General features: G+C 71.0%; 48 protein-coding genes and 1 tRNA gene (1 of these 49 only partly in view). 13 read left to right on the forward strand and 36 right to left on the reverse strand.

Going from position 1 to position 57,264, the window contains the following annotated elements:
• From J4H92_RS13450 to J4H92_RS13465, 4 genes are all read right to left on the reverse strand, one after another.
• Positions 1-193 (reverse strand): hypothetical protein (locus J4H92_RS13450; protein WP_208098706.1); only part of this gene is annotated, 193 nt, incomplete at its 3' end.
• Between the two features lie 350 nt (positions 194-543).
• Positions 544-813, reverse strand: a complete 270-nt coding sequence (locus J4H92_RS13455) for a hypothetical protein (RefSeq protein WP_243752388.1) — start codon at positions 811-813, stop codon at positions 544-546.
• A 152-nt stretch (positions 814-965) separates the two neighbouring features.
• Positions 966-2,276, reverse strand: coding sequence for a histidine--tRNA ligase (hisS, locus tag J4H92_RS13460; RefSeq protein WP_208098707.1), 1,311 nt, complete (start codon positions 2,274-2,276; stop codon positions 966-968).
• Positions 2,277-2,321: 45 nt separating this feature from the next.
• Entirely contained in the window at positions 2,322-3,017 is a 696-nt protein-coding gene (locus J4H92_RS13465; protein WP_208098708.1) for a MazG nucleotide pyrophosphohydrolase domain-containing protein, read from the reverse strand.
• A gap of 37 nt (positions 3,018-3,054) precedes the next feature.
• Here J4H92_RS13465 and J4H92_RS13470 point away from each other — a divergent pair, with 37 nt between their 5' ends.
• Positions 3,055-3,549 carry a basic helix-loop-helix domain-containing protein gene (locus J4H92_RS13470; protein ID WP_208098709.1) on the forward strand — a complete coding sequence of 165 codons (495 nt, stop codon included), beginning with the start codon at positions 3,055-3,057 and terminating at the stop codon, positions 3,547-3,549.
• Between the two features lie 90 nt (positions 3,550-3,639).
• Here the strand turns inward: J4H92_RS13470 and mfd are convergent, their stop codons facing one another.
• The 3 genes from mfd to J4H92_RS13485 form a co-directional block, all read right to left on the reverse strand.
• The gene (gene mfd, locus J4H92_RS13475; RefSeq protein ID WP_208098710.1) at positions 3,640-7,398 is read right to left on the reverse strand and encodes a transcription-repair coupling factor; all 3,759 of its coding nucleotides are present in this window, start codon (positions 7,396-7,398) and stop codon (positions 3,640-3,642) included.
• Positions 7,395-7,982, reverse strand: coding sequence for an aminoacyl-tRNA hydrolase (gene pth / locus J4H92_RS13480; protein ID WP_208098711.1), 588 nt, complete (start codon positions 7,980-7,982; stop codon positions 7,395-7,397). Before pth ends, mfd begins: the two co-directional genes overlap by 4 nt.
• Positions 7,983-8,074: 92 nt before the next feature.
• Positions 8,075-8,668 (reverse strand): 50S ribosomal protein L25/general stress protein Ctc, encoded by a 594-nt coding sequence (locus tag J4H92_RS13485; RefSeq protein WP_208098712.1) that lies wholly within the window; start codon positions 8,666-8,668, stop codon positions 8,075-8,077.
• A gap of 228 nt (positions 8,669-8,896) precedes the next feature.
• Between J4H92_RS13485 and J4H92_RS13490 the strand changes: the two genes are divergently transcribed.
• Positions 8,897-9,412: a hypothetical protein gene (locus J4H92_RS13490; RefSeq protein ID WP_208098713.1), complete on the forward strand. Its 516-nt coding sequence runs from the start codon at positions 8,897-8,899 to the stop codon at positions 9,410-9,412.
• A gap of 18 nt (positions 9,413-9,430) precedes the next feature.
• Here the strand turns inward: J4H92_RS13490 and J4H92_RS13495 are convergent, their stop codons facing one another.
• From J4H92_RS13495 to J4H92_RS13565, 15 genes are all read right to left on the reverse strand, one after another.
• A complete protein-coding gene (locus tag J4H92_RS13495) occupies positions 9,431-9,817 on the reverse strand; it encodes a rhodanese-like domain-containing protein (protein WP_208098714.1) in 387 nt (128 codons plus the stop codon).
• Between the two features lie 69 nt (positions 9,818-9,886).
• Complete coding sequence (locus J4H92_RS13500) at positions 9,887-10,672, reverse strand: TSUP family transporter (RefSeq protein WP_208098715.1); 786 nt, start codon at positions 10,670-10,672, stop codon at positions 9,887-9,889.
• 16 nt (positions 10,673-10,688) lie between these two features.
• Entirely contained in the window at positions 10,689-12,122 is a 1,434-nt protein-coding gene (locus J4H92_RS13505) for an MBL fold metallo-hydrolase (RefSeq protein ID WP_208098716.1), read from the reverse strand.
• Between the two features lie 55 nt (positions 12,123-12,177).
• Positions 12,178-12,330 (reverse strand): hypothetical protein, encoded by a 153-nt coding sequence (locus J4H92_RS13510; RefSeq protein WP_208098717.1) that lies wholly within the window; start codon positions 12,328-12,330, stop codon positions 12,178-12,180.
• 320 nt (positions 12,331-12,650) lie between these two features.
• Positions 12,651-13,427: a lytic transglycosylase domain-containing protein gene (locus tag J4H92_RS13515; protein ID WP_243752389.1), complete on the reverse strand. Its 777-nt coding sequence runs from the start codon at positions 13,425-13,427 to the stop codon at positions 12,651-12,653.
• Positions 13,424-16,228: a choice-of-anchor M domain-containing protein gene (locus J4H92_RS13520; RefSeq protein ID WP_208098718.1), complete on the reverse strand. Its 2,805-nt coding sequence runs from the start codon at positions 16,226-16,228 to the stop codon at positions 13,424-13,426. Before J4H92_RS13520 ends, J4H92_RS13515 begins: the two co-directional genes overlap by 4 nt.
• Entirely contained in the window at positions 16,225-17,157 is a 933-nt protein-coding gene (locus J4H92_RS13525; RefSeq protein ID WP_208098719.1) for an anchored repeat-type ABC transporter permease subunit, read from the reverse strand. The genes J4H92_RS13520 and J4H92_RS13525 overlap by 4 nt, the downstream gene beginning before the upstream one ends.
• Positions 17,157-17,903 (reverse strand): anchored repeat-type ABC transporter ATP-binding subunit, encoded by a 747-nt coding sequence (locus J4H92_RS13530; protein ID WP_208098720.1) that lies wholly within the window; start codon positions 17,901-17,903, stop codon positions 17,157-17,159. Before J4H92_RS13530 ends, J4H92_RS13525 begins: the two co-directional genes overlap by 1 nt.
• Positions 17,900-18,976 carry a TIGR03773 family transporter-associated surface protein gene (locus J4H92_RS13535; protein ID WP_208098721.1) on the reverse strand — a complete coding sequence of 359 codons (1,077 nt, stop codon included), beginning with the start codon at positions 18,974-18,976 and terminating at the stop codon, positions 17,900-17,902. Before J4H92_RS13535 ends, J4H92_RS13530 begins: the two co-directional genes overlap by 4 nt.
• Positions 18,973-20,580 carry an anchored repeat ABC transporter, substrate-binding protein gene (locus tag J4H92_RS13540; RefSeq protein WP_208098722.1) on the reverse strand — a complete coding sequence of 536 codons (1,608 nt, stop codon included), beginning with the start codon at positions 20,578-20,580 and terminating at the stop codon, positions 18,973-18,975. The genes J4H92_RS13535 and J4H92_RS13540 overlap by 4 nt, the downstream gene beginning before the upstream one ends.
• Positions 20,577-22,064 carry a choice-of-anchor M domain-containing protein gene (locus J4H92_RS13545; RefSeq protein ID WP_208098723.1) on the reverse strand — a complete coding sequence of 496 codons (1,488 nt, stop codon included), beginning with the start codon at positions 22,062-22,064 and terminating at the stop codon, positions 20,577-20,579. The genes J4H92_RS13540 and J4H92_RS13545 overlap by 4 nt, the downstream gene beginning before the upstream one ends.
• 20 nt (positions 22,065-22,084) lie before the next feature.
• Positions 22,085-23,866, reverse strand: a complete 1,782-nt coding sequence (locus tag J4H92_RS13550; protein WP_208098724.1) for a choice-of-anchor M domain-containing protein — start codon at positions 23,864-23,866, stop codon at positions 22,085-22,087.
• Positions 23,867-24,212: 346 nt separating this feature from the next.
• Entirely contained in the window at positions 24,213-25,190 is a 978-nt protein-coding gene (locus J4H92_RS13555) for a ribose-phosphate diphosphokinase (RefSeq protein ID WP_208098725.1), read from the reverse strand.
• Positions 25,191-25,216: 26 nt separating this feature from the next.
• Positions 25,217-26,632 (reverse strand): bifunctional UDP-N-acetylglucosamine diphosphorylase/glucosamine-1-phosphate N-acetyltransferase GlmU, encoded by a 1,416-nt coding sequence (gene glmU / locus J4H92_RS13560; RefSeq protein WP_208098726.1) that lies wholly within the window; start codon positions 26,630-26,632, stop codon positions 25,217-25,219.
• A gap of 238 nt (positions 26,633-26,870) precedes the next feature.
• A tRNA-Gln gene (locus J4H92_RS13565) sits at positions 26,871-26,942 on the reverse strand.
• 116 nt (positions 26,943-27,058) lie between these two features.
• On the opposite strand from J4H92_RS13565, the gene J4H92_RS13570 reads away from it, so the two are divergent.
• Positions 27,059-27,568 carry a MarR family winged helix-turn-helix transcriptional regulator gene (locus tag J4H92_RS13570; protein ID WP_208098727.1) on the forward strand — a complete coding sequence of 170 codons (510 nt, stop codon included), beginning with the start codon at positions 27,059-27,061 and terminating at the stop codon, positions 27,566-27,568.
• Positions 27,569-27,690: 122 nt separating this feature from the next.
• Here J4H92_RS13570 and J4H92_RS13575 read toward each other — a convergent pair whose 3' ends face one another.
• The 6 genes from J4H92_RS13575 to J4H92_RS13600 all read right to left on the reverse strand — a co-directional run bounded on the left by J4H92_RS13575 (position 27,691) and on the right by J4H92_RS13600 (position 37,648).
• Positions 27,691-30,417, reverse strand: a complete 2,727-nt coding sequence (locus tag J4H92_RS13575; RefSeq protein WP_208098728.1) for an Ig-like domain repeat protein — start codon at positions 30,415-30,417, stop codon at positions 27,691-27,693.
• Positions 30,418-30,479: 62 nt separating this feature from the next.
• Complete coding sequence (locus J4H92_RS13580) at positions 30,480-32,474, reverse strand: hypothetical protein (protein ID WP_208098729.1); 1,995 nt, start codon at positions 32,472-32,474, stop codon at positions 30,480-30,482.
• A 133-nt stretch (positions 32,475-32,607) separates the two neighbouring features.
• The gene (locus J4H92_RS13585) at positions 32,608-34,278 is read right to left on the reverse strand and encodes an amidase (RefSeq protein WP_208098730.1); all 1,671 of its coding nucleotides are present in this window, start codon (positions 34,276-34,278) and stop codon (positions 32,608-32,610) included.
• A 157-nt stretch (positions 34,279-34,435) separates the two neighbouring features.
• Complete coding sequence (locus J4H92_RS13590; RefSeq protein ID WP_208098731.1) at positions 34,436-35,650, reverse strand: acyl-CoA dehydrogenase family protein; 1,215 nt, start codon at positions 35,648-35,650, stop codon at positions 34,436-34,438.
• A gap of 259 nt (positions 35,651-35,909) precedes the next feature.
• Positions 35,910-36,563, reverse strand: coding sequence for an MBL fold metallo-hydrolase (locus tag J4H92_RS13595; RefSeq protein WP_208098732.1), 654 nt, complete (start codon positions 36,561-36,563; stop codon positions 35,910-35,912).
• Positions 36,563-37,648, reverse strand: coding sequence for an S-(hydroxymethyl)mycothiol dehydrogenase (locus J4H92_RS13600; RefSeq protein WP_208098733.1), 1,086 nt, complete (start codon positions 37,646-37,648; stop codon positions 36,563-36,565). Before J4H92_RS13600 ends, J4H92_RS13595 begins: the two co-directional genes overlap by 1 nt.
• A 256-nt stretch (positions 37,649-37,904) precedes the next feature.
• Between J4H92_RS13600 and J4H92_RS13605 the strand changes: the two genes are divergently transcribed.
• From J4H92_RS13605 to J4H92_RS13625, 5 genes are all read left to right on the forward strand, one after another.
• Positions 37,905-39,062, forward strand: a complete 1,158-nt coding sequence (locus J4H92_RS13605; RefSeq protein WP_208098734.1) for an NAD-dependent formate dehydrogenase — start codon at positions 37,905-37,907, stop codon at positions 39,060-39,062.
• Positions 39,063-39,132: 70 nt separating this feature from the next.
• Positions 39,133-40,011, forward strand: a complete 879-nt coding sequence (locus tag J4H92_RS13610; protein WP_208098735.1) for a LysR family transcriptional regulator — start codon at positions 39,133-39,135, stop codon at positions 40,009-40,011.
• 153 nt (positions 40,012-40,164) lie between these two features.
• Positions 40,165-40,680: an HPP family protein gene (locus J4H92_RS13615; RefSeq protein WP_208098736.1), complete on the forward strand. Its 516-nt coding sequence runs from the start codon at positions 40,165-40,167 to the stop codon at positions 40,678-40,680.
• 100 nt (positions 40,681-40,780) lie between these two features.
• A complete protein-coding gene (locus J4H92_RS13620) occupies positions 40,781-41,131 on the forward strand; it encodes a metalloregulator ArsR/SmtB family transcription factor (protein ID WP_208098737.1) in 351 nt (116 codons plus the stop codon).
• Complete coding sequence (locus J4H92_RS13625; RefSeq protein ID WP_208098827.1) at positions 41,125-41,283, forward strand: zinc transporter permease; 159 nt, start codon at positions 41,125-41,127, stop codon at positions 41,281-41,283. The genes J4H92_RS13620 and J4H92_RS13625 overlap by 7 nt, the downstream gene beginning before the upstream one ends.
• Positions 41,284-41,376: 93 nt before the next feature.
• On the opposite strand, the gene J4H92_RS13630 is transcribed toward J4H92_RS13625, so the two are convergent.
• Entirely contained in the window at positions 41,377-42,081 is a 705-nt protein-coding gene (locus J4H92_RS13630) for a TetR family transcriptional regulator (protein WP_208098738.1), read from the reverse strand.
• On the reverse strand, positions 42,050-43,360 hold the full coding sequence (locus J4H92_RS13635) for an MFS transporter (protein ID WP_208098739.1): 1,311 nt from the start codon (positions 43,358-43,360) through the stop codon (positions 42,050-42,052). The genes J4H92_RS13630 and J4H92_RS13635 overlap by 32 nt, the downstream gene beginning before the upstream one ends.
• A 234-nt stretch (positions 43,361-43,594) precedes the next feature.
• Between J4H92_RS13635 and J4H92_RS13640 the strand changes: the two genes are divergently transcribed.
• On the forward strand, positions 43,595-45,469 hold the full coding sequence (locus tag J4H92_RS13640; protein ID WP_208098740.1) for an ABC-F family ATP-binding cassette domain-containing protein: 1,875 nt from the start codon (positions 43,595-43,597) through the stop codon (positions 45,467-45,469).
• Positions 45,470-45,476: 7 nt separating this feature from the next.
• Here the strand turns inward: J4H92_RS13640 and J4H92_RS13645 are convergent, their stop codons facing one another.
• On the reverse strand, positions 45,477-50,234 hold the full coding sequence (locus tag J4H92_RS13645) for a choice-of-anchor M domain-containing protein (RefSeq protein WP_208098741.1): 4,758 nt from the start codon (positions 50,232-50,234) through the stop codon (positions 45,477-45,479).
• Positions 50,235-50,705: 471 nt separating this feature from the next.
• Between J4H92_RS13645 and J4H92_RS13650 the strand changes: the two genes are divergently transcribed.
• The 4 genes from J4H92_RS13650 (at position 50,706) to J4H92_RS13665 (ending at position 53,492) form a co-directional block, all read left to right on the forward strand.
• The gene (locus tag J4H92_RS13650) at positions 50,706-51,191 is read left to right on the forward strand and encodes a group I truncated hemoglobin (protein WP_208098742.1); all 486 of its coding nucleotides are present in this window, start codon (positions 50,706-50,708) and stop codon (positions 51,189-51,191) included.
• Between the two features lie 12 nt (positions 51,192-51,203).
• Positions 51,204-51,422: a ferredoxin gene (locus J4H92_RS13655; RefSeq protein ID WP_208098743.1), complete on the forward strand. Its 219-nt coding sequence runs from the start codon at positions 51,204-51,206 to the stop codon at positions 51,420-51,422.
• Between the two features lie 28 nt (positions 51,423-51,450).
• Entirely contained in the window at positions 51,451-52,359 is a 909-nt protein-coding gene (locus tag J4H92_RS13660; RefSeq protein ID WP_208098744.1) for an alpha/beta hydrolase, read from the forward strand.
• Positions 52,360-52,460: 101 nt separating this feature from the next.
• Positions 52,461-53,492, forward strand: coding sequence for an NAD(P)H-dependent amine dehydrogenase family protein (locus tag J4H92_RS13665; protein WP_208098745.1), 1,032 nt, complete (start codon positions 52,461-52,463; stop codon positions 53,490-53,492).
• A gap of 31 nt (positions 53,493-53,523) precedes the next feature.
• Here the strand turns inward: J4H92_RS13665 and J4H92_RS13670 are convergent, their stop codons facing one another.
• From J4H92_RS13670 to J4H92_RS13690, 5 genes are all read right to left on the reverse strand, one after another.
• Entirely contained in the window at positions 53,524-53,718 is a 195-nt protein-coding gene (locus tag J4H92_RS13670; protein ID WP_208098746.1) for a hypothetical protein, read from the reverse strand.
• Positions 53,719-53,749: 31 nt separating this feature from the next.
• Entirely contained in the window at positions 53,750-54,439 is a 690-nt protein-coding gene (locus tag J4H92_RS13675; RefSeq protein WP_208098747.1) for a DsbA family oxidoreductase, read from the reverse strand.
• A gap of 217 nt (positions 54,440-54,656) precedes the next feature.
• Complete coding sequence (locus J4H92_RS13680; protein ID WP_208098748.1) at positions 54,657-55,595, reverse strand: 4-(cytidine 5'-diphospho)-2-C-methyl-D-erythritol kinase; 939 nt, start codon at positions 55,593-55,595, stop codon at positions 54,657-54,659.
• Between the two features lie 9 nt (positions 55,596-55,604).
• A complete protein-coding gene (rsmA, locus tag J4H92_RS13685; protein ID WP_341783120.1) occupies positions 55,605-56,480 on the reverse strand; it encodes a 16S rRNA (adenine(1518)-N(6)/adenine(1519)-N(6))-dimethyltransferase RsmA in 876 nt (291 codons plus the stop codon).
• A 146-nt stretch (positions 56,481-56,626) separates the two neighbouring features.
• On the reverse strand, positions 56,627-57,264 hold the 3' portion of the coding sequence (locus tag J4H92_RS13690; RefSeq protein WP_208098750.1) for a TatD family hydrolase. The gene runs 298 nt beyond the window's last position; only the last 638 of its 936 coding nucleotides appear in the window; its start codon lies beyond the right edge, outside the window; it ends in the stop codon at positions 56,627-56,629.

A 57,264-nucleotide genomic window follows, 5' to 3' on the forward strand; every position in this document is an offset into this window, starting at 1 on the left:
GCTTCTTCTTCAACTTCCCCGTCGCCGGACACGCCACCCGCACCGACACCCGACCCTGCGCATCCGCCTGCGACACCGACACCACCCGCACCACCGCAGACGCCGCCTCAGCCGCAACCGGAGCACCCGTCACGACCAGCCCCAGGACCACCGCGAACACCGCCGCGACCGCCCATGGTCGGCGAAGCGGCATCAGTGCGTGCGCACGACGAGATCGGGCACCACCCGCCCCATGAGCCGAATCGCCGCCGCCGGACGCACCGAACCGAGTTCGCATCACCGCTCCCATCGCTCACACCACTCCCGCCACCGGAGCATGCGCGCGTACGCAGAGGCCGAGCGCGACGACACGATCACTATCGACCGGTGCCACGCACATCCGATGAAGGCCAGCTTCAGCTTAATCACATCATCGATACGGCGCAAACGCTTCAGAAGTCCTCGCGCGCCAGCTGCGCCGACGGCTTCCGCCGTCCCAGTCGGGACCGGAGAAAATGCCGAAATCGGGTCGCGCGTGATGGAGCGACCGCGCCGCGCGGCGGGCTACTCCGCGATCCCGAACGTGTGACGCATGAGTGCTGACACGTCACGGTCGAGGTGCTCGAGCTTGACGCCTACGGCGTCGAACCCCGCCTCGAACTTGGCGTCCATCGCTTCGAACTTGGCATCGACAGCCTCGAACTTGGCGTCGACCGCTGTGAAGCCCGCTTTCATGGCGTTCAGGATCAACGTGGTCGTCAGGGTGAAACCACCGAGCATGATGGCGGCGAACACTCCGATGAGCACCCACACCTGCGGTTCCGTCACGGTCATGCTCCCATTCTGCGGCTTCGGCCGCTGAATGACCAGCAACGCTGTGCCACTGTCGCACCTTGCACGGTTGGGAACGTCGAATCGACGGAATCTGTGGAGAACTCGCGAAAACGGACCACCTGTGAGCGGCGAAGTGCCCCTCATCCGGTGGTTCAGGCTTCGAGCGCGCGCAGCTCGAGATCGTCAGCCGAGCGCAGGCCCGCCGGAACACTCGCGAAGCGGGTGAAGCCCTCGGCCGAGACGCGATCCAGCAGCGCCCGCACATTCTTCTGGCGACGCTCCAGGCGCACGCGGTGCCCGCGCGCCACGAGCTCACGCTTCACCGCCGCGAGATCCGCCGGCGACGCGTCGGCATCGTGGATCAGCGCGATCGCCTCCGGGCCGGTGTCGCCCGGCAATTCGATGAGATCCACGACCCGTTCGAAGCCGATCGAGAACCCCACCGCAGGCACCTCGTGGCCGAGGAAGCGCCCCACCATGCCGTCGTAGCGGCCGCCTCCCCCGACGGAGCTGCCCGAGCCGGGGTGCGCGATCTCGAAGATGGTCCCCGTGTAATAGCCCATACCGCGCACGAGCGTCGGATCGAAGCGCAGCGAGACGCCGGCCGGAAGCGCACCGGCGAGCGCCGCCCCCAGCTCGGCGAGACTCTCCGCACCTGCCTCGACGCCCGAGCCGGGCGCCGCCGCCGGGAGCACGGCGCGGATCGCCTCGCGCGTGAGCGGGATGCCGTCGCCCGCCAGCGCCGGCTCGACCCGCGCGAGCACCCCGCCGATGCGCTCTGCCGCGGCGGCATCGATACCGCGGAGCTCGTCGACCACGCCCGCGGCGCCGATCTTGTCGAGCTTGTCGATGGTGATGAGGGCCCGATCGTGCTGCTCCTCGGCGAAACCGCAGTGGCCCAGCAGCCCGAAGAGGATGCGCCGGTCGTTGACGCGGATCGCGCAGCCGTCGAGCCCGAGCTCGGAGAGCGCCTGCGAAGTGGCGGTGATCAGCTCGATCTCCGCGAGCAGGCCGGGCTCGCCGATGATGTCGATGTCGGCCTGCACGAACTGGCGGTAGCGCCCCTTCTGCGGCCGCTCCGCCCGCCAGACCGGGGCGATCTGGATCGCCCGGAACACCGGCGGCAGCTCGGCGCGATGGCTCGCGTAGAAGCGGGTCAGCGGCACCGTGAGATCGAAGCGCAGCCCCAGATCGGCGAGCTGCTCGGCGTTGCCCGCTTCGGCGGCGGCGGCGAGCTGCTCGGGCCGGATGCCGCGCTTCAGGATCGAGAACGAGAGCTTCTCGTTGTCGCCGCCGAGGCCCGCGTGCAGACGCGACCAGTCCTCCACGACGGGCGTCTCGATCTCGTCGAAGCCGTGAGCGCGGTACACTCCGCGGATCACGCCGAGCGCGTGCTCGCGGCGGGCCTTGTCGGCGGGGAGGAAGTCGCGCATCCCGCGCGGCGGATTCACCTGTGCTGCCATGGTCCCCCATTCTTCCACGCCCCGGCACAGGGTCGGGGCGGCGGATCAGGATGGATGGCGCTCGGCGAGGCGCTGCGTGGCCAGACGCAGCGCCCGATCCGGGTCGACGCCCTCGGCGTTGGCCCGGATCACGAGCGCGAGCAGCGCGTCGCCGAGCTCGCGTTCGTCCGACCCGGCCGCTCCCCCGGCGCCGGGCTCCGGAACCGGCGCCCCCGCCCGCCGCAGCCGCTCGACGACCTTGGCCGCCCGCGCGAGCGCGGGCATGCCGACCGGGATCCCGTCGAGTGCGCCGCGCGAGCCGCGCCGCTGCCCGGCCGCGTCCTCCTTCAGCCGCTCCCACTCGGCGTTCAGCTCCTCCACCGACATGTAGCCGCGGTCTCCGAACACATGCGGGTGCCGCCCGATCAGCTTCGCGTTCAGCGCCGCGGCCACCGCCGCGAAATCGTAGCCCTCGCCGTCCCGCTCGGCGATCGCCGCGTGGAAGAGCACCTGGTAGAGCACGTCGCCGAGCTCGCCCGCGACCTCCTCGGGCGGCAGCCCGCGTTCGACCGCGTCGACGAACTCCGCCGTCTCCTCGATGAGATAGGGGACCAGGCTCTCGTGGGTCTGCACGGCGTGCCAGGCGCAGCCCTCCGGCCACACCAGGCGGTGCACGGTGTCGCGCAGCTCGGCGAACGGATCGGCGCCCGCCCGGGGTGTCGACTCGGGCTCGTCGCGGGACGGGTTCGATGGGGCGCTCATACAGGGAACCTTAGCCTGTGATCGCTAGCATCGAGCCATGAGGATCACGCAGACTCCGCCCGCTCGGGCCGGTGGCGCCGTGGCCGCGATCATCCTGATGCTCGTCCTGAGCGCCTGCGCTCCCGAAGCCGATCCGGCCGTCACCACGAACCCCCCGACGATGGCCCCCGAACAGTCCGTCGAAGAGGCCTGCGCCATCTCGCGCGCCGAGATCGAGCGGGTCGCGGGAGAGGCCGAGGAGGACATACGCACGGGCGTCGAGCAGGCCGGGGAGGATCTGCTCGCCGGCAAGACCCCCTCCTTCGATTTCCTCGCGCCGTCCGTCGGCGACGCGCTCGGATCCATCGAGGAGCAGGTGACGAACGATCAGGTGCGCCAGCTGATCGAGGAGCTGCAGGACGCGCTGAGCGGCTTCGCCGAGATCGAGACGCCCGCCACGCTGCTGGAGACCCCGGAGTATCTGGGCGCCCTCAACGAGCAGCTCAAGGTGCTGAGTTCGACGGATCGCGAGTTGCGACTGCTCTGCGAGTAGGGCGTGTCTCCCTTCGACGACCTCAGGGGCCGCTTCGACGAGGGTTCCTGACCGCTTCGACGGACTCTGGACCCGCTCACGGGACGTCCGTCAGTCCTCCAGCAGCGCCGCCAGGACCGCCCCGACCCAGCCGACCGTGTCGGTCTCATCCGCGGCGGAACCCGCGAGCGGACCGCGGGATGCCCGAGACCCGCCCGGCAGCGCCCGCGCGGCGCCCGGCAGAGGCACCTGCAGGGTGTGCGCCTCGGCCGAGTAACGGGCGCCGGGGTAGAGCCGCTCCATCCTGATCCGCCGGGAATCGGGCAGGGCGACCGGTTCGATCCTGAGCGCGGGCCCGGCGGCGACGACCTTCGACAGACCCAGCCGCGCGGCCCGGCGGCGCAGCGCCGAGACCTCGGCGAGGCGCCGCACCTCCTCCGGAGGCGTCCCGTAGCGGTCCGCCAGCTCGTCGAGCACCAGCTCGACCGATTCGTCGGGCGCCTGCGGGTGGGCCGCCGCCGAGAACTTCTGGTATGCCTCGAGCCGCAGCCGCTCGCTCTCGACGTAGTCCTCCGGGATGTGCGCGTCCACCGGCAGCTCGAGCACCAGCTCGCTCGCCCCGGTCTGGCCCTCGCCCTTGAACTCGGCGACCGCCTCGCCGATCATGCGCAGGTAGAGGTCGAAGCCCACCCCGGCGATGTGCCCGGACTGCTCGCCCCCCAGGAGGTTGCCGGCGCCGCGGAGCTCGAGATCCTTCAGCGCCACCTGCATCCCGGACCCCAGCTCGTTGTTCGCCGCGATGGTCTGCAGCCGTTCGTGCGCGTGCTCGGTCAGCGGCTTGTCGGGATCGTAGAGGAAGTAGGCGTAGGCCCGCTCGCGGCTGCGGCCCACGCGACCGCGCAGCTGGTGCAGCTGGCTGAGGCCGTAGCGGTCCGCCGCGTCGATGATGATGGTGTTCGCGTTCGCGATGTCGAGGCCGGTCTCGATGATCGTGGTCGAGACGAGCACGTCGTACTTGCGCTCCCAGAAGTCCACCACGACCTGCTCGAGCTGGTGCTCCCCGAGCTTGCCGTGCGCGACCGCGACCCGCGCCTCCGGCACGAGTTCGGCGATCTGCGCCGCGATGCGTCCGATGGACTGCACGCGGTTGTGGACGAAGAAGACCTGCCCCTCGCGCAGCAGCTCGCGCCGGATCGCCGCCCCGATCTGCCGCTCGCTGCGGGGCCCCACGAAGGTCAGGATCGGGTGCCGGTCCTCGGGCGGGGTGGCGAGGGTCGACATCTCGCGGATCCCGGTCACCGCCATCTCGAGCGTGCGCGGGATCGGCGTCGCGCTCATCGCGAGGATGTCGACGCCCGTCTTCAGCTTCTTCAGCGCGTCCTTGTGCTCGACGCCGAAGCGCTGCTCCTCGTCGATCACGAGCAGCCCCAGATCGTGGTAGCGCACGCCGTCGGCGAGCAGGCGATGCGTGCCGATCACCACGTCGACGGTGCCCGCCGCGAGCCCTTCGATCGTGTCGCGCGCCTCGGCGTCGGTCTGGAACCGGCTGAGCGCGCGGAGCTGCACGGGGAACCCGGCGAAGCGCTCCTGGAAGGTCTCGAGGTGCTGCTTCACGAGCAGGGTCGTCGGCACGAGGATCGCGACCTGCTTGCCGTCCTGCACCGCCTTGAACGCCGCGCGCACCGCGATCTCGGTCTTGCCGAAGCCCACGTCGCCCGAGACGAGGCGATCCATCGGGATCGGCCGCTCCATGTCGCGCTTCACCTCGTCGATGGTGGTCAGCTGATCCCGGGTCTCGGCGTAGGGGAACGCCTCCTCGAGCTCGTGCTGCCACGGCGTGTCCGGCGAGAAGGCGTGGCCCCGGGCCGCCACCCGCGCGGAGTAGAGCTTGACCAGCTCGACGGCGATGTCGCGCACCGCCCGGCGCGCCTTCTTCTTCGCCGCCGCCCAGTCGCCGCCGCCCATCTTCGAGAGGGCCGGGGCCTCGCCCCCGACGTAGCGCGAGAGCTGGTCGAGCTGATCGGTCGGCACGTACAGCTTGTCGCGGGGCATCCCGCGCTTGCTCGACGCGTACTCGAGCACCAGGTACTCCCGCAGCGTCTTGGCCGGTTTCTTGCCGGGCGCGCCGGCCCCGGAGGGCACCATGCGCTGCGTCAGCTCGACGAAACGACCGATGCCGTGCGTCTCGTGCACGACGTAGTCGCCCGCGACGAGCTGCAGCGGATCCACCACGTTCTTGCCGCGGCGCTTCGCCAGCCGGCCCGACGCCTGCTGCCGACTCACGGTGCGCCCGAAGAACTCCGCCTCCGTCGCGAGCAGCAGCTTCGCCTCCGCGCTCTCGAACCCGCTCCACGCCGTCCCCTGGACGAGATGGACGACGCCCGGCTCCAGACGCTCGGGCGGCCGCCCGGCGCCGGCATCCAGCATCTCCGACAGCCGTTCGGAGATGCGCGCGGCCACCCCGGCCTCGGCCAGCACGTCGCGCGCCCGCTCCACCAGGCCGATCCCCTGCGCCGCCACCACGACGCTCCAGTCCTGCCCCAGCCGCTCGCGCAGGTGCCGGATCATGGCCTCCGTCGGCTCCTCGCCGGGGCCGGGCTTCGGGAGGGGCGCGGATCGCACCACGATCTGAGCGTCCGCGATCTGAGCGCCCGCAGTCTGCGCGGTGTCGGCTCCGTCCTCGCCCGCGGCACCGGCCGCATCGGTACCGACCGCATCGGTGCCGACGAGATCGTGGACGAAGCCCGAGACGGTCCACCACGGACGCGCCCCGGCAGCGGCGCGCAGCTCCGAGACCGTCAGCATGCCGTGGTCGTCGTCCAGCGGCGCCTCCGCTCCCGCGCCGGCCGCCGACCAGGCGGCCTCGAGGAACTCGCGGTTGGTCTCCGCGAGGCTCACCGCCCGGCTCGCGATCCGTTCCGGCGAGTCGAGCAGGATCGCGCCGCCCTCCGGCACGAGCGCGGTCAGCGGAAGCAGCCCGGGGACGAGCTGCGGGAGCAGACTCTCCATCCCCTCGACGGGCATGCCCTGGCTCACCTTCTCCAGCATCGGCGCGAACGAGGGGAAGCGCGGCAGGAGCGCCTGCGCGCGCTCGCGCACCTCGTCGGTGAGCAGGAGCTCCCGGGCCGGCCAGAGCGCGATCCGCGGCAGCGGGTCGCCCGCGCTGCGCTGATCGCTGACCGCGAAGCGCCGGATCTGATCGACCTCGTCCCCGAAGAAGTCGATGCGCACCGCCTGATCGGCGGTCGACGGGAACACGTCGAGGATCCCTCCGCGCACCGCGAACTCGCCGCGACGGGTGACCATGTCGACCCGGGTGTAGGCGAACGAGACGAGTCCGCGCACGATGGACTCGAGCCCGTGCTCCTCGCCGGCGCCGACCGTCAGCGGCCTGGCGCTCACGAGCTGCGGGGAGACCGGTTGCAGCGCGGCCCGCACCGAGGCGACGAGGATCGCGGGACGCGCATCCGCGTCCCCGGAGCGCACGTCACGGTCCTCGGGGCGCACGTCACCGTCCCGCAGCAGTCGCAGCGCGTCCGCGCGGCGCCCCACGGTCTCCACGCTGGGGCTCAGACGCTCGTGCGGAAGGGTCTCCCAGGCCGGGAACTCGGCCGTGACCGCTTCGGGCAGCAGCGAGCACAGCGCGGTGCGCAGCGCGTCGGCCTCGCGGCTCGTCGGCGCGATCAGCAACAGCGTTCCCGCACCGGCGGCGCCGCGCGCCGCGGCGGCTCTGCGGCGGAGCAGGCCGGCGATCAGGGCGGGCCTGAGCGCCTCGGGCGCCGCGAGATCAGCGTCGCCGCTCGCCGCGTCGAGGGCGCGGGCGAAGGACGACGACTCGCCGAGCAGACCTTCGAGCCCCGTGAGACTCACCGGGCCGCCTTCCCGTGGAAGCGCTGCTGGGTCGCGAGGAGTCCGTCCTCGACGAGCGCCGTCGCGGCGTCGGCGGCCTCCTCCAGCAGCACTCCGAGCGTCGACCGCTCGACGGAGCCGAAGGGGCGCAGCACGAAATCGGCCGGATCCTGCTGCCCCCGGGGCCGTCCGATCCCGATCCTCACCCGGAGGAAGTCAGGGGTGCCGAGCGCCTTGGCGATGTCGCGCAGGCCGTTGTGCCCGCCGTGCCCGCCGCCGAGCTTCACCTTGAGCGTGTCGAAGGGGAGGTCGAGATCGTCGTGCAGCACGACGATGCGCTCGGCGGGAATGCCGAAGTACTTGGCCAGCGCCGAGACCGGTCCGCCGGAGGTGTTCATGTAGCCGTTCGACTTCGCCAGCAGGAGCTTCGGTCCGCCGGGAACGAGGCGGCCCTCGCCGAGGCGTGCGTTGGTCTTGTGCGGCGCGAAGCGGGCGCCGAGGCGGTCGCCGAGCACGTCGAGCGCGAGTTGACCGACGTTGTGCCGGGTCGTCTCGTACTTGGGCCCGGGGTTGCCGAGGCCCACGATCAGCCAGCCGTCGCCCATCGACTCGCCCTTCTCAGATCGTCTACGCCAGAGCACGGGGGCGCGTCCCGCAGAGACGAGGACTCACGAGACGCACCCGGGGACTCCGGCGCCTACTCCGCAGCGGCTTCCTCGGCCTCGGCCTCGGTCTCCTCGTCATCCGACGCGCCTCGGGGTACGACGACGTTCACCACGAGCGCCTCGGGATCGTCGAGCAGCGTCTCGTCCTTGGCGAGCTCGATCTGGCCCGCGAGGATCTGCGTGCCCTCTTCGAGCCCCTCGACGCTCACCTCGATGTGCTCGGGGATGTTGGTGGCCGGCACGCTCAGGCGCAGCACGTTCAGCTCCTGCAGCGCGTTCGTGCCCGAGAACGACGTGCCCACGACGATGACGGGCACCTCGACCTCGACGGCCTCGCCCTTCTTCACCACGACCAGGTCGACGTGCTCGATGAGCTGCCGCACCGGATCCTTCTGCACGTCCTTCACCAGGACGAGGTGCTTCTTGCCGCCGATCGTCAGCTCGATGAGCGCGTTGGCGTGGCGCACGATCAGGCCGAGGGGGTGGGTCTCGACCGACGCGTGCACGGGGTCGGTGCCGTGCCCGTAGATCACGACCGGGGTGCGGCCGGCGGCGCGCAGCTTGCGGGCCGCTCCCTTGCCGAAACTCTCGCGGACGATTCCGTCGAGCTTGTTGGTGTCGCTCATGTGCTTCTCCTCGCGGGCTCGCGCCCGAACGGGGCGGGGTGGACCCGCCTGCTTGAATGTCTCGCACTCGCCGTGCATGTACGTGCACCGTGGCGCATCAGAAGGCCCGCTCAGAGGCTCACCCGCGTCGATCACGGGCGCTCGCGCGCCCCTCGCCGAAGTACAGCCTATGAGTATACACGGTCGCCCGAGGCTCCTCGCACCGCGGCCGCTTGTAGGCTGGCCGACATGGCCTCCTCTCCGACCTCCGTCCTCTCGCTCTCCCTGGCGGGGATGCTGCTCGCCGCGACAACGGCGGGGTGCACGAGCACCCCCGCCGACGAACCGGCGGAGTCGCCCGCGGCGGAGCTTGCGCGCACCGAGTTCGGCGGCCTGGCTCTGCTCGAACGGGACGGGCACCGGCTGCTGACCGAAGCGGAGGAGCCCCAGGCCGTCATGCAGGCGCTCCACTGGGGCGTGCTCGCGACGAACGACGCCGGCTGCTTCGGTCTCGAAGAGGATGGGAAGTTCGTGGGGATCGCGTTCCCGCACGGGTCCGAACCGGAGGACGGCGCCATCACCTGGCAGGGGGAACGCTTCGTCCTGGGCGATGAACTCGCCATCGGCGGCGGATGGGGCCGATCGGAATCGGACTCCCCGACGCGCGACGCCTTCGACGCCTGCGAATTCTCGTCCGAGGGCGAGGTCTTCTTCGGCCAGGGGGAGATGTCGCGCGGAGAGGAATGGCGCGCGGAGCGTCGGTGAGGTGTCGGGCCACGCCCGTCAGCCGATGATCCCGAGTCGGGTGACGCTCGCCGCCTGCTCCAGCGAGCCCAGATTCGTCAGGTCTGTGAAGCCGGCCTGCTCCATGAGCGCGATGGCCTGCCCGGAGCGATTGCCCGAGCGGCAGTAGACCAGGTATTCCGCGTGCGGATCGAGCGACGGGATCGCCGCGGCGACCTCGCCCGCACTGAAGTCGATCAGACGGGCCCCGTCGAGGTGGCCGGCCGCGTACTCCTCCGGAGTGCGCACGTCGAGGACGATGGCATCGGCATGGAGGTCGAGGCTCTCCGTCCCGTCCTCGGAGGACGACGTCGGCGCTGCTGCGCAGGCGGTGAGCCCCAGCAGCAGCGCGACGGCGGAGATGGGGAAGATGAGTGAACGGGGCATGAGCGGTCCTTTCGCGGGGTGTTCGGGAGTTGCGGGGCAAGGGTCATCGTGCCCTGGGCGTTCGGGCGATCATCCGGCGGTACCTGGCGCGATCAGGGGCGGGACCTCCTGCACCAGGACGAAGACGCCCATGAGCAGCACGAACACGCCGAAGCTCGTACGCAGCGCGCGCTCGGGCAGGCGTCCGGCGAGCGCCGCTCCGAGGAAGGATCCGGCGATCGCGGTCGCCGTGAAGGCCAGCACGGGCGCCCAGTCGAGACGCACCGAGAAGAGGTAGCCGCCGAGCCCGGCGGCGGACTTCATCGCGATCACGAGCAGGGAGGTGCCGACGGCGATCGCCATCGGCAGGCCGCCGAGCAGGTTGAGCGCGGGAACGATCAGGAAGCCGCCGCCGGCGCCGACCAGACCGGTCGCGATGCCGACGAGAGAACCGTCGATGAGGATGCGTGCGAGCGGCAGGGATCGCGCCTCCTCTCCGTCGGCCGTGCCGCCGCGCCGCCCGCGGATCATGGCGACCGCCGTGACGATCATCATCGCGGCGAAGATGATCAGGAGCACCGCGCCGGGGATGAGCCCCCCGAGCAGGCCGCCGGCGAAGGCGCCGACCATGCCCGCGAGACCGAAGAGGGCGCCCGTCCTCCACCGCACCCGCCCGGCTCCGGCGTGGGCGATCATGGCGACCGCACTCGTCGCGCCGACGACGAAGAGCGACGCGGCGACCGCCTCGCGCGCCCCCATCCCGAGCACGTAGACCAGGATCGGGACGGTGAGGATCGATCCCCCGCCGCCGAGGAGTCCGAGCGACACCCCGACCAGCGCGGCGAGTGCGAGCGCGAGGACGAGTTGGGATTCCACTCGGGCTCCCTCGGGCTCAGGCGGTGACCGGCGTAGTGCTGGGAAGCGCCGCCCAGGCCGAGTAGCCGCCCTCGAGCTCTGCGACGTCGTAGCCGCGGCGGCGCAGCGCGCTGGCGGCCACGCAGTTCCTCACGCCGCTCTGGCAGTAGCTGACGATGGTGCCGCTGTCCGGCTCGGGAAGCCGATCGAGGTTCCAGAGCAGGCGGCCGCCGGAGAGCTGCTCGGCCCCCGGGAGGTGCCCCTCGGCGTGCTCGGTGCGGTTGCGCACGTCGAGCAGCAGCACCGGCTCGACGCCGTCGAGATCCTCCGGTTCCACGAGCTTCGGGCGGACGAGCTCGAGGCCCGTCAGGGAGGTGGTGAAACCCCGCACCGTGTCGATCCCGACCCGGACCAGATGGTCGCGCATCTCTTCCGCATCCCCCCGGGAGGCGGCCAGCAGCACGAGCGGTCGCTGCTCCCGCTCGGGATCGTAGACCCACGCGCCGTAGCTGGCGGCCTTCGCGACACCGGGGATGTTGAGCGAACGCGCCGCGGTGCCCGCGTGCACCTCGCCGTGCTGCCGCGTATCGATGAGGATCGCGCGATCGGCGGCGAGTTCGGTGGAGAGCTCCTCCGGGCCGTACTCGACGAGCCGGGGCGCCTCGCCGATGACCGCCGGGCCGAGCTTGTTCTGCGCCTTCATGCGAGCGAAGTAGGCGTGGGCGTCGGGCTGGCCGCTCAGCAGCTCGTCGACGAAGCCCTGCTCGTCCCCGTCGCGCAGGTAACCCGCCCACCACGCGAAGTTGCGCTCGTAGCCGACCGTGGTCGCGGGGACGGCGCCGAGCGCCTTGCCGCAGGCGGAGCCGGAGCCGTGGGCGGGGAGCACCTGCACGTAGTCGGGCAGCGTGAGGAAGCGGTCGCGCAGACTGGCGAACAGATCCTTCGCGCCTGCGAAGCGCGTGTCGACGAAGCCCGCCGCCTCGTCGAGCAGGTCGGGGCGGCCGAGATCGCCGACGAACACGAAGTCGCCGGTGAGCATGAAGCCGGGTTCGCTCGACTGGGCGCCATCGGTGACGAGGAACGAGAGGTGCTCAGGGGTGTGACCGGGCGTGTGCACCGCCTCGACCGCGATGTTGCCGAGTTCGATGCGGTGCCCGTGCGTCATGCGGACGGCGCCGCCCGAACCCTCGACGTCGAACTCGGGGCCGTACGTCCAGTCGGGGCCGCCCTCGTCCGAGACGTAGATGCGCGCACCGGTCCTCGCGGCGAGTTCGCGCGTGCCCGAGAGGTAGTCGGCGTGGATGTGGGTCTCGGTGACGGCGACGATAGTCATATCGTGCTTGGCCGCCAGGTCGAGGTAGACGCCGAGGTCGCGGCGGGGATCGACGACGACGACCTCGCCCGTCGCCTGGCAGCCGATGAAATAGCTCGCCTGGGCGAGATCCTCGTCGTAGATGCGTTCGAGCAGCATAGCGGCGCGTCTCCTTTTCGTCTCAACGACCGAAGAGCCGGGAGAAGAACCCGCCCTACTCGGTTTTCGCCCGGTCGATCTGAGCCGGGGAATGCTTGCCGTTGCACCACTCGGCGGCGGGAACGCTCATCTTGACCATGTCGACATGCTGGCCGCAGCCCGCCCAGGTGGTCTTGCCGCAGGTGCGGCACCTCACAGCTCGGCACATCGTGACGCTCCTTTCGTGCGAAGTCGATGCCATGGATACTCCATTGGGTATCTTCACCGACGACAACACTATACCCCAGGGGGTATCAAAAATGTCAAGTCGCCTCGTCGACTCGGGCGCACCGGGGCGGCCGCCCCTGAGACTCTCGACGCTCGAGGAAGTCCCGCAACGCGTCGACACCACCCCTGCGATGCGCGATCCAGCCCCTCCCCGCCTCCCGCTCACGCAGCAGGTCCGGGGAGTTCAGCCAGCTCGCGAGGATCCCCGGCGCCGATGCACGAGGAATCTCGGCACGGCGGAGCTCGCGCAGCGCCGACGGGCTATCCGGCGAGCTGAGCGTAGTGGTTCGCGGCGTCCGCGACGCGGTTGTTGTACTCGATCGTGTTGTTGTAGGCCGCGATCGCGGCGATCCAGTTGTCCGGCTGCCGCAGATCGCCGCCGACGCTGCACAGGTAGCGCCCGGCCGCGTAGGCGGCGTCATCGATGTCCTGGGGATCCGCGATCCCGTCGCCGTCGCCGTCGCTCGCCCACAGCTCCCAGGTCGACGGGATGAACTGCATCGGACCGACCGCGCGGTCCCAGACCTCGTCGCCGTCGAGCTCGCCGCCGTCGGTGTCGGGAATCGCGTCGGTGCGGGTGCCGTCGAGGGCGATGCCGCGAATCGGAGGATCCGCCCGCCCGTTCTCGGCGAGCTCGCCGCCGAAGATGGTGCCGTGCTCGGATTCCACGTGACCGATGCCGGCCAGGGTGTTCCATCCGAGGCCGCACTCCGGCTGCTCCACCCCGATCCGGCTCGCGGCCTGGCCGTAGGCCTCGAGGGCCCGCTCGCCGATGCCGGTGCGCTCGGCGATGCGGGCCACCCAGGCCGGATCGATCCGACGCTCCGGGGCGACCGGATCCTCGTCGCCGTCGGTCTCGGCGGAGCGGGGTTCGCCCGACCCGTCCGGCTCTCCCGGCACGCTCACCTGTGTCACGGCCGTGGGCTGCGGCTCGGAGACTCCGCCCCGACCGCCGAACACCAGCGCGAGCACGATCGCCGAGACGCCGAGCACCATGGCCCCGATCGATGCGCCGAGCAGCCAGCGCGTCCCTCTCATGCCATCGAGCCTACCGTCGGCGGCCCCGCGCCGAGACGGCGCACCCACCAGACCGTGACGCCGGCGATGCCGCCGAGCACGAGCAGGCCGCCGCCGACGATCCCCGCGACGAGCTCGGGGCCGGCCTCCCCCCTCAGCAGCGCTTCGAGCGGCGCCGCACCGCCTCCCGGACCGGATCCGAAGGGATCTGAGGGCCCGGCGGGCAGCGCGGTCCCGCTCTCGGCCTGCTCGCGCGCCCGCTTGCGGTTCTCCGCCTGCTCGGCGGAGATCGCAGCGGCGGTCGCCCGGCGCTCGGCCCGGTTCACCTCCGCGCCCTCGGCGGCGGCGGTCGGCACGATCGTGCAGAAGGTGTCCCCCAGCGGCGCATCGCCCACCTGGAACACGTACGTGTGCGTGGCGGTGGTGAGGGACTTCCCGTTCTTCGGGTTCTTCGCGACCGCGTTCACGGTGAGCGTGTAGATGCCCTTCTTCGGGAACACCCACTGGGCGTGCGTGTGTGCCGGAGTCCGCTCGCGAAGCGTGCCGGGCAGCGTGAAGCTCTTGTTCGTGAGCAGCGGCTTCCATCCGCCGAACGACTCCTGCGTGTAGATGTAGACCTTGGCGGGGCCGTCCACGCTCCGCACGTGGATCGAGACGTCCGAGTAGCCGCTGATGGTCGTGCGGTTGGTGTCCCAGCCGGGCCACAGCAGCGACTGATCCTGGGTGAGCGGCAGCACGTAGCCGGAGGGGGAGCCCGGCACGCCGGCGGGAATGCGGGGGTTGTACGCGGCCTCCTTCACCTTGAGCAGCACCGACTCCGCCTCGCGGATCACCTGGCTGCCGGTGACGTCCTCCTTCACCTGCAGCACGGCCCTGCCGTTCGCCGCGGAGACGTTGAAGGCGTCGACGTGCCCCCGATCGAGGGTGACGGCCGGCGGGGTGCACACCCGCGTATAGCTTCTCGAACCGCGCGTGACGACGGTCGTCGTCGTGGTCCGGCCCGGCTTCGAGCCGGCCTTCTTCGCGCTCTTCTTCGACGGCTTCTTCTTGCCCGTGCTCGGTGACTTCGGCACCGTTCCGGCGGACGACGGCGATCCCACGATCAGCCGGTCCCAGCCGAGGAGCGCTCCGTCGCGGTCCTTCAGCGCGAGCCGGTAGGTGCCGGTCGCGGTCCCCTTCGCGATCGGCACCGTGAAGGATCCGTCCAGATCGGTGTGCACCCAGCCGAGCCACTTCCGCGAAGAGGTCGACTGAGCGTGCAGCCAGACCGAGACCCAGTCGCCCCGCGACGGCGCCCCCCGCAGCTGAGCCGTGGCCGTCTCCCCCGCGACGAGGGTCTTCGCGGCCGTGAGGATCCGTACGCCGCTCCCCGCGACGACGGCGTCGAGCGCGCTCGTCGCGGGCGCTCGCGCGTCGTCGGCGGCGGGGCGGGGGGCCGCATCGCCGCCGACCAGGATCGGAAGCTCCTCCGACGCGGAGGCGCGGTGCGTGTTGGAGATCGCCGGCACGAACTCCGCGACGATCCTCCGCTGCCCGGACGGCAGAGCGGAGGTGCGGAGCGCGGCCGTCCCGTCGACCACCGGGGCGTGCCCGAGCACCACGTTGCGGCTCGCATCCCGGAACTGGACGGCGCCGACGTCGTCCGGCAGGGCCGCACCGGCCTGCCGGACCGACGCGGTCAGGGTGACGGGATCCCCGGCCTCCGGGGTGACGTCGTCGGCTTCGAACGAGGTCGCGGTCGGCAGGTCGAGACCGCCCACCGCGAAGGTGTAGGTGTTCTCCGCGGTCTGCTTCTTGGGATTCTTGCCGCTCGAGGTCGTGACGGTCGCCTCGGCCTCGAAGGTGAGACGGTAGATTCCGGGCGCGGTGAAGGCCCAGTTCATGTGGGTGTGCTGCGGCACGCCCGTGCTCCACGCGGAGAGGCTGCTGCTCGAACTGAAGGTGCGCCTGACATCGCCCAGTTCGGTGAGGAAGAGCTCCACCTTGCCGGGGCCTTCGGCCTTGACGAGGCGGATCCTCACGGCGTCGCCCTTCGCGCGGCCGCGCAGGTTCGGATCCTCGGTGCTGAATCCGGGCCAGATGACGCGCGGGTTCTGGATCTGCGGTGCGAGCCACAACTCGTCGCCGGCCGCACCGAGGAAACGGTAGGCCGAGCCCGAGGGCACCGTGGTGCGGCCCGCGTCGCTGAGGTGGAACACGAGGCCCTGCGTCGCGAAGCGCTTGCCGATCACCCCGTCCACGTCGGCCTTGCTCTGCAGATTCAGTTTGCCGCCATCGAGGTAGACGGAGACGGTGTCGGTGTGCACGTTCGCGATGGCGCGCCTCGTCTGGCTCGACGGCGCCGGAAGCCGCGACTGGCCGGGGAGCGCGCTCGCGGCCGCGGAGGTCTTCTGGGATTGCGCGGCCCGGGCGCGCTCTGGCCCGGGCTGCGACTGCGTCTGCGACTCGGCCGCGGCTCGTGCCCCGTCCGTCTCCGGCGCGACGGCTTCCGCGTCGTCGGCGACGGGTTCCGCGGGGCGCGGATCGAGCTCCTCCGGCTCCGGCGCGGGGGCCGGCTCGGCCGATGCCGGATCCGCTCCGGCGTCGGGAGCGGGCTCCGCCTCGCCGCCGCCGTCCTCGTTCCCCGTCTCGGCGACGCTTTCTTCGCTCGCCGTCCCGGCGGCGCCGATCTCGCTCGTCGTCTCGAGCGCGACCGGGTCCGGCGCATCGGCCAGCGCCGGCGACGCGCCGCCCACGGGACCGATCGCGATGCAGAGCGCGCCGATCGCGGCCAGCAGGCGCGGGATCCGGCGGCGGGAGGCCGCGCGGTGCGTGTCGTTCATCGCTTCGCTCCGTTCACCGGGACGGCCTCGAGGCCGATGCCGTCCGCATCGTCCTCCCCCTCGATCGGCGCCGCTCGGCGCCGCAGCAGCTTCGCGAGCACGCCGTGTCTCGGCGCGAACAGCCAGGCGAGCAGGAAGACGGCCGTGGCCACCAGCACGATCGTGCCGCCGGCGGGCAGATCCAGGCTCCACGAGATGTAGAGGCCGAGGAACGCCGACCCGGCGCCGATGATCGGGGAGAGCAGCATCATCACTCCGAGCCGATCGGTGAGCACCCGCGCCGCCGCGGCGGGCGTGATGAGCAGCGCGAGCACGAGGATGTTGCCGATGGTCTGGATCGAGATGACGATCGCGATCGCGACCATCACGTAGAGCGCCAGGTCGAGCGCGAAGACCGGCAGGCCGACGGAGCGGGCCATCTCGCGGTCGAGGGTGACCGCGACGAACTCCTTGTGCAGCAGGAAGACCACGAGCATCAGGATCGCGCCGGTGATCGCGACGGTGACGACGTCCTCGTCCGGGATGCCGGTGATCGATCCGAAGAGGAACTGCTGCAGCGAGCCCGAGTAGCCGGGCGCCTGGGCGATGATGACGATGCCGAGGGCGAAGGCGGCGACGAAGAAGACGCCGATGACGCTGTCCTCCTTGATCCGCCGGTTCTGCGAGAACACGGCGACGAGGATCGCGGTGAGCACTCCGGCGACGGCTCCGCCGAGCACGAGGTTGCCCGAGACGACGAAGGCGACCGCGAGCCCCGGGAAGACCGCGTGGGCGACGGCGTCGCCGATGAACGCCATGCCGCGGAGCACGACGTAGGTGCCGATCACGCCGCAGACGAGGCTCGACATCATGGCGACGAGCAGCGCCTTGGGGAGGAACCGCAGATCGGGGTTCAGCAGATCGGTGAAGAAGTCGACGGGCGAGAGCATCAGGCGGCCACTCCCAGCACCCGCAGCACGGGGTTGTCGGCCCGCACGCCGAAGGCCCGCATCCAGACCTCGGCGTCCTGCAGCTCCGCGGGCGGGGCGTCCGCGATCACCGTGCGGTTGATCAGGCACAGACGGGAGCACTGGTGCATGGCGCCCGAGAGATCGTGCGTGCTCATCAGCACGGCCCGCCCCTCGGCGGCGAGCCCGTCGAAGAGCTCGAGCAGCAGTTCCTGGGTCGGCATGTCGAGGCCGGTGAAGGGCTCGTCGAGCAGCAGCAGGCTCGGGCGCAGGGCGAGGGCGCGCGCGACGAGCACCCGCTGCCGCTGCCCGCCCGAGAGCTCGCCGACCGGGCGCTCCGCGAGATGATCCATGCGCACGCGGGCGAGCGACTCGGCGACCGCCTCGTAGTGCCGCTGTCTCGGCCGGCGCAGCCAGCCGATGCTGCGCACCAGGCCAGTCATGACCGTGTCCTCGACCGTGATCGGGAAGTCCCAGGCGAACTCGTGCCGCTGGGGGACGTAGCCGACGCGCGACCGCATCCTCCCGACGGGCTCGCCCTCGATCTCGACCCGGCCCGATTCCGTCCGGATGACGCCGAGGATCGCCCGCAGCAGCGTGGTCTTGCCCGCGCCGTTCGGTCCGATCAGCCCCACGAGCTCCCCGGCGTCGACGGAGAGGCCCACCTCGCGCAGCACGCGCCGCCCGCCGAGCCGCACGGAGACGCCCTCCGCCCGCAGCACGCTCATTCGCCGGCCTCCGAGCGCCGCCCGTCGGCCTCGGGCAGACGCTCGACGGGCGCGGGTCCCGCCGCAGCGGCGCCATTGGCGGCGGCGCGAGCAGCGCGAGCGCGTGCCTTGGCGCGGCGCCCGGCGGCGATCACGACGACGACGGCCACCACGATCGCGAGGGCGATGACGCCCGCGACCACCCCGATGATCAGCCCGAGCCCGCCGGACCGATCGCTCTCGGCGGCGGCCGGCGCCTCATCCCCCGGCGCGTCGGCGGATGCGCCCGGCTCCTCGCCCTCGTAGACGGCGGCGAACGCCGCCTCGGGGTCGGTCTCGTCGCCCACGGCGAAGCGCAGGGTGTCGGTCGCCGAGACCTCGGTGCCGTCGATCAGCTCGCCCGCGAACTCGATCTGGACGAGGTAGACGCCCGGCTCGCTGAAGACCCAGTTGGCGTGGGTGTGGGTGTTCACCTCGATCCAGGACTCCTGCGGGAACGCCTCGCGCGTCGACCACAGCGGCTGCGGCTCGCCGAAGTTGCCGCTCTGCAGGAACACCGAGACCTCGCCCGGGCCCTCCACGCCGTGGATCCGCAGGGTGGTGCCCAGGTTCAACCGGTCGAGCACGTTCGGCTCCTGGGTGTTCCATCCGGTCCAGATCACGCCCGGCTCGCGCACCTGCGGGATCACCCAGGCCTCGCTGCCGGGTGCGAGGCCGAGGAAGGCGTAGGCGTCGTCATCGGGGATGGTGAGCTTGGACGTGTCGCTCACCTGGGCGACCACGTCCTCGGGCATGCGCCAGTACCGCGGCACGGAGGTGTCGTCGTGGATCTGGACGATCCACTCCCCCGTGTTCAGCGTCGGCCCGAAGTCGATGTGCCCGTCGTCGAGCACGACCCGCCCGGAGCCCTGCTCCTGATCGGGATCGATGATCTGCGTGAGCTCGTCGTCGGGGGCGTTCTCCTCGGCCGTGGCGGACGCGAGCGGCGGCCCCAGCAGCAGGATCGCGGCCGCGATCAGCGCCGCCAGGGCGTTCAGCGCATTCCGGGCGCTCCGCGATGCTCGCGTCGACCTGCTCATCGGCGACAGGGTCATTGCCTCTCCTCGTGTTCGTCTGCGGGCGGGGCGTCCGCCCCCGCTCCGCCCAGGCAGTCGCGCACCGACCGCGCGTTGAATCGCATCATCTCGATATAGCTCGTCACGTCCTCGCTGAAGGCGTCGCCGTAGATGGTGCACACGGCGATCCCCTGCTCCTTCGCCACCTCGACGAGCGTGGAGGAGCGCGCGGCGAGATTCGGTTCGAGGAACACGGCCGGCACGTGCAGGTTCCGGATCGTCTCGGTCAGGCGCTTCCGCTCGGCCAGCGACGGCTCGATGGACGGGTTCGAGGTGACGAAACCGGAGATGTCGAGGTCGTAGGCGCGCGCCAGATAGCCGTAGGCGTCGTGGGTCGTGACGAGCGTGCGCCGCGCGCGCGGCACCTCCGAGATCGTGTCGCGAACCTCGGCGTCGAGCGCCTCCAGCTCGGCGAGGTACGCGACCGTGTTGGCGCGGTACTCCCCCGCCCCTGCGGGATCGACCTCGATCAGCGTGTCGCGGATGATCTCCGCGTACGACATCGCGTTGCCGACGTTCTGCCACAGGTGCGGATCGATCTCACCGTGCACGTGCTTGCCCAGCACGGCCTGGGCCAGCTGGTGCACCTGCTCGCCGGGGCGGCCCAGGAACCGGTAGGCGGGATCGCCGGGGATCTCGTGCAGCGCCTTGTTCGGCACCTCCACCACCAGCTCGTCGGGATCGAGGATCTCCTGGTGGACGTCGGCGGTGCCGTGCTCGTGGTCCACGATCACGCGGAAGGCCTGCTCGTCGAGATCGAGCGCGATATCCGAGTGGCCCGCGTTCAGCACCGTCGCCTCCTCCTTGCCGGGGGCGGTGTACGGGTCCACGCCGACGGCGAAGGTGACGGTGGTCGTCGCGATCGGGATGGGCCGCTGATCCGAGGCGACCTGGAGCTTGCCCTGCAGGTCGAGGGTGTAGTAGCCGGGCTCGGTGAAGGCCCAGCTCAGGTGGGTGTGGGTGTCCGGCGGGATGGTCACCGAGTCGTCCGTGAAACCGGAGGCGGCGTCGAAGCCGTCCGACGAGTCGAAGTAGCGCTCGATGTCGCCGAAGCTGCCCGTCAGGTAGGCGATCAGCTCGCCCGGTCCCTCCGCGCCCGTGGCGGAGAGGATGACGTCGGAGCTGCGGGTCGCCTCGTACTGCTCGCCGGCCCCGCGCACGCGCAGGCCCAGCCACACCGTGTCGAGGGACACGTCCTCGACCAGCGGGATGATGTCCGCGGCGTACTTGACCGCGTCCTCCGCGAGCGCCACGTTCGGCACGCCGGTGCGCAGGTTGGTGTCGAGCGCCTTGATGAGGCTCTGCTCCTCGAGCATCAGATAGTTGGAGAAGGCCGCGTCGGCGTAGACGATGGAGCGCACGTCGCGCAGCGACGGCTCGTAGCTGTGCGGATCGCCGCCCTCGGGCACGAGCGAGACCACGTCGGCTCGGTCCCCGGCGACGTTCCGCGCGAGGTCGGCGATGATCCCGGTCGTGGTGATCACGCTCGGCCGATCGGCGTCTGCGACCGCCGGCTGCGCGGCGCAGCCGGCGAGCAGCGACGATGCGGCGACCAGCGCCAGGGAGGCCGCCCGGGTCCTCATCTGATCCTTTTCGGCGAACTGGTTCTGGCTGCGGTCGTGTAGCCGGCCTTCTTGCCGGTCATCTTGACAGTGATCCGCGTGCCGCGGTACTTCTTCGCGACCCGGTAGCTGCTCTTGGTCGCCTTCGGGATCGCCTTGCCGTTCGCGGCCCAGCGGTAGGAGAGCTTCACGCCCCGCGGCTTCCAGGATCCCGTCCGCGCCGTGAGCGTTCGTCCCGCCTTGGCCGTCCCCGAGATCCTCGGCCTCGGCGCGGTCAGCTTGCCCCGCTTCGCCGTCTTCGCCGCGCTCGTCGCGCTGACGCTCGGAGTGCCGCTCAGCGCTCCGGTCACGCGCACGCTGATCCGCTTGCCCGCATCGGCCGCCGCCGGGGTGTAGCTCGATCCGGTGGCTTTCGGGATGGCCGCTCCGTTCCGCAGCCACCGGTAGCCGAGCTTCACGCCCGACGGCTGCCAGGATCCCGGCCTCGCGGTGAGCTTCTTGCCGACCTGCGCGGTGCCCGAGATCGTCGGCGTGCCCGCCGTGATCCCGCAGACCCCGCCCTCGCCCGCGATCTCGACCTCCGACGACCGCGCGATCTCGGTCCCGGCATCGCCGATGAGGCGAGCCGTGATCGCTCCACCGATGTAGGGGGACGCGTCCCCCACCGCGAGCACGGGGCCGTTCTGCCCCGCGATGCGCACCGGCGCGGCGTCCGAGCCGCACTGGGCGTACCACTCGTAGCCACCGCCTCTGATGGCGGAGTCGGTCGAGGCCTGAAGCTGCAGAGGATCGCCGGGCGCGTACCCGCTCTGCGCACCGTCGACGGCGACCCCCGGACCCACCACGAAGGTGTATTTCGCGGTGTTGCTGCTCGTCGTCCTGCCCTCGCCCGCGACATCGGCCCGCACCGTGAGCTCGTAGACGCCGGGCTCCGTGAACGCCCAGGCGGCGTGGGTGTGCGCGGGGTAGGGCTGGAGGATCCTGCCGGAGGGCGTCAGCTCGAAGCCCCCGCCGTCCAGCAGCGAGACGGGATCCCCCCAGGAATCGCTCGTCCAGAGCCAGACCTCTCCCGGCCCGTCGACGGCGGTGACGGCGAACTCGGCGGAGGCATCCGCCCCGTAGGCGGGGACGAGCGCGTTCGTGTCCCACCCCGGCCAGATCAGATTCTGATTCTGGCCCAGCGGCAGCCGGTAGACGGTTCTCGGCATCCCCTCGGGCACGAGCGCCGTGTCGGAGAACGTGGTGAGCGCGGTCTGCTTCACCACGAGGTCGACGGATTCGGGTTCGCGCAGCACGTGGTATCCGGTGGCATCCTCCTTTAGCGCGAGGGTGACCGACTCGTCGGAGCCGAGCAGCAGGTTGAAGGCGTCGATGTGCCCGATCTCCAGCGAGATCGGATCGTTCAGGGCCGCATCCGCCGCCTGCGCCGCGGGTGGCGCGAGCAGCGTCCCCGCCAGCGCCAGGGCGACGCAGGCTCCCAGGCTCCTTCGGGTTGCGAGTCTCATGGTGTTGCCTCTCATGCGGATCAGCGCTTGACCGAGATCCTGATGGACTTCGCCGTGCCCCTCGCCACGTAGGCGTCGCCCGCGTACGACGCCCGCACGGTCTTCTTCCCGGTCCGGGCTTTCTTGCCGGTCTTGATCGTGATCGTCGCGCGGCCGTTCCTGAGTTTCGCCGACTTCGAGACCCCGGCGAGCTTCACGGTGACCCGCCCGCCCGGCTTCACCCCGGATCCGGAGACCCTGACGGTGAAGGAGGCGGAGGTGCCGCGCTTGACGCTCGACTTCTTCGCCGTCATCCGGACCCTGGGGCTCGCCTTCGCGACGGTGACCCGCGCGGTGGCCGCGGCGGCCGCGAACTCGCCCCGCGCTCCGGAGTAGTTCAGCCCGATCGAGCGCGTGCCCGGCTTCAGCGCCGTGTCCGGCACGGTGAGCACGGCCCGTCCGTTCCTCAGCGTGCCGGTCACGGTCCGGGATCCGATCCTCGCGCTCACCGCCCCGCTCGCAGCGGCGGGCGAGACGGCGACGCTGAGCCGCGCGGTCTTGCCGTAGACCTGTCGCACGGCGTTCGCGGTGAGACTCGTCGCCGCGAGAGCGGCGACCGGCTCGGTCTCGGAGGAGACCGCCGCATCGTCGTGTCCCGACGCCCACGACGCGCCGACGCGGACCGAGATCCGCTTGCCCGCCTCAGCCGCGGTCGGCACGAACTCGTGCGACGTCGCTCCCGCGATGGGCGTTCCGTCGGCCAGCCACTGGTAGGCGAAGCCGTCCGCCTGCGGATCCCAGGTCCCGGACTCGGCCGTCAGCGTGTGATCGACCTTCGGCGTGCCGGAGATGGTCGGCTGGGTCACGATCTCGGGCAGGCTCTCCTCGACCGGCTCGGTCGCCGCCGAGACGACGCGCCCCTCGGGGGCGTTCTGCCAGATCGCGGCGACCGCGACGGAGATGCGCGTGCCGATCTGGGCGTTGCCGGGCACGAACTCCGGTCCCGTCGCGCCTTCGACGGCGACTCCGTCCGCCAGCCACTGGTACGCGAAGGCCTCGGCCGCGGGCGACCAGGTGCCCGGATCCGCGGTCAGGGGCCGGTTCGTCTTCGCCTCGCCGGAGATGCTGGGCTGCGCGGTGATCTGCGGGAGGCTCTCGCCGACGTAGAAGGTGTAGCGCTGCGGTCCGGCGCTCTTCGCGGTGCCGCCGTCGGTGAAGGTCGAGGTCACCTCGAAGGTGTAGAGGCCCGTGGCGGTGAAGCCCCAGTTCAGGTGCTCGTGGTTCGCCGGGCTCGAGAACGACCAATCGTCCTTGCCCGTGTTCAGCCACTGCTCGGGGCCCTCGTCCCCCGACTGCCACAGCGCCAGCTGGCCGGGCCCGGAGAAGTCGGTGATCATGTGCGTGACGGTGATGCTCGGATAGTCGACGGGGTTGTACCCGAACCCGAGGAAGATCTGGCCGGGCTGGCTCGTCTGCGGCAGCAGGTAGTAGGTCGAGCCCTGAGCGATGCCGAGCAGATTCGCCACTCCCGCGCCGGCGGTGCGTCCGGCGACCGAGGGCTTCGCGTGGATGACGACCGCTTCGGGCGCGAGGTCGCCGAAGTCGTCGGCATGGAGCACCAGCCGGGGCTCGCCGCTCCCGTCCTTCGTGATGTAGAAGGCGTCGGCGTGGTTCTGCACGTACACGGTCCGGTCCGCGTATGGATCGGTCGCCTCCGCCTGGGCCGGCGCCGCGGCGAACATGCCCGCCACCAGCGCGCCGACGACGCCGACCGCTGCAGCCGCGCTGGAGCGCGCTCTCGTTCGGGTACTCAGCAATGCCATTCTCAGACATCCTTTCTCATGGCCGCCGGGCGCGGCCGATCATGCGGGAGGGCCCCGCTCTCACAGAGTCGGATGCTTATTGAGAATAGTTGTCGTTAGCATTTGATGCAAATCGGCGCGCCCGGTCGCGTGGCCACCCCCTGCGGAACCACCCGCGAGACACACGTAGACCCCCGTCCGAATGGGACGGGGGTCTACGTTTCACCTGACGGGACGCGGCGGCGAACTCGACGTCGAGCGGCCTGCGGAAAAGGGGTGCTTCTCTCCTATGCCGCCACCCCTCGCTCCGCTCCGTGGGCCGCCGTAGTGACGGCGCCGCGGCTTGCAGAAAAGCGATGCTTTTCTGCTACGCCGCGCCGTCGAACATGGAGGTGACGGAACCGTCCTCGAACACCTCGTGGATCGCCTGCGCCAGCAGCGGGGCGATCGGCAGCACAGTCAGCTTGTCGAAGCGCTTCTCCGGAGGCAGCGGCAGCGTGTCCGTGACCACCACCTGGTCGATGAACTCCTGCGACAGATGCTCCACGGCACGGCCGGAGAAGATCGCGTGCGTGCACGCGATCGTGATGCCCCGCGCCCCGTGCTTCTTCAGCGCCTCGGCCGCCTTCGCGATGGTGCCTCCGGTGTCGATCATGTCGTCGACCACCACGCACCAGCGGTCCTTCACATCGCCCACGATGTCGTGGACGGAGACCTGATTCGGCACCAGCGGATCGCGCCGCTTGTGGATGATGGCGAGCGGCGCGCCGAGCCGGTCGCTCCACACATCGGCCACCCGCACGCGCCCCATGTCCGGCGACACGACGGTCAGATCGTCGCGGTCGATGGTCTGCTTGAAGTGCTCCAGCAGCACGGGCATCGCGAACAGGTGGTCGACGGGTCCGTCGAAGAAGCCCTGGATCTGCGCGGCGTGCAGATCGACCGACATGATGCGATCCGCCCCCGCCGCCTTGAACAGGTCGGCGACCAGGCGGGCCGAGATCGGCTCGCGGCCGCGGCCCTTCTTGTCCTGCCTGGAATAGGGGTAGAACGGCGCCACCACGGTGATCCGCTTGGCCGAGGCCCGCTTCAGCGCGTCCACCATGATCAGCTGCTCCATCAGCCACTCGTTGATCGGGTGGGTGTGCGACTGGATCACGAACGCGTCGCAGCCGCGCACGCTCTCGTCGAAGCGCGCATACAGCTCCCCGTTCGCGAAGGTGCGCGCGTCAGTCGGCACCAGCTCCGCGCCGAGTTCCACCGCGACCTGCTCCGCGAGTTCGGGGTGCGCCCGGCCGGAGATCAGCACCAGTTTCTTCTGGCCGGCCATTTCGATCGTGCTCATGCTCGGTGTCTCTCGCCCTTCGATGTTCAGTGCTTGTCGGCGGCGCTCGCGCTGCCGGTTCCGGGTCGGTTCTCGAGCACCCAGCCCTCGATGTTCCGCTGCGGCGCCACGCTCACGGCGAGCGCCCCCGCCGGCACGTCCTTCCGCACCACGGCACCGGCCGCCGTGTAGGCGCCGTCACCAATCGTAACGGGCGCGACGAGCACATTCTTCGACCCGACCCGGACCGCGTCCCCGACCGCGGTCCGATGCTTCTGCACGCCGTCGTAGTTCGCGACGATGGTGCCCGCTCCGATGTTGCTGTCGACGCCGATGTCGGTGTCGCCGACGTAGCTCAGATGGGGCACCTTGCTCCCGTCCCCGATCTTCGCGTTCTTCGCCTCGACGAACGCGCCGAGCTTGCCGCCCTCGCCCAGCTCGGTGCCGGGACGGATGTAGGCGAACGGGCCGACCTCGGCGCGCGGCGCGAACACCGCGAGGGTGGCCTCGCTGCGCCGAATCCTGGCGCCCTCGCCGACCTCGCAGTCGACCAGGGTCGTGTCGGGGCCGACCACCGCCCCCGCCGCGATACTCGTGGCGCCCTGCAGGTGAGTGCCCGGCAGGATCTCGGCGTCGGCCTCGATGCTCACATCGGCGTCGATCCACGTCGTGGCGGGATCCTGCACCGTCACGCCCGCGCGCTGGTGCGCCAGCACGATGCGCCGGTTCAGCTCGCGCCCGGCATCGGCGAGCTGCGCGCGATCGTTGACGCCCGCGACCAGCCAGGAATCCTCCGTCGTCACCGCCTCGACGATGCCGCCGCCGGCGAGGATGCGCTGCGCGGTGTCGGTCAGGTACTTCTCGCCCTGCGCGTTCTCGGTGCCGATCTCCGCGAGCGCCCGCTGCAGCTCCCGCCGCGCGAAGACGTAGATGCCGCCGTTGACCTCGGTGATGCGGCGCTGCGCCTCATCCGCGTCCTTCTCCTCGACGATGCCCCGCATCGCGCCGTCGCCGTCCCGCAGGATCCGGCCGAGTCCCGTCGGCGTCTCGAACACCGCCGAGAGCAGCGTCATCCCGCGCCGGCCCTCCACATGCCCCGTGACCAAGCGCTCCAGGGTCGATGCGTCGATGAGCGGCACATCCCCGCTGAGCACCACGACGCTGCCCTCGAAATCGTCCGGAAGCGCCGCGATCGCCTGCTCCACCGCGCGTCCGGTGCCCGGCACCTCGTCCTGGTCGACGATCACGGTGCCCGGCGCATGCTCCGCGATCGCCTGCGCCACCGCCTCGCGCTCATGGCGCACCACGGCGATCACCGTGTCGGGCTTCAGGCCGGCGGCCGTGTCGAGGACATGGGCGATCAGGGAGCGCCCTCCGATGCGGTGCAAAACCTTCGGGGTGCGGGAGCGCATCCGCGTCCCCTGCCCGGCCGCGAGAATCACGACCGCAAGCTGCTGTGACATGAACGTCCTTTCGCGATTCGGAGCGACAGAGAAAGCCGGGCTTCACCCACCGCTCCCCACACACGGAGAGGCTACGCCTCCCCATCCTTGCACGCGCCTGTAGGCGCGCGACGGAGCGACGGAGAAAGCTGCGCTTCACCCACCGCTCCCCACACACGGAGAGGCTACGCCTCCCCATCCTTGCACGCGCCTGTAGGCGCGCGACGGAGCGACGGAGAAAGCTGCGCTTTCTCCGTCGCTCCGCCCCTAGGATTCGAACCTAGACTTCACAGCTCCAAAGGCTGTCGTGCTGCCATTACACCAAGGCGGACCGTGCCGCCCGGCGGCACCGTACGATTCTACCCATCCCCGCGTTCCCCTCGGCCCCGGCATCCCGCCGCTCCCGCCGCCCAGGGGGCACCCGCAGGTGAGGATAAGCTGGGGCGCATGAAGCAGCAGGACGAGGTCGATCGGATCCTCGGCGAATGGGCCGCGGCCAGGCCCGACCTCGACCTCGCGCCGCTCGCCGTCTTCTCGCGGATGACGCGGGTGACGAAGCACGTCGACCGGGCACGCTCACAGGCCTTCGAGCGGAGCGGTCTGAGCGTCTGGGAGTTCGACGTGCTCGCAGTGCTGCGCCGCGCCGGAGCGCCGTTCCGGCAGAGCCCCAAGGTGCTCGTCCAGGAGACGATGGTCTCGAGCGGGACGATGACCAACCGCATCGACCGCATGGAGGAGCGCGGGCTCGTGCACCGGCTCACCGACCCGAACGACGGACGCGGCGTGCTGGTGGAGATGACCGAGCTGGGGCAGACGCTCGTCGACGCGGCCATGACCAGGCTCACCGATGCCGAGGAGCAACTGCTGGGCGGCATGCCGCGGGCCGAGCGGGAGCGCCTGGCGGTGCTGCTGCGCAAACTGGCGCTCAGCGTCGGGCGCGCGGGCGCCTCGGGCTGAGCGGAGCGGTCGGCCCGCAGGGCGCCTGATCGTCCGCCTCAGACGATTCCGGGGCCGAAGTCTCCCGCATGCGCGCATGCGGCGCGGGAGGCTTCGGCCCCGGTTCGGCGTGCAGCGGGCGGCTACCTCCGGATCTTCTGCGTCGTCTTGGCGGAGGTCGCCGTGACGTTCGCGCTGCCGAGATACTTCGCGGTGACGCGCGTGCTCGACTTCAGCGCCTTCGGCGCCTTCACCCTGACGACGCCCTTGGCCGAGGCCTTCAGCGAGACCGTCTTCGTCGCGGATCCGAAGCTCACGCGCACCTTCCCGGTCGGGTAGCTGCCGCTCTGGAGCTTGCCGAGACGCACCGTGACCGTCGGACGGGCACCGCGCTTCGCCGTCTTGGCCGTGACCCTGGCCGACGACACCGAGGCCTTCGTGACCGTGAGCTGCCCTGCGGCGTAGCGCTTCGCGGACTCGGCGTGCGCGTCATCTCCGAGGAACTGGGCGGAGACGCGATAGGTCCCGACCGGCAGCACCGGCAGGGTCCGGGTCGCCACGCCGTCCGCGTTCACCGACGCGGTGCCGAGGTCGCGGCCTCCGGCCGTGAACAGCACCGTTCCGCTGCTGGCGCCGTCCACCGACACCGTGGCCGACGCGCGCACGCCGTAGACGGCCTTCAATGCGCTGAGCGACACGGCCGAGAGGAAGACCGGAGCGGGGCTGACGGTCACGCGCTCGGCCTTCGACGCGCCGGCATCGAAGCGATCGTCGCCCGCGTAGCTCGCGGTGAGACGGTAGCTGCTCGCGGCGGTCGGCTCGTAGGAGAAGGTCGCGACGCCGTCGACGATCTCGGCGGAACCGAGCTCCCGCTCGCCCGCGAGGAAGACGACCTCGCCGGTGGCCGCGGCGGGCACCGCCGCGGTGAACTCGATCTCGTCTCCGACGACGCCCGCCGTGTCGCCGCCGAGAACGACCGACGAGCTCTGCTTCGCCACGGCGGTCGCAACGGACCCGGTCGAGCTCTGCAGCTTCTGCGTCCCGGGAGCGAAGGTCGCGACGAACTCGCGCTCGCCGGCGGACGGCTGCTCGGCGATCTCGCAGACCGCGGCGCCGCCCGAGACCGTGACGGCCTCGCAGCCGTCGATCGGCTCGCCCTGATCGCTGAACGCGACCGTGCCCCCGGCGGCGGGCTTCCCGCCGTCGACGAGCTGCTTCACCGTCGCCGAGAGGGTGAGCGGGCCGCCGGCTCGAGCACCCTCCGAGACCGTGACCGAGGTCTCGGTCTTCAGATCGCCGAGCAGCACGATGCTGGCCTGTCCGGCCTGGCTCTGCGCGAAGTCCGCCCCGATCAGCAGATCGTCCACGCCGTTGCCGTCGAAATCGCTGAGGCTGCCGACCGCGCGGCCGAAGCGGTCGCCCGCGACGCCGCCGTCGATACGGAACCCCTGCGCCGCGGTGAGCGAGCCGAGCTCGATCGCGCCGGTGCGCTGCGGATCGCCGTAGACCACGTAGGCGGCGCCGCCGGTGGTCATCGTGGCACCCGTCTCCGGATCGATCGGATCGTAGCCGTAGGCCCCGATCAGCGCGTCCGGCACCCGGTCGCCGTTCACGTCGCCGATGCCGGCGACGGAGTATCCCGCGGCGTCCGAGGCGACGGCGCCGTTGATCCAGTAGCCGCGCGGGGCGGCCGTGCCCACGCAGTCTCCCGTCGTGGCGACGCCCTCGGCGTCGCAGGTGTAGACCGCGACCTCGGCCGTCGGATTCGTGTAGACGGTCGCGTCGGAATCGGATCCGTAGACGATCGCGGCACCGCCGTTGCGGGGGCCCGTGGCGGGGTTGGTCACGCCGTCGGCCCCGAGCAGCAGGTCGGCCTTGCCGTCGCCGTTCACATCGCCCGCCGCGGCGACGGAGACGCCGAGGCGGTCGCGGGCGCGGGTCGGCCCGTACACGGCGAAGCCCTTGCCGCTCAGATCCGACACCGCGATCTCGCCGGTCTGACCGCCCCAGATCACGTGAGCCGAACCGGCGGCGGCAGCGGAGGAGCCCCACGGCGTCGCCGTGTAGGCGCCGAAGAGCAGGTCGTCGATCCGGTCGCCGTTGACATCGCCGACGTTCGACACGACGCTGCCGGTGCTGGTCAGCACGACCGCCTCGGGCGTGACGCTCAGGTCGATGTTGTCGATGTCCCGCTTGCCCGGGATCACGTAGACCTTGTTGCCCGACGAGCTGCCGACCGCGAAGTCGTCGAGGCCGTCGCCCGTGACGTCGCCGACGCCCTTCACGGAGTAGCCGAAACGGGTGTCGCCCTCCGGCCCCTTGACCGTGAAGCCGCTGGATCCGAGGTGGTCCAGGGAGACCGGCTCGAACTTCTCGGCACCGAACACGACGTAGGCGCTGGTGGCGAGGTAGTCCCCGATGAGAATGTCGTCGAAGCCGTCGTTGTTCACATCGCCGGCGCACGACACCGTGAAGCCGATGAATGCGTTGCCGCGGCTGGGGCCGTCGATGCGGACGGCGTTGACGTCGGCGGGGTCGGCGAGCGAACCGCCCACGGCCTCCTCGGTGCCGAGCGCCACGTAGGCGGCGCCGATGCGGCTGAAGGCGCCCTTCGACCACCACCACGCGCCGAACACGGCATCCTCGAGGCCGTCGCCGTTCACGTCGCAGGACGCGGTGCTCACGGCCGAGCTGGTCGCCGCGCCGGGATCCCCGGTCAGCGTCAGCGTCGTGCCGTGCTCGGTCGGCTGCGGGTCGGCGGCGGCCGGCGCGGCCGCGGCCAGCGCGACGCCGCTCAGGAGCAGCGCGGCAGCCGAGGCGGCCGCGATGGGGCGTTGACATACTCTCAAGAGGGTTCTCCGTTCGTTCATTCCTGCAAGTCCGTCGCGCCGCGCCGCGGCGCCGCTCGGGCGCCGGATCGCACGCGCGGGGGTCAGTTCGGCGCGTGGACGCCGTTGTTCTTGCCCCAGTCCGCGTTCAAGTCGAACTGCAGCCGCTCGAGGCTGAGGTCGGCGCTGACCGCGCCGGCCACGGCCCACTGCCTGATAGCGCCCTGCGACGCCTCCGCACGGGCCCCGCCGCCGTAGGGATCGGTGTAGAAGCCCGGGCTTCCGGGAAGACCGGTGACCCGGTTCTGGCCGAGATAGAAGTCGCGCTGGGCGCCGTCGAAGGGAGAGCGGGGATCCCGGTAGTCGAATCGTTCGAGCCCGGCCACCGTGCTCCACGGATAGACGCTCGCGGCGCGAGCGGCGGTGCCCTCCTCCCAGAGCAGGTCGACGGGGCGGCCGATGCCGTTGCTCGTCTCGGTGCTGGTGCGGGAGTCGTAGTAGCGGCTGGGGTTGCGGATCCCGAACCAGGGGTCGAAGGCGGCGACGACGGCGCCGTCGGCGGTGGTCAGCTCGTTGGCGCTCATCCACACCTCGTAGATCGACCAGATGTCGGAGCCCGCGGTCACCGCCGCCTGGGCGCAGCCGCGGTCCGGGATGAGGCGGCCGCCGCCGGCGGTGGTCGCGGGGGGAAGCTGGCTGAACCTGGTCTGCACGACGGTGCCGCTCGCGCACGAGCGGTTGAACTCGTTCGGATCGCCGTAGCGGGAGAGGGTCGTGCTGATCAGCTCGGTGCCGTCGTTGCAGCGGACGGCGTAGATGAGCTCGTGCGCGTTGTTGGCGGTGGCGTCGGGCGACCAGCTCCCCTGATGCGCCTTGATGAGGAAGTCGCAGACGACCCTCTCCCGCTCGCCGTCCGCGTTCTCGAAGGTCACGTTCCGGTGACCGTCGCCCACGAGGGCCACGTCGTTGCGCAGGAACACCTTGTGCCCGCCGTTGTCCTCGTGCCGCATCGACAGGTGGGAGTGGCCGGCGGCGATATGGTTGTCGAGCTCCTCGCTCGCGTAGCCGAAGGGAAGCCCCTGCGGCTCGCCCTCGACCAGGTCCGACGGTGAGAAGAAGTCGGCGACCCACTGGTAGATGTCCGACTCGGTCGGGTCGGCGCCGTGCTCATGGCCGAAGGTGCACAGCTCGCCGGTCGCCGGGTCGGTCACCTGCGCCGGATGCCAGGTCGGATAGTACTTGCCGTCCGGGCCGACGGTGCGGTACTGCTCGTGCAGCGACGCGGGGCAGGTGTCGTAGGAGGTCGGCGTCCAGTTGCGCTGCGCATAGGCGACGGAGGCGGTGCGCTCCGGCACCGGCTCGGGCTCCGGCGTCGCCTTCGTCAACGTGAGCGCCGCGACCTGGCGCACGGCGTCGGGCCTGGATTCGACGATCACCAGCTGGTGCACGGCGCGATCGCCGAGCCGTGGGACCTGGGCGGCCGGAACGGTGAGCCGCACCGTGACGTCGCCCCGCTTCGCCGTCTTCACCGCGGCGCTCGCGATCGCGGATCCGGACGAGCGCAACTCGACTCTCGCGGTGCACCCCGCCGACGCGCCGCAACGCATCGCCAGCGGCACCGTGCGATCCTCGCCGATTGTGGCGCTCTGCTGCCGGAGCGAGAGCTGGGCCTTCGCCGGCTTGACGGTCGCCGTCCTGGTGAACGACGTCTTGCGCGGCTTCACCGCCTTGCCGGAGACGGTGAGTTTGGCGGAGCCGCGGCTCACGAACTTCCGGTAGCTCGAGACGGAGAGCTTCCAGTTCAGCGTCTTCGTCGCCCGCTTCGCGGCGCGATAGCTCAGCGTCTTCTTCGCTCCGGTCGAGAGCCGCAGCGTCACCTTGCCCCGGCAGCTCTTGGCTCCGCAGGTCACCCGCACGGTGACCAGACGATCGTTGCCGACCGTCGCGTCCACGGAGACGCTCTGACGCGGCGCAGCCTCGGCGGGCTCGGGCACGACCACGATGCCCCCGAGCAGCAGTGCCGCGGCGAGAAGCGCCAGCAGGGGGGTGCGGAGCCTGCGGCCCGCTCCGGTCGCCGTTCGCTGCTCGCCTCGTCGCATCGTTCTCCTCGGGTCTCGCCGTCTCCGTCGCACCCGTGAATGGGCACGATGAATGATCTTATCTAGGGCAGCCTCCCTTAAACAAGATCAGATCTTCGCGCGGCGCGGCGCGGCGAAGCCGGGAGTCCGAGCCTCAGTCGAGCAGCGGAGCCTGCCGAAGCGCCGGGCCGCCCGCTTCGAAGGCCGCGCCGTAGGCCAGGAGCGCGGGATCATCGTAGGCCCGGCCGGCGAACGTGAGACCGACCGGCATGCCGATATCCGCCATGACCCCCATCGCGACCGTGACCGTGGGGATGCCCAGGTGCCGCAGGGCGTAGTTGCCGTTCGAGAAGAAGACGCCGTTCGACCAGGCGTGGTCCGCCGAGACCGGATCCCGCTCCGCGTCCTCGCGCCCCGCGTCGGCGTTCGCCGGGAACACCGCGCCATCGAACCCCTGCTCGGCGAGCCACTCCTCGAAGAGTCGCTCGCGGAGCCGGACGAGCGCGCGCAGGCCGTCCGCGAAGTCGGCCCGCTCACGCGGATCCGGGATCCCGTCGCGCGCCATCGCCACGGTCGCGCGGTACCGGTTGGGGTAGTCCTCGATCTCCTCGTAACGATCGGGCAGCGTGCCGGACGGCACCGGGAAGATGAGATCGGGGTCGACCTCGGCGAGTCGCGGCAGGCGCGGATCACCGTTGGCCTTCAGGAAGTCGTCCCAGCCGAAGGCGAGGAAGTGGGTGAACTCGGTGTCCATCCACCCCTCGGGCAGTTCGCCCAGCGCCGCGACGTTCTCCTGCCCGGGCCGATCCCCCTCGTACTGCTCGATGAGCGGGAAATCTGTCTCCACGACCTCGGCGCCGAGCACCTCGAGGCGCGCCCGCGCCGCGCGCCAGAGCTCGAGGACGGAGGGGCGCACCGCGATCGGGAAGCGCGGATCCTCCCCGAGATACATGCGCGGCGCGGCGAAGCGCTTCCCGCGCAGCGCGGCCGGATCGCGCAGCGCGGGATAAGACGCGGGCCGGTGCTCGCCGGGCCTCGGCAGCTCGATCACCCGCTGGTGGCGCCAGAAGTCGCCGCGCGTGACCGGGTCGTCCTGCACGAGCACGTCGAGCAGGCGCAGGAGATCGGGCATGGACCGCGCGTGCGGGACCACCACATCGCGCGCGGGGAACAGCGGCCAGTTGCCGCGGATGCTGAGGATCCCCCAGCTCGGCGTGTAGGCGCAGAGGCCGTTGTTCGAGGCGGGGCTGCGGCCGCTCGACACGGTCTCCTCCCCCATCCCGAACACGGCGAGGCTCGCCGCGGTCGCGACGCCGGAGCCGTTCGACGAGCCCGAGGCGTAGGCGGCCGCGAGGTAGTCGGGGTTGTAGGGGCTCTCCGCGCGCCCGTAGACGCCTCGCTGCATCCCGCCGTCGGCCATCGGCGGCATGTTCGTCTTGCCGATCAGCACGGCCCCGGCCTCGCGCAGCTTCGCGACCGAGAACGCGTCCCACTGGGCGACGAGGTCGGCGAACGCGGGAGACCCCGCCGCGACCGTGAGCCCCGAGACCATGTAGGAGTCCTTGACCGTGAACGGCACGCCCTCGAGCGGACGGGCGGTGCCGGCCGCGCGGCGGCGGTCGCTCTCGGCCGCTTCCTCCAGGAGGCCCGGGTTGATGACCGGGACGGCGTTCAGCCTCGGCCCGTGGCGGTCGAGGTCGTCGATGCGGCGCAGGCACCACTCGGCGAGCTCGACGGCGGTGATCAGCCCGGCGTCGAGCGCCTCCAGCGTCTGCTCGATGCTCGCCTCGACCGGATCGAATTGCGGTGCGCCCTCATCAGCCATGCCCCCACTGTACCCGCTGCCCGAGGGCCGCCCCGCGCCTCACGATGTCGCACGAACGGTCGCTCCCGCGCTCCGTGGACAGCCATTCGTGCGACATCGTCGCGAGGCGGGGCACCGGGACCCGGGCCCGGGCACCGGGCCCCGCGTGGAGCACACCTTACGCGAAGGCCGAGAGCCCCGTGATGTCGCGGCCGATGATGAGCGCCTGCACGGTCTCGGTGCCCTCGTAGGTGTGCAGGGACTCCAGGTCGGCGAAGTGCCGGGCGACGCGGTGCTCCAGCAGGATCCCGTTGCCGCCCAGCAGATCGCGCGCATTGCGGGCGATGTCGCGCGAGGTCCGCGTGGCCGTGTACTTGCCGAGCGAAGCGCCCGGGCCCGAGAGCTCGCCGCGCTCCTCGGCGCGGGTGAGCTGGACGATCAGGGTCTGCAGCGCGGTCAGCTGACTGAGCATCTCGGCCAGGCGGCTCTGCACGATCTGGGAGGCGGCGAGCGGGCGGCCGAACTGGATCCGCTGCCTCGCGTAGTGCACGGCGGTCTCGTACGCCGCGGTGGCCTGGCCGAGCGCCGCCCAGGCCACTCCGAGCCGGGTCGCCTGCAGCACACGAGCGGTGTCGGCGAAGCTGCGGGCTCCGGGCAGTTTCGCCTCCTCGGGCACCCGGACGCGGTCGAACTCGATCCGCGCCTGCCAGATGGCGCGAAGCGAGACCTTCCCCTCGATCGTGGCCGCCCGGTAGCCGGGCGCGTCCTGCGGCACCAGGAAGCCCTGCACCTGACCGTCGTCTCCGCGCGCCCAGACGACGGCGATCCGGCCCACGCTGCCGGATCCGATCCACTTCTTGTGACCGGTGATGACGTAGTCGTCGCCGTCGCGCACGGCGCGGGTCTCGAGGCTCACCGAGTCGGAGCCGTGGGTCGGCTCGGTCAGCGCGAAGGCGCCGAGCTCCTCGCCGCGGGCGAGCGGCGCGAGCCAGCGCTCCTTCTGCGCCTCCGAACCGCAGAGGGCGATGGAGCGCAGCGCCAGACCGCCCTGCACCCCCACGATCGTGGCGACCGAGCCGTCACCGCGGGCGAGCTCCATGGTCGCGAGGCTCGCGGCGAAGAGGCTCTGCTCGGGAAACCCCGGCACGTCGATGCCGTCGCGCAGCAGATCGAGATCGCCGAGACGCTTCGCGAGATGCAGCGGATACTCGGCACGGTCCCAGATGCCGGCGATGACGGGACGCACCTCGTCCTGCACGAAGGCCCGGGCACGATCCCGGTAGGCGCGATCCTCGTCCGAGATGCCGCGGAAGACCCCGGCGACATCCGGATCGAGCGGCTCCCAGAGCTCGTACTCCGGCTCCTCGGTCCCCAGGCCGACATGCTGGCTCATCTGCGGCTCCCCTCGTCGCGACCGCGGCCCATCGCCGCGTCATCACGAGTATGCCGGACGCCGACCGGAGGCCTCCGTGCATTGTAGGAGGTCCACAGGCGCGGCTGCGCGTGCGGCTTGCGCGGGGCTTGCGCGTGCGGAAGCACGTTATGACTCAGGGGGTACCGTGTTGCCCCGCAAGAACGTACCCCCTGAGCCGGAAGGTACCCCCGGAGCGAAAATCCGCCCACGAAACAGGCAGAAGCGCCCGCCGAACGGTTCAGTGCCCGCGGTCGATCCACTCCTGGAGGTGCGGCTTCTCGTCGCCGATCGTCGTCGTGTCGCCGTGCCCGGTGTGCACGACCGTCTCCTCGGGCAGCGCGAGCAGGCGCTCGCGGATCGACTCGACGATCGTCGGGAAGTCGCTGTAGGAGCGCCCGGTCGCGCCCGGTCCGCCCTGGAACAGGGTGTCCCCGGTGAACACCGCGCCGAGCGCGGGGAGCGAGAAGCTCGTCGAGCCGGGGGAATGCCCGGGCGTGTGCAGCGCGGTGAGCGACACCCCGGCGACCTCGAACACGTCGCCGTCGGCGATCTCCGCATCCGGCGCATCCTCGTACACCGCATCCCAGAGGATCCGGTCCTCGGGGTGCAGGTGCAGCGGCGCGCGCAGCAGCTCCGCGCTCTCCCGGGCTGCGCGGATGTGGTCGTCGTGGCCGTGGGTCAGCAGGATCGCGACCGTCCGGCGATCGCCCACCGCGTCCGCGACCGCCTGCGCGTCGTGCGCAGGATCGATCACGATCGCCTCGGCGTCGTCCCCGACGATCCAGACGTTGTTGTCGACGTCCCAGGTGCCGCCGTCGAGCGAGAAGGTGCCGCTCGTGACGAGTCGTTCGATGCGCACGAGGCCGCTCTCTTTGCTCTCTGCCTCAGACATCACAGCACCACCACCGATCGCAGCACGGTGCCGTCGCCCATCTTGCCGAAGGCGGCCTCGACGTCGCCGAGGCCGATCCGCTCCGTGACGAAGCCCTCCAGGTCGAGACGCCCCAGTTTGTACTGGTCGATGAGCATCTGGAAGTCGCGGCTCGGCAGGCAGTCGCCGTACCAGGAGGACTTCAGCGATCCGCCGCGGCCGAAGACGTCGAGCAGCGGCAGGCGCAGCTGCATCTCCGGCGTCGGCACGCCGACGAGCACGACGCGCCCGGCGAGGTCGCGCGCGTAGAACGCCTGCTCGTAGGTCTCCGGGCGGCCGACCGCGTCGATCACGACGTCGGCGCCGAAGCCCCCGGTCAGCTCCCGGATCGCCTCGACCGCGTCGGTCTCGCGCGAGTTGACGGCGTGGGTCGCGCCGAAGCGCTTCGCCTGCTCCAGCTTGGCCCCGTCGATGTCGACCGCGATGATCGTGGTCGCCCCGGCGAGCTGCGCGCCCGCGATCGCCGCCGTGCCCACGCCGCCGCAGCCGATCACCGCGACGGACTCGCCGCGCTGCACACCGCCGGTGTTGATCGCGGCGCCGATGCCCGCCATCACGCCGCAGCCGAGCAGCCCGACCGCCGCAGCGTCCGACTCCTCGTCGATCTTGGTGCACTGGCCGGCCGCGACGAGGGTCTTCTCGATGAACGCCCCGATGCCGAGCGCGGGCGCGAGCTCGGTGCCGTCCTCGAGCGTCATCTTCTGCCGGGCGTTGTGCGTGGCGAAGCAGTACTGCGGGGCGCCCTTCGCGCAGGCGCGGCACTGCCCGCACACGGCGCGCCAGTTGAGGATCACCCGATCCCCCACGGCGACCTCGGTGACGCCCTCGCCCACCGCGGCGACCCGTCCGGTGGCCTCGTGACCGAGCAGGAACGGGAACTCGTCGTTGATGCCGCCCTGCTGGTAGTGCAGATCCGTGTGGCAGACCCCGCTGGTGATGACGTCGACCACGGCCTCTCCCGGGCCGGGATCGGGGACCAGCACCGTCTCGATCGTCGCCGGAGCGCCCTGCTCGCGGACCACGACGCCCTGAACTCTGTAGACCATGGGATTCCTTTCACGATGCACGGCTCTCTGCGACGGCGGCAGGGATGGCGGCCACCGCGCCGCATCATCCCCAGGCTATCGAACGGTCCACGGCGCGCAACCGCGCGGGACCCCGGTTCGGCCGGTAGCGCCGAACGACCGTGCGGAGCTGCCTGATGGACGCGGCGGATCGGAGCACCTACCGTGAGCAGGAACGCGAACGGTTCGCGTCGGAACAGATGCAGACGCAGTCAGATGCAGTGATGGAGTGATGCGCATGGCGAAGGTACTGGTGGTCCTCTACCCGGACCCGGTCGACGGATTCCCGCCGACGTACGCACGGGACACGATCCCGGAACTGACCGCGTACCCGAACGGGCAGACGCTCCCCTCGCCCCGCGCCATCGACTTCACCCCGGGCGAACTGCTCGGCTCGGTCTCCGGCGAGCTCGGCCTGCGGAAGTACCTCGAGGAGAACGGCCACGAACTGGTCGTGACGAGCGACAAGGACGGCGAGGACTCCGTCTTCGAGCGGGAGCTCGTCGACGCCGAGGTCATCATCTCGCAGCCGTTCTGGCCCGGCTACCTCACCCCCGAGCGGATCGCCAAGGCGAAGAACCTGAAGATCGCGATCACCGCGGGCATCGGCAGCGACCACGTCGACCTGAAGACCGCCATCGAGCGCGGGATCACGGTCGCCGAGGTCACCTACAGCAACAGCATCGCCGTGGCGGAGCACACCGTCATGCAGGTGCTCGCACTCGTGCGCGACTTCGTGCGCCAGCACGACATCGTCCGCGAGGGCGGCTGGAACATCGCCGACGCGGTGCAGCGCTCCTACGACCTGGAGGGCCTCGACGTGGGCGTCTTCGCTGCGGGCCGCATCGGTCGCGCCGTGATCGAGCGACTCGCCCCCTTCGGCGTGAAGCTCGGCTACACCGACCGCCACCGCCTTCCGGCCGAGGTCGAGGAGCAGTACGGCCTCACCTTCCACGAGTCGATCCAGGATCTCGTGCGCAGCATCGACGTGCTGACGGTGCACGCGCCCCTCACCGACGAGACCCACGGTCTGCTGAACGACGAACTGCTGGCGACCTTCCGCCGCGGCGCCTACATCGTCAATCCGGCCCGCGGAGCCATCGCGGATCGCGACGCCATCGTGCGGGCGCTCGAGAGCGGGCAGCTCGCCGGCTATGCCGGTGACGTGTGGTTCCCCCAGCCGGCCCCGGCCGACCACCCGTGGCGGACGATGCCGAACAACGCGATGACGACCCACACCTCGGGCACTTCCCTGCCGTCGCAGGCGAAGTACGCCGCGGGCACCCGCGAGATCCTGGAGGCCTACTTCGAGGGGCGCGAGATCCGCTCGGAGTACCTCATCGTGGACGGAGGCGCGTACGCTGGGACGGGCGCGCACTCGTACGCGAAGAAGTAGGCGCGGCGGTCCTCGGGAGGGGCGGGCACCGCCCCTCCCGAGGCGGTCGAGGCTCGAGAGGGGAACCGGGATGCTGCTCACCCAGTTGGAGTACTTCCTGGCGCTCGCCCGCGAGCAGCACTTCGGCCGTGCCGCGGCGGCCTCCTTCGTGTCGCCGTCGACGCTCTCCGAGGCCGTGCGCAAGCTGGAGGCGGAGCTCGGCGTGCCGCTCGTGCATCGGGGCCGCAGCTTCGAGGGGCTCACCGGGGAGGGCGAGCTGGTGCTCGTCTGGGCGCGTCGGATCGTCGCGGATCATCGCGCGCTGTCCGATGAGATCGCCGTCGCCCGGGAGCGCCTCGCGACGCGAGCCCGCTTCGGGGTGATCCCGTCGGGCATCGCGGCCGTGTCGCGGATCGTCACCCGCCTGAGCGACGCGAACCCGCTGGTCTCCTGCTCGATCGCCTCCGGTCTGACTTCCGAGGAGATCGTCGCCCGGCTCCGCAGCTACGAGCTGGATGCCGGGATCATCCATCCGTCCGCCGCCGACGGACCGGATCTGCACACCGTGCCCCTCGCATCGGTCCGCGCGGTCGTCGTCTGCGGAGCGGACGCCTTCGACGCCGATGTCGACGAGGTCACGGGCGAGATGCTCGCCCGTGCCCCGCTCTGCCTGCTCTCACCCGGGATGCGCGCGCGTCAGGTCTTCGACCAGGAGATGCACGCCCACGGCCTCGATCTCGCCCCCAGAGTCGAGACGGACTCGGTCGAGGCGCTGCTCGCGCTGGTCTCGGAGGGATCCTGGACCGCCGTGGTGCCGGAGAGCTCGCTCGGGGGTCGCCTCGACCCGGGGCTCCGCGTGCTCCCGCTCGTCGACCCCGAGGTGCGCACCCCGCTGGCCCTCGTGCGGATCGCCGACGACCCGGCTCCTCCGCTCTCCACGGCGATCGACGCCGTTTCCAGACCGGCCTGATCGTGTCCGGCCTCGCCCGCTCCCGAGAGATTCCTCTTCCGATGTCCGGACGCTTCGACAGGCTCAGCGACCGGCGCCTCCCCCGCCACAGAGCGTTTCGGTCCCTGAGCCTGTCGAAGGGGCTGAAACGCGACGCACGTCAGCAGGTTGCCCATGTCCCCCCTCTCCCGCCTCCTCGCCCGAACCCAGCCGCCGTTGAGCCGGTCGCGGATCGCCGCCGCGGCGCTGGCCGGCGCGCTCACGATCGCGGTGCTCGGACTGCTGAGCGATTCGACGGGCTTCCCGATCCTCGTCGCCGCCTTCGGCTCGTCGTGCGTCCTCGTGTTCACCACTCCCGCCGCGCCTCTCGCCCAGCCGATCAACGTGGTCGGCGGCCACCTCGTCGCTGCGGTCTGCGGGCTCCTCGCCCGCTATGCGCTGCCCACCGAATGGTGGAGCCTCGCTCTCGCCGTCGGTGCGGCGCTCGGGGCGATGGCGGCGCTCCGCGTCACGCATCCGCCCGCAGGCGGCACGCCGATCGCGATCATGCTCGCGCAGGAGAGCTGGGCCTATCTCCTGGTCCCGATCCTGGTGGGCGCGGCGATCGTCGCGGCCGGAGGGAGTCTCTTCCGGGCGCTCTCGGCTCGGGCCGAACGCGCCCGGGCGCGAGCCGGGGCCACCGCGAGCTGAACCGGGCCTCCGGCGGATCCGCGCGGAGGAGCTTCCGCGCGCCGCCCTCGGATTCATAAACATATTGCAATTTACTTATTTATGTGATTGAGTGGATCCCGTGGATGCAGAACCCGGACTCGCCGAGGCGGCGCAACTGTTCAAGGTGCTCGGCAACGAGTCGAGACTGGGGCTCCTGCGGCTGATCAGCCGAGAGCCGCGCGCCGTGAGCGCGCTGTCCGAGGCAAGCGGCATGTCGCAGCCGCTCGTCTCGCAGCACCTGCGCACCCTGCGCCAGGCCGGGCTGGCCACGGATGTTCGACACGGCAAGACGGTCGTGTACCACCTGGCCGACCTGCACGTCGATCACGTGATCGCCGACGCGCTCGCCCACGTGCTCGAACCCCGCGGCTCGGAGCATCCGCACGAATCGCACCATCCGACATCGCACCACACCGAGGAGACATCATGAGCACCACCGAGACCCGGGCCGAGCACACCGTCGCGGAGCACCGTCACGCCGAGGGCTGCGGCCATGAGGCCGTGGCGCACGAGGACCATGTCGACTATCTGCACGACGGGCACAAGCACGCCGAGCACGAGGATCACTACGACGAGCACTGATCGAGCGGGCACCGGCTCCGGCACGCGAGTGGGCGCGAAGCGCCCTTTCCCACTCGACCAAGGGGCACTTCGGGACCACAGACCTGCCGGGGCCTACCGCGGGGCGAGGGCACGCTCGACACCGTCGAGCACGACGCCGAGCTTGCCCGTGAACCAGTCGATCGGCGCGGCGGTGATCGCCGCATGGATCGCACCGTGGATGAGGTCGCGCTCGGCCGGGCTCGCCCCCTCGCCCGGGGCGTCGGGCGCCGACTCGACCTCCCACAGGCGGTGCAGGTGCGCCCGGCCCGGCCCGGCCCCCGGCACGATGGCGTCGAAGTGCTCGACGCCGCGCCGGTTGTCGGTGACGAGGTCGAAGACCACGTCGCAGGCGAGCACCGCGTTCGTCGCGCTGAAGCCCTGCCGCATGAGCATGGCGCACAGGTCGTCCATCAGGAGCATCATGCCGCGCGGCACGATGCCCCGAGCTGCCTCGGTCGCGGAGCCCGGGTAGGCCTCCCAGGCGTGCCACGCCGTGATGGCGTAGTCGGTCATCACCCGGCGCCAGGGCCCGTCGAGGCTCGGCCAGTCGATCTGCGCCATCGCGTGGTCGAGCCCGAGGCGCACCAGCTCGTCGCGATCGGGCGCGTGGCGGTACAGGGTGGTCTCGCCCACGCCGAGGCGCTCGCGCACGGCGGCGAAGGTGAGCCGCGGGAACCCCACCTCGAGCACGGCGACGGCGATGGCCTCGGGGGTCAGGCTCGGCGGGCGGCCCCGCCGGGGCGGATCACCGCTCGTCCGCCGGGGTCGATCCTTCATCGCTCTCCACTGTACCGTCGAAGGCGGCGTCACCGCGCTCCGCCTGCGGCCGCGCGACGGCGCGGAAGCGCGGGTGCAGCAGCACGAAGACCGCCACGGCGGCCATGATCGCGCCGCCGACGATGATGGGCAGCGGCGGCCACAGCCCGTAGAGCGCCGTGCTCGCGGTGGGAGCGACGACGAAGGTGAGCCCGTTCGTGGCCCCCACGAGCCCGGCGAGGCCGCCCTGCTCCTCGCGGCGCATGAGCAGCGTCGGACCCGCAGTGTAGCCCGGCATCGCGATGCCGAGGCCGAGGCCGATGAGCAGGATCGAGACGACCAGCAGCCACGCTCCGCCATCCGGCGCCAGCAACGCGAAGCCGAGGAGCGCGACGGATGATCCGACGCGCAGCAGCGTCGCCGGCGACCAGCCGCTGCGGGGCACGATCACCCCCTGCGCCACCACCATGCCGATGCCCGCGGCCAGCAGCGCGCCGCCGGTGACGAGGCCCGTCTGCTCGGCACCCAGCGCGAGCCGGTCCTGCACGATGAAGCCGGTGATGACCTGGACGAAGCCGAGCGCGGTGAACATGCCGAAGCCCGCGAGCAGGAAGGGCCAGACCCGCGGATCCCGCGGGCTGATGCGGGGCGGATCGGCGACGAGCTCCTGCCGCGGCTCCCGACGCAGCCGGAACGCGACGAGCGTCACCCCGACCGCGAGGAGCAGCGGAACCACCACGATCGGGACGATCAGCCCGAGCCCGGCGAGCGCGCCGCCGACGACGGCGCCGGCCACCATGGCGACCCCCTGCACCGCGCCGATGCCCGCCATGCCCTTCACCCGCGTCGGCTCGTCGGGGGTGACGTCGGCGATGTAGGCCTGGGCGGTCGGCGGGATCGCGGCGATCGCCGTCCCGAAGCCGAAGCCGCGCAGCAGCACGAACAGCGCGAACAGCGCGGCTCCGGTGAGCAGCCCCGACATGCCCGCCGCGGCGACCCCGGCGAAGAGCGCCATCGCCGCGGTGGCGAGGGCGAGAGCCGCCACGAGCACCGGCTTGCGTCCCCAGGACTGCGATCGGCGTCCCCAGAACTGGCTGGAGATCACGACCATGACGGCCGCCACGCTGATGGTCACGCCGATCTGCCATTCGGCGAGGCCCACCTCGCGCGACAGCGGCGCGATGATCGGGTTCAGGGTCATCTGCCCCAGATAGGCGAGGAACACGATCCCGAGCAGCAGCGGGATCTGTGGCTTGGTGTTCGGCAGCGCCTCCTGCGGAGCCTCGTCGGGCCTGGTCATGTCTCTCCCTGCAGGTCGGTGCTTCGGCTGGTGAGCGGTCGCCCGCATCGGGGCGTCGACCGCACGGCGCCGATCGAGGATCTGGCGGCGTCGCGGCGCCGCCCTGCGGGACTCCTATTTCGAGAGTATACCCCCATAAATATTGGCGGGACGAACCCGCATCGACGCGCCGGGGCGACAGGTGGGCTGCGCGGCGGCGAGCGCGCAGCGGACGCGCGTATCCTGGAGGACGATATGGCACATCTTCTCGGGGCCGAAGCCCTGCATCTCGAATACCCGACCAAAGTGGTCTTCGACTCCGTGACCCTCGGCGTGAACGAGGGCGATCGGATCGGGATCGTGGGCCGCAACGGCGACGGCAAGTCCAGCCTCCTCGGCATGCTCTCCGGCCGCATCGAGCCGGACTCCGGTCGGGTGACCCGCCGGGGCGGCGTGCGCCTGGGCGTGCTCGACCAGGCCGACACGCTGAACGACGATGAGACCGTGGGGCACGCCATCGTCGGCACCCGCCCCGAGCACGAGTGGGCGGGCGATCCGAAGGTGCGCGATGTGATCGCCGGGCTCGTCTCCGATCTCCCCTGGGACGCCCCGATCGGCACCCTCTCAGGCGGTCAGCGGCGTCGGGTCGCTCTGGCGACCCTCCTCGTGGGCGAATGGGACATCATCGCCCTGGATGAGCCCACCAACCACCTCGACGTGGAGGGCATCGCCTGGCTCGCCCAGCATCTGCGCTCCCGATGGCCGAGGAACGCGGGCGGGCTGCTGATGGTCACGCACGACCGCTGGTTCCTCGACGAGGTCGCGGGCATCACCTGGGAGGTGCACGACCGGGTCGTGGAGCCCTTCGAGGGCGGCTACGCGGCGTACATCCTGCAGCGGGTGGAACGGGACCGCCAGGCCGCCGCGATCGAGCAGAAGCGGCAGAACCTCGCACGCAAGGAACTGGCGTGGCTGCGCCGCGGAGCCCCGGCGCGCACCTCGAAGCCGAAGTTCCGCATCGACGCGGCCAACGCGCTCATCGCCGACGTGCCGCCGGCGCGCAACCCCGTCGAGCTCTCGCGCATGGCGACCGCGCGCCTCGGCAAGGAGGTGATCGACCTGGTCGACGCCGGCGTCGCCTTCGGCGAGGGCGCCGCTCGCCGCGAGGTGCTGCGCGACATCGAGTGGCGGATCGCTCCGGGCGAGCGCACCGCGGTCATGGGCGCGAACGGGGCCGGCAAGTCGACGCTGCTCGCCCTGATCTCGGGGGTCCTCGCGCCGACCGCGGGGCGGGTGAAGCGGGGCAAGACCGTGAAGCTCGCGATCCTCGACCAGCAGTTCTCGGAGCTCGAGGAGATCGCCCACGAGCGCGTGCGGGAGGTCCTGGCGCGCACCAAGACGAGCTATGTGACCGACGGCAAGGAGCTGACCCCGGCCCAGTTGCTCGAGCGCCTGGGCTTCGCCCGCGAGCACCTCTCGGCCCGCGTGGGCGAGCTCTCGGGCGGGCAGAAGCGGCGCCTGCAGCTGCTGCTCGTGCTGCTCTCCGAGCCGAACTTCCTCGTGCTCGACGAGCCGACGAACGACCTCGACACCGACATGCTCGCCGCGATGGAGGATCTGCTCGACTCGTGGCCCGGCACCCTCATCGTCGTGTCGCACGACCGGTACTTCCTGGAGCGCGTCACGGATCAGCAGTACGCGATCCTGCCGGGGAGCGACGGGGCCGGCCGCCTGCGCCACCTGCCCGGCGGCGTCGACGAGTACCTGAGGCTGCGGGCCGGCGAGACGATCGGGGGAGGCCGTGCCCTTCGACCAGCTCAGGGAACGGGGACCGCGCCGCTCCCTGAGCCTGTCGACGGGGGCGGCGCGGTACCCCCGCCCGTCGACGGGCACGGCGCATCCACGCTGTCGGGCGCCGAGCGCCGCGCCGCCGAGAAGGAGCTCGCCTCGGTCGAGCGGCGGATGGAGAAGCTGCAGCAGAAGATCGCGACGGATCGCGACGGCCTCGCCGCGTTCGACCAGAGCGACTACGCCCTGCTGAACGCGGAGATGGCGACGATCACCGCGCTCGAGGACGAGGTCGCCGCGCTCGAGGAGCGCTGGCTCGAGCTCTCCGCGCTGCTGGAGTGACCGCGGGTCAGCCGACCAGCCGTCTCGCCGTCGCTCCGGCCACGCGGGCGTCACCGCGATACGTCACCCGCACGCTCTTCTTGCCGGGCACGGCCCCGGTGCGCGTCGTGAGCCGCACCGTCGCCTTCCCGTTCTTCAGCCGCACGGTCTTCGACGCGCCGGCGAACCGCACCGTCGCCGCGCCGCCCGGTTTCACGCCGTGAGCGGCCACCCGCACGGAGAACACCGCGGTCTTCCCGCGCTTCACCCCGCGCTTCGTGGCCTTCCACGGCTTCACCGAGACCTTTGCACGCGCCTTCGCCACGTTCACACGCACCGTCTTGACGGACGGACGGAACGCATCGGCGACACCCGGGTAGCTCACCCGCACCGATCGTGCGCCCGGCCGCAGCGCCGTCTTCGGCAGCACGAGGGTGGCCCTCCCGTTCTTGAGCGCGGCCGACACGCTCCGCGAGCCGACCCGCGCGGTCACCCGCCCGGTCGCCCGCGTCTCGGCTCCGGTGGACACGGCCACCTCGAGCTTCGCCGACCTGCCGTACACCTGCTTCGCCGAGCCCGCGACGATCGTGGTGGTCAGCGGTCGAGTCTCGGGCTCGGGCTCGGGCTCGGGCTCGGGCTCGGGCTCGGGCTCGGGCTCGGGCTCGGGCTCGGGCTCGGGAGCAGGATCCACCGTCACGGTCGTCGTCTCCGTCGACACCCCGGCGTGCCGGTCGAGCGCCGCGGGCAGGAAGCGCGCGCTGACGGCGTGCGCCCCCTCCGCGAGCTCGGTCTCCAGCCGAGCGCTCCCCTCGTCTACGGGCGCGTATCCGATCACCTGCGCGTCGCCGTCGCGGAATTCCACGTACCCCGCGGCGGCGGGATCCACCGTGGCGGCGAGCGCGGTGGACCCCACGGCACCGGCCGACTCGGAGACGCCCAGCCCGGGAGCCGAGGCGAGATCCCCGATCACCCAGGTGTAGACCACCACGGGGGACTCCACCGCGGTGCCATCGGCGAGTTCGGCGGTGGCCTTCACGTGCAGCTTGTACGTGCCCGTCGCCGTGAAGGCCCAGGTGAAGTGGTTGTGGGTGCCCGTGCCGAACGGCGTGCTCCCGTACTGCTCGCGCTCGGCGCTGCTGAACATCCGCCACGGCGACGAGTTCGCCGTCAGCAATCCGTCGAAGATCTCGACCCGGCCGCCCTCGGGCGCCTCCACGTCGACCAGGTGCACGTCGATGCGGTTGTCCTTGAGCGCTCCGCTCGGGATCGACTCGGTCTCGAGCCCCGCGTAGAGGAACGGCGTCGCATCGCTCGCGGAGGGCGCGATCCAGACGGTGTCGCCCGGGCTGCCCAGGAAGGCGAGCTGCGGGTTGTCGGGCACCGCCTGCCTGCCGCCCTTCGCGCCGAAGATGCTGGTGCTGACGATATCTGGCACATGCAGCACGGTCTCCGCGGGATCGAGCTGCTCGCGGTTGTTGCCGTACTTGACGAGCGGCGTCTTGGAGGTCCCGTCGAGGTCGATCCGCGTGCCGAGGCGAAGCGCTCCCTCGTCGAGCCGCACGCTGATCGCGTCCACGTGCTCGTGGTCGACCACGGTGCGCTGCCAGGATCCGCGGGGAGCCCCCGCGACGATCTCGACCGGCACGCTGATCGTCGGCAGCGACGCCGAGTCCGCGTAGTTCGGCGATGCGGAGACGAACTCCGCGCGCAGGAGGTGTTCGCCCAGCGGCAGGTCGTCGACGTTCGCGTGGAAGCGCCCGTTCACGGCGTCGCCCTCGGCGATCGGCTCCTCCCCGCTGAAGATCTTCAGCCGGCCCTCGGCTCCGGCGGGCGCGACCGCCGCCGCGACGGTGAGCTCCTGCCCGAGCGCGGCCTCCCCGAGGCTCGACGCCACGACCACGTTGGTGCTCGCCGGAGCGACATCGACCGTGCGCGGTTCCGAGTCGGACGGGCCGTAGCCGGACTCGGCGGGCGGCAGATACCGCGCCGTGAACACGGCCTCCCCGAGAGAGGACGCGGTCGTGGTAAGGGTGGCCCGGCTCAGCGTGCGGCTCGTCACCGCGCTCTGCCCGATCTTCTCGGCGTCCTCGCCGCTGCCGCGATAGAACTCGACCACGCCGCCCACGCCGAGCGGCGCTGCGGCGGTGCCTCCGCGCGGGTTGACCACCGCGGTCAGCGTGATGGTGCCGCCGAAGCGGGGCGACGCTGGCGAGGCGGTGAAGGTCTGGAAACTCGTCGGCAACGGGGCCGGCGGCTCGACGGCAAGGGTCACGGCCGGTGACGGACCGTAGGCGATCTCGCCGGTCGGTTTCAGGATCGAGACCCGGTACTGCGCCCCGTCGTCGGCGATCGCTGCGGCGAACGACAGCTCCGGACCGGTCTCGCCCGCGATCGCGGACCATTCGTCGGAGCCGGAGGCCCGCTTCTCCCACCGGTGCGCGGTGAGCACGGTCGCCCCGTTCGACGGGAGCTCCCGGGCGAGCGCGACGGTCTCGCCTACGACCTTCGACGTCTCGCCCGCGATCGCGGGCTGCTGACGCGCCGCCGCGCCGTGATCGTCGATCCCGATCGTGCGGGGCTCGGCTGCGATCGGCGGGGCCGTCTCGTCACCTGGCACGAGGCGCACGCGCAGCTGCACGCCGTGCAGCGCCTGCTCGGCGACCACCGAGAACGCGGCGCCCTCCGCGCCGGGAATCGGCGTCCACTCCTCGGCTCCGGGCCACAACCACTCCCAGACCAGTTCGTCGTCGGGCAGGGGCGCCGGATCCACCGTGGCCGTCAGGTTCACGCTCTCGCCCTGATGATAGTGACCGGCGAGGAGGCTCAGCATGACGACCTGCGAATCGACGTCGTCGGTCACCGCGAGCCTCGCGGTGGTGCCGAACACCGACACGCCCTGTTTGAAGGCCTGGAGTCTCAGCGTTCCGCCGTCGTGCTCGGCTTTGCTCAGGCCTGCCCTGGTGAGTTCGGGGGAACTCTCGCCGGAGCTCCAGGTCTGCCAGGGCTGACCCGAGCCGGCGCGGAACGACCATCCCCAGGTCCAATCGTCGCCCACGAGCCCGGGGTGGACGGTCGCGCTCGCGTGCAGCGTGCCGCCCTCTCGATAGAGGGGGCTCAGTCCCTGTATCTGCAACTCGGGCGTCTTGGCCTGGATCAGGATGGCCGTGCTCCGGGCGATGACCGCGCCGTCGCGCACGAGCTGGGCGTAGTAGAACATCGCCGCAGAGTTGACCGGGGCGAAGGTCGTGACGCCGGGCTCCGTCTCGGCATGCAGGCCGATCAGCGGCCTGGGCGGCGTGCCGTAGCGGTAATCCGCGGGATACGTCGTCGAGCCGGACCGGACGTAGTATTCGAACGATTCGCCCTCGGCGAGCTCCCGGCCCCCCACCGCGAAGCCCAGTTCGTCACCCAGATGGATATCAGACCCGAAGCCGTCGGTCCGCTCGAGCGTGAGACGCGCACCATCCACGGGTTCGACCGCGAGGGGAATCCACGGCGTCTGCGCCACGACGGTGTTCGCGGTCCCCTCGATCACCTGCACCGAGATCTCCGTGGCGTCGTCGAGAGCCTGGACCTGCGCGCTGTACGCGGCGCTCATGCCGAGCTGCAGGTTGTACCCCGGGAGTTCCCCGGCGCCGGTCTGGCGCCCGATCCAGCGGAACCGCTGGCCTTCGCCGAGGGTGTACCCGATGACCTGCGCGCTCAGCGTATCGCCGACCCGGTAGCCGCTCTCCACGCCCTCGATCCGGAACGGCACGCCGCCGACCTCAGTCACGGTGATCGTCACCGGTTCGGAGGCGGAGTCCGTCGTGAAGTTCGCGATCCTCGGCACGAAGCGCGCCGTGATCCCGTGCGATCCGATGGGCAGGGTGTCGACGGTCAGCGCCGCGGCGCCGTCGACGACCGCTTCGTGCCCGAGCACGGTCGAGCCGTTGCGGAACTCGACGTAGCCCTCGGCCGACGCCGGCGCGACGGTCGCGCTCAGCTCGACGGGGGTGCCCGCCTCCACGGTGCCGGCTCCCACGACTTCCAGGGCGGTCTCGGTCGCGGTCTCCTCCGGCAGCGCCCCGGCCCAGAAGGAGTACACGGCGGTGTCCGAGACGGTGGCGCCGCCGATCTTCGCCGACGCCTCGACGGTCAGCCGGTAGAGCCCGGGTTCCGTGAAGGCCCAGTTGGCGTGCTGATGGGCCCGGCCGATCTCGAAGGCATCGAGACCGGCGTCCTGGGTGGACCAGAGACGCTCCGCACCGTCGTCCCCGCCGAGGTAGAGCTCGAACTCGCCGCCGGCGGGCCGCTCTACCGAGACCAGACGGAAGCTCGTCCGATCCCCGTCGACTCCGCCCGCGGGGACCGAATCGGTCGAGAAGCCCGGCCAGAGCCGGGTGTAGCCGTCCGGGCCGCTCGGGCTCGACTGCGGGGCGATCCACACGTCGCTGCCGACCGGCGCGATGAAGTCGTTGCCGGCCGGCACGGTCTTGCGCGCGGCGTCGCTGACGTGGAACAGCACCGACGCGGGATCCAGCCTGGTGCCGGCGCCCTCGGGCACATCGGCCTTGGTCGCGAGCGCGAGTTCCCCCTCGTCGATGAAGGTCGAGACGGCGTCGGTGTGCACGCGATCGAGCACGCGGTAGTCGGTGGGCGCGGGGGCGGCGCCGGGCGCCGCGACCGCCGCGCCGGCGGGCACCAGCAGCCCGGAGAGCATCACCGCGAGTGCGGTGAACCAGGCGGCGGACCGCCCGAGTCCGCGGCTCCGCTCGGGCGCGCGATAGATGGATGGAGAACTCATCGAAGGCCTCGGCTTCCTGGAGGGCTCGGCTCCGCCTGAGAGGAGGAACTCATAGGTTAGTGATAATCGTTATCAGAAAAGCTATACGGGATCACTCCCTCCGTCAACTCGACCGATGCGCATCCCTGGCCCCGATGCACCGCCGGGTTCGCCCACTGACTGCCCGCCCTCCGTGGCCGCAGGAGTCCCGGATTCGCCTTTCCACCCGGTCCTGCTACGCTCTCGACTATCGGGCCATGCCCCCGCCCGGTCATGCCCTCGAGACATACCATCCACCGCCGGGATCCCGCCCCGAAACTCCGGATCAGGAGTGTCGCCTTTGCACATTCTTGCTCCGCGGAATAGCGATTCTGCACACCTGCCGCCGGGCCCTCCGGATCTACAGTGATCCCGAACGAGGTGCAGCGCCGCACACCGTTCCGCAACCCGGCCGCAACGAGGCGGCGGGGAGAACCGATGGTTGGAGTAGACATGACCGAACAGGCGAGCCTTTACGATCGACTCGGGGGCAGGGAAGCACTTCAGACATTCGCGTCCGTCGTCGTGAAGCGCGCGATGCTGGACGATACGATCGGCCACATCTGGAACCACGCGACGGAGTACAGCGTGCAGCGGGAGATCAACGGATTCGTCGACTGGATGTCCGAGCACTGGGGCGGTCCGGACAAGTATCACGGACCGGACATGGCGACCATCCATCGCGGCATGGGCATCACCGAGGAGTACTGGGATGCGCTCTTCGTGATCATCGACAACGCCTACGAGGAGTTCGGACTCGCGCCGGAGCTCGTTGAGGAGGTCGACGCCTATCTGCGATCCTTCAAGCCGGCGATCGTCGGCAGCCCGACACTCCGCAACGTGGCGAAGGAGCACCCGGACATGGACGTCATGGACGGCATCAAGAGCGTCGGCGTGGTGTGGCCGGCTCCCCAGCAACCCGCCCGAGCCGCGTCCTGAGCCAGGTCGCCGATGAGCGAGAACGAGTGGCAGGTCAGCGTGTCGGGCAGATGCATCGGAGCGGGCCTGTGCCTGGCGATCGCCCCGGATCACTTCCGGCTCGACGGGATCCGCGCGCAGAGCACGGGGACGGTCACCGGGCAGGAAGCGCACGACCTCGTCGTGTCGGCGGCGGGAGTGTGCCCCGCCCGTGCCATCACCATGACCCCGGCGCACGCCGCGGCAGAGTAGCCGAGTCGGAAGGGCGAAGGAAACTCGCATGGTGAGTCAAGAGAACGCGCGTTCCCGCGAACTTTGGGAGCAACTGGTCGAATCACTGGCACCAACCGGACCGGAGCCGTTGACCGTCGACGAACTGCGTGCCGGCTTCGACACATGGGCGGAGGAATCGATCCCGGTGCCGGATGACGCCCGAGTCGAAGCCGTCGATGCAGATGGGGTTCCATGCCTGTGGACCAGAGCACCGGACACCTCGGATGCACGCACGATCATCTACTTCCACGGTGGAGGATACGTGTTGGGATCCGCAACGGCCTATCAAGGCTTCGGGGTCGAGCTCTCCCGCGCGGCCGACGCGCGCGTGCTTGTCGTCGACTATCGTCGCGCACCGGAGCATCCGCATCCTGCTGCGATCAACGACGCGGTGATGGCCTACGGCTGGCTGGTGCGGAACGGCGTGCCTCCGGGAGAGATCGTCGTCGCCGGGGACTCTGCGGGGGCCGGGCTCACGATGGCCCTCCTCGTGTCGATTCGCGACAGCGGCGACGCACTCCCCGCGGGTGGGATTCCCATCTCGCCGTGGGTGGACATGACCTTCTCCGGCAGGTCCTACCACGACCGGGCCGAGGCGGATCCGATCATCTCGAGGGAGTTGCTCGGTCAGATGGCCGAACTGTGGCTCGGCGAGCAGGATCCTCGTGATGTCCGGGCGTCGCCGCTGTTCGCCGATCTGCGCGGGCTCCCGCCGTTGTCGATCTTCATCGGCACCGCGGAGAGCCTGTACGACGAGTCGATCGCGCTCTACGAACGGGCGCGGGCCGCGGGAGTCGCAACCGAGTTGCACCGCGCAGAGGGCATGTTCCACATCTGGCCCGTGATGAACTCGTTCCTTCCTGAGGCGCGCACCGCGGTAGAACAAATCGGGGAGTTCGTGAAGAAGCACACCTGACGCTCATTCACGCCGGCATCACATCAACGGTGAGGTCGAGCGGCGCTCGGAGTCGCGCGCCGCTCGACCTCTCTCGAATCAGAAGCACAGAGGAGTCATCTATGAGAAAAATACGAGCGGTCGTCTACGGCGTCGGGAGGATGGGATCCATCTCGACCCGCCTCATGCTCGAGCACGGAGTGGAGATCGTCGGAGCGATATCGCAGAGTCCCCAGAAGGTCGGGCGCGACCTCGGCGACGTCGCCGGGCTGGGCTTTCAGACCAATGTGACGGTCGAACGCGACGCGGAGGCGGTGCTGAGCCAGTTGCGGCCCGATATCGCCATCGTCACCGTGAGCAGCTACCTGGCCGACATGTACGAGCATCTGCACCGCTGCGCCGACCACGGAGTGAACGCCATCACGCTGGCAGAGGAGGCTTTCTATCCGTGGCGGACCTCGCCCCGGATGACCGCAGCACTCGATGCACTCGCCAAAGAGCGCGGCGTCACGCTCACCGGCTCGGGCCAGCAGGACGTCTACTGGATGAACCTCGTCAGCCTGATGATGGGCACGTCGCATCGAATCGACTCGGTCGTGGGTCGCGTGAGCTGGAACGTCGACGATTACGGCCCGGAGGTCGCAAAGGATCAGCGGGTCGGCGACACACTGGAACAGTTCGAGGGCTTCCTGTCGCGCGGCGACCGTCCTCCGACGTTCGGAAGGAACACCCTGGATGCCCTGGTGGCCGGCACCGGCCTGCGCGTCTCCGCGATCGAGAACCACACGCGGCCCGAGACCGCGACCACGGAACTCTACTCGAGCACGCTGGACCTGCGCATCCCGGCAGGAGAGGTCATCGGCTTCACCGACATCGACACGATCAGAACGGTCGAGGGCCCCGTCTTCACCTTCGAGATGACCGGCTCGGTCTACGCCGAGGGGCAGCGCGACGTCAACGAATGGGACATCCACGGCGAACCGGAGCTCAGCGTCGTGAATCCCGTGCTGAACACGCAGATGACCACCTGCACCTCGATGGTGAACCGTATCCCCGACGTTCTCAACGCCCCGCCGGGGTACGTGACCGTGGATCGGCTGCCGCAGTTGAAGTACCGGGCGTTTCCTCTCGGATCCTACGTCGAGGCGGGGTGACGGACCCGCCGAGCCAGCTGCTGCGGCGTCGTCAGACGCTGCAGCAGCTCCCGCCGCAGCAGCTCCCGCCCGCCTCCTGCTCATTGAGCAGGTTGATGATCTCCGCGCTCTCCGCCGAAGCCGCTCCGGCCACGCCGGAAAACGCCGATGCGGCCCCGGCGATGCCCGCCTCCGGGCTCAGGCCGAGGGCGTCATCCTGGTTCGTGGTCCTGGTGCTCTCGCTCATGATCGCCCCTCTCAACTCGTTCTCGAAAAGATTATGACGCATCGACCTGCGGGGCGGGAGCCGCCTCGCTGAGGCCGCGCACCCGACCCAGCACGTCCGCGAAGACCTCGGCGGTCTGGGCGCCGGAGACCGCGAACTTCTGCTCGAAGAGGAAGAAGGGCACGCCGTTCGCGCCGAGCATCCGCGCTCTCGAGTTGTCGCGGTCCACCTCGGCTTCGAGCTCCTCGCTCGCCAGCGCCTCGCGCGCCTCGGCGGAGTCGAGCCCGGCCTCCACCGCGAGGCTCACGACGGTCTCGTCGTCGGACAGCTTCGCCCCCTCCGCGAAGTAGGCGCGGAAGAGCCGCTCCTGGACCTCCGACTGAAGTCCCCGGCGCTTGGCGAGGTGCAGCACCCGATGCGCGCGACGGGTGTTGGCGTGCTTCAGACGGGCGAAGTCGAAGACGAGCCCCTCCGACGCGGCGAGCCGGGTCATCTGGTCGAGCATCTGGTCCACCTGCGCACGCGGCATGCCCTTGTGCGTCGACAGGAAGTCGATCTCGCTGCCCGAGAAGTCGTCGGGCGTGTCCGGCGCGAGCTCATAGCTGTGGCTCTCGATCTCCACCTCGACGTCAGGGTGCTCGCTCCGGAACACCGCGACCCCCTCCTCGAAGCGGTGCTTGCCGATGTAGCACCAGGGACACGCGATGTCGCTCCAGACGTCGACACGGATCTTCTCGCTCATGTCCGGTACAGCGCGGGATCCCCTTCGTCTATTCCCGTCTCGGGCCCAGCCCACCGGCGTACCCCGATTTCACGAGCGCACCCCGGAATCTCGAGATCTCCGGGGCACGCCGGCGGGCAAAGCGCCGGAGCAAGAATCGGCGGAACAGCCTCGCTATTCCGCTCTGGTGATTCCACGGCGCAGGAGCGCCGGAGCAAGAATCAGCGGAACAGCCTCGCTATTCCGCTCTGGTGATTCTTGCTCCCCTCGCCGGACCGGTCGCCGTCACCGCAGAGATCCCCTCGCGGGCGAAGGCGCTCACCAGCTCCGCCGCGGCGAGCGCGTGCGGCACCAGGAAAGCGCACGTGGGCCCGGAGCCGGAGACGATGCCGGCCAGCGCGCCGTGGGACTCCCCCAGCTCGAGCACCTCGCCGAGATGCGGCGCCAGGCGCAGAGCGGCCGGCTGGAGATCGTTGTGCAGGACCTCGGCGAGCGCGACCCGGTCGCCGGACCTCACGGCCTGGATCGCGGCCGGGTCCACCTCGACTCTCTGCCGCACGGGCGGGAGGTCGCTGCGATGCCGCTCCCGATGCCGATCGAGCGCGGCGTACACCTCCGGAGTGGACAGCCCCGCGTCGGAGAACGCCAGCACCCAGTGGAACTCTCCCTTCGCCAATGCGGGGCTCAGCTGATCGCCGCGCCCCACCCCGATCGCCGTGCCCCCGGCGAGAGCGAACGGCACGTCGGCGCCGAGACGGGACGCGAGCGGTAGCAGTCCGGACCGTCCGAGCCCCGTGCCCCACAGCTCGTCGCAGGCGACGAGCGCGGCGGCCGCGTCCGCGGATCCTCCGCCCATGCCTCCCGCGATCGGCACCTGCTTGACGACGCTGAGCGCCGCCCCGCCGGGATGACCCGTCTCCGCGGCGAGCAGTCGCGCAGCGCGGATCGCGAGGTTGGAGTCGTCGACGCTCAGCCCGGAGCAGTCGATCGGGCCGCCGAACCGCACCGAGAAGCCCTCCGCGTGCTCGGCCGTCACCTCTTCGCACAGCGAGACCGCCTGATACAGCGAGGCGACATCGTGATAACCGTCCGGCTGCAGGGCTCCGACGCGGAGCAGCACGTTGATCTTGCCCGGCGCGCGCGCCGTCACGGAACCGAACCCCCGTCTACCGCCCATGGCTCAACGCTACCCGCCCGCGCCCGCGGTGCTTCCATCAGCGTCCGCGGTGTTTCCGTTCGTGTCAGCCCCGGAAGCCCGCGCGATCGCGAGATACTGCTCGATGCCCAACTGCTCGGCGCGCAGCGCCGGATCCTGCCCCGCGGCCCGGATGGCGGCCGCAGTCTCCTCGGTAGTGCCGAGGACCGGCTGCAGCGCCTGGCGCAGCATCTTGCGCCGCTGGGCGAAGGCGGCGTTCACCAGCGCGAAGACGGCCGTGCGCTCGCCCTCGTCGCCGAGGGGCGTCGCGCGGCGCTCGAAGGACACGAGCACCGAGTCCACGCCGGGAACGGGCCAGAAGACCCGTCGGCTGACGGTTCCGGCGATCCGCCACCGTCCGTACCAGGCGGCCTTCGCGCTGGGCGCGCCGTACTCCCGCCCGCCCGGGCCCGCGGCGATCCGGTGCCCCACCTCCGCCTGAACCATCACCAGACCGCCATCGAGTTCGGGCAGCAGCTCGAGCAGGTGCATGAGGATCGGCACCGAGACGTTGTAGGGCAGATTGGCGACGAGCACGGTCGGGTGGCCGGTGCCCAGATCCTCGGCCGTCAGCTCCAGCGCATCGGCGCGGATCACCCGCACGCGCGCGTCGGGCTGCATCGCCGCCACCGTGCTGGGCAGTTCGGAGGCGAGCCGGCGATCGATCTCGACCGCGGTCACCTCCGCCCCGGCCTCGGCGAGGCCGAGCGTGAGCGAACCGAGCCCGGGACCGACCTCGATCACCCGATCGCCGCGCTCCACGCCCGCGAGCCGCACGATCTTGCGGACGGTGTTCGGGTCGATCACGAAGTTCTGCCCGAGCTTCTTGGTCGGCGAGACCCCCAGCCGCTCGGCGAGCTCGCGCACCTGCGCCGGGCCGAGGAGCTTGGGGCGAAGCGTCGCTTCGTGCGCAGGATCTTCCGAGCAGGACGCATCGGGTTCTGCCTGATCCTGCCCCGAGGCCCCCGCCTCGGCGTGTCCTTCGGCCGCCCCGGCCGAGGTCCCGGAGTCAGTCACCCCGCGGCCTCGACGGGCAGGTCGACGGCCCAGGTCCCGTAGACCCGCTCCGTGTTCGCGGCGAGGCGCGCGCACAGTTCGTCGAGCGGTTCGGCGAGCACCTCGGCCATCCGGCGCACCGTGTGCGGCATGAGATACGGCGCGTTCGGGCGGCCCCGGAAGGGCTCCGGGGTGAGGAAGGGCGAGTCCGTCTCGACGAGCACCCGCGAGGGGTCGGCGACCGCGAGGGCCTCGCGCAGCGCCGGCGCGTTCTTGAAGGTCATCGTGCCCGCGAACGAGAGATACCAGCCGTGTTCGGCGCAGATCCCGGCCAGTGCCGCATCGCCGGAGAAGCAGTGGAACACGGTGCGCTCCGGGGCTCCGACGCGCAGGAGGGTCTCGACGACCGCGTCATGGGCGTCGCGGTCGTGGATCTGCAGCGCGATGCCGTTCGCCTTCGCGATCTCGATGTGCGCCTCGAACGACTCCAGCTGCGCGCTGCGCCCGTCCTCGCCGGTGCGGAAGAAGTCCAGCCCGGTCTCGCCCACAGCGCGGACCCTCGGGTGCGCCGCCAGGCGGGCGATCTCCGAGAGATGCTCGCTCAGCAGGCCGCGGTTCGCGAGCGACGGCGCCTCGTTGGGGTGCAGGGCGACGG

This window comes from Leucobacter weissii (assembly GCF_017565745.1).
Lineage (GTDB): Bacteria > Actinomycetota > Actinomycetes > Actinomycetales > Microbacteriaceae > Leucobacter > Leucobacter weissii.

Bases quoted from the DNA above. Each gene is read 5' to 3' on its own strand.
- J4H92_RS13455 (WP_243752388.1), bottom strand. From the start codon at position 813: ATGACCGTGACGGAACCGCAGGTGTGGGTGCTCATCGGAGTGTTCGCC.
- hisS (WP_208098707.1), bottom strand. From the start codon at position 2,276: ATGGCAGCACAGGTGAATCCGCCGCGCGGGATGCGCGACTTCCTCCCC.
- J4H92_RS13465 (WP_208098708.1), bottom strand. From the start codon at position 3,017: ATGAGCGCCCCATCGAACCCGTCCCGCGACGAGCCCGAGTCGACACCC.
- J4H92_RS13470 (WP_208098709.1), top strand. From the start codon at position 3,055: ATGAGGATCACGCAGACTCCGCCCGCTCGGGCCGGTGGCGCCGTGGCC.
- pth (WP_208098711.1), bottom strand. From the start codon at position 7,982: ATGGGCGACGGCTGGCTGATCGTGGGCCTCGGCAACCCCGGGCCCAAG.
- J4H92_RS13485 (WP_208098712.1), bottom strand. From the start codon at position 8,668: ATGAGCGACACCAACAAGCTCGACGGAATCGTCCGCGAGAGTTTCGGC.
- J4H92_RS13490 (WP_208098713.1), top strand. From the start codon at position 8,897: ATGGCCTCCTCTCCGACCTCCGTCCTCTCGCTCTCCCTGGCGGGGATG.
- J4H92_RS13495 (WP_208098714.1), bottom strand. From the start codon at position 9,817: ATGCCCCGTTCACTCATCTTCCCCATCTCCGCCGTCGCGCTGCTGCTG.
- J4H92_RS13505 (WP_208098716.1), bottom strand. From the start codon at position 12,122: ATGCTGCTCGAACGCATCTACGACGAGGATCTCGCCCAGGCGAGCTAT.
- J4H92_RS13510 (WP_208098717.1), bottom strand. From the start codon at position 12,330: ATGTGCCGAGCTGTGAGGTGCCGCACCTGCGGCAAGACCACCTGGGCG.
- J4H92_RS13515 (WP_243752389.1), bottom strand. From the start codon at position 13,427: ATGAGAGGGACGCGCTGGCTGCTCGGCGCATCGATCGGGGCCATGGTG.
- J4H92_RS13520 (WP_208098718.1), bottom strand. From the start codon at position 16,228: ATGAACGACACGCACCGCGCGGCCTCCCGCCGCCGGATCCCGCGCCTG.
- J4H92_RS13525 (WP_208098719.1), bottom strand. From the start codon at position 17,157: ATGCTCTCGCCCGTCGACTTCTTCACCGATCTGCTGAACCCCGATCTG.
- J4H92_RS13530 (WP_208098720.1), bottom strand. From the start codon at position 17,903: ATGAGCGTGCTGCGGGCGGAGGGCGTCTCCGTGCGGCTCGGCGGGCGG.
- J4H92_RS13535 (WP_208098721.1), bottom strand. From the start codon at position 18,976: ATGACCCTGTCGCCGATGAGCAGGTCGACGCGAGCATCGCGGAGCGCC.
- J4H92_RS13540 (WP_208098722.1), bottom strand. From the start codon at position 20,580: ATGAGGACCCGGGCGGCCTCCCTGGCGCTGGTCGCCGCATCGTCGCTG.
- J4H92_RS13545 (WP_208098723.1), bottom strand. From the start codon at position 22,064: ATGAGACTCGCAACCCGAAGGAGCCTGGGAGCCTGCGTCGCCCTGGCG.
- J4H92_RS13550 (WP_208098724.1), bottom strand. From the start codon at position 23,866: ATGGCATTGCTGAGTACCCGAACGAGAGCGCGCTCCAGCGCGGCTGCA.
- J4H92_RS13555 (WP_208098725.1), bottom strand. From the start codon at position 25,190: ATGAGCACGATCGAAATGGCCGGCCAGAAGAAACTGGTGCTGATCTCC.
- glmU (WP_208098726.1), bottom strand. From the start codon at position 26,632: ATGTCACAGCAGCTTGCGGTCGTGATTCTCGCGGCCGGGCAGGGGACG.
- J4H92_RS13570 (WP_208098727.1), top strand. From the start codon at position 27,059: ATGAAGCAGCAGGACGAGGTCGATCGGATCCTCGGCGAATGGGCCGCG.
- J4H92_RS13575 (WP_208098728.1), bottom strand. From the start codon at position 30,417: ATGAACGAACGGAGAACCCTCTTGAGAGTATGTCAACGCCCCATCGCG.
- J4H92_RS13580 (WP_208098729.1), bottom strand. From the start codon at position 32,474: ATGCGACGAGGCGAGCAGCGAACGGCGACCGGAGCGGGCCGCAGGCTC.
- J4H92_RS13585 (WP_208098730.1), bottom strand. From the start codon at position 34,278: ATGGCTGATGAGGGCGCACCGCAATTCGATCCGGTCGAGGCGAGCATC.
- J4H92_RS13590 (WP_208098731.1), bottom strand. From the start codon at position 35,650: ATGAGCCAGCATGTCGGCCTGGGGACCGAGGAGCCGGAGTACGAGCTC.
- J4H92_RS13595 (WP_208098732.1), bottom strand. From the start codon at position 36,563: ATGTCTGAGGCAGAGAGCAAAGAGAGCGGCCTCGTGCGCATCGAACGA.
- J4H92_RS13600 (WP_208098733.1), bottom strand. From the start codon at position 37,648: ATGGTCTACAGAGTTCAGGGCGTCGTGGTCCGCGAGCAGGGCGCTCCG.
- J4H92_RS13605 (WP_208098734.1), top strand. From the start codon at position 37,905: ATGGCGAAGGTACTGGTGGTCCTCTACCCGGACCCGGTCGACGGATTC.
- J4H92_RS13610 (WP_208098735.1), top strand. From the start codon at position 39,133: ATGCTGCTCACCCAGTTGGAGTACTTCCTGGCGCTCGCCCGCGAGCAG.
- J4H92_RS13615 (WP_208098736.1), top strand. From the start codon at position 40,165: ATGTCCCCCCTCTCCCGCCTCCTCGCCCGAACCCAGCCGCCGTTGAGC.
- J4H92_RS13630 (WP_208098738.1), bottom strand. From the start codon at position 42,081: ATGAAGGATCGACCCCGGCGGACGAGCGGTGATCCGCCCCGGCGGGGC.
- J4H92_RS13635 (WP_208098739.1), bottom strand. From the start codon at position 43,360: ATGACCAGGCCCGACGAGGCTCCGCAGGAGGCGCTGCCGAACACCAAG.
- J4H92_RS13640 (WP_208098740.1), top strand. From the start codon at position 43,595: ATGGCACATCTTCTCGGGGCCGAAGCCCTGCATCTCGAATACCCGACC.
- J4H92_RS13645 (WP_208098741.1), bottom strand. From the start codon at position 50,234: ATGAGTTCTCCATCCATCTATCGCGCGCCCGAGCGGAGCCGCGGACTC.
- J4H92_RS13650 (WP_208098742.1), top strand. From the start codon at position 50,706: ATGACCGAACAGGCGAGCCTTTACGATCGACTCGGGGGCAGGGAAGCA.
- J4H92_RS13655 (WP_208098743.1), top strand. From the start codon at position 51,204: ATGAGCGAGAACGAGTGGCAGGTCAGCGTGTCGGGCAGATGCATCGGA.
- J4H92_RS13660 (WP_208098744.1), top strand. From the start codon at position 51,451: ATGGTGAGTCAAGAGAACGCGCGTTCCCGCGAACTTTGGGAGCAACTG.
- J4H92_RS13665 (WP_208098745.1), top strand. From the start codon at position 52,461: ATGAGAAAAATACGAGCGGTCGTCTACGGCGTCGGGAGGATGGGATCC.
- J4H92_RS13670 (WP_208098746.1), bottom strand. From the start codon at position 53,718: ATGAGCGAGAGCACCAGGACCACGAACCAGGATGACGCCCTCGGCCTG.
- J4H92_RS13675 (WP_208098747.1), bottom strand. From the start codon at position 54,439: ATGAGCGAGAAGATCCGTGTCGACGTCTGGAGCGACATCGCGTGTCCC.
- J4H92_RS13680 (WP_208098748.1), bottom strand. From the start codon at position 55,595: ATGGGCGGTAGACGGGGGTTCGGTTCCGTGACGGCGCGCGCGCCGGGC.